This window comes from Acinetobacter sp. ANC 5054 (genome assembly GCF_002135295.1).
Lineage (GTDB): Bacteria > Pseudomonadota > Gammaproteobacteria > Pseudomonadales > Moraxellaceae > Acinetobacter.
In genome coordinates this window covers 1-57671 of the sequence record NZ_NEGG01000019.1, presented here as the reverse complement: position 1 = coordinate 57671, position 57671 = coordinate 1, and the positions used below count along the sequence as shown (strand labels likewise).

Here is a 57671-nt window from a genome sequence, read left to right as displayed (position 1 = left end):
CTACGTGAAGCCTTAAAGGAAATGGGTCGCCAAGATTTAATTGGTAATTCGAAGCAACATCTGATTCCAACGTATCAACCGGCTGGCAGTGCTGAGGGGCAATATCAATCTGCGCGTAAAAAGAACTCAAGCATTGCAGGTGATTCACAAAAACGTACAGGTGAACAAGGTAATCGCTCTAAAGCAGTTCAATCACGTCCATCAAATACCAAGAAGCGCCCAGAACGTGGGCAAATTTTGACGCAACATACGGGATTGCCACCACGCGAAACGGGTGATGCGAAAAAGCCATTTGGTGGTACCAAAGCAAAAGGTAAATCAAAATCACGCAGTTGATTTTGGAATCAAAAAATAAAGGCACTTCGGTGTCTTTATTTTTTTGCAGCATTCAATTTTAATGGCTGGTATTTTTTGCCCAATAAATGTGACAAAAGTTGATTGTGATGTCGCGTCAATAGGTCAGTTAAACATACAAATGTATATTAAATTCAATATCTAACTTATTTTTGTGCAAAAGGAGCTGTTCATCGGAATTGTTAGACAGTGTGACTAAATGCACTTGCCGAAATTTTAGCGGATGTTCTAAAGTAGCTATATAGCAGGATGCTATTGCTCTGAACTGAAGTGGCATGTGATGTTTGACTGTTGATGTATTTGCAACTTTTTGTCAGATTGAATATTAGTTGTGTGAAAGTTGGAGTTATTTTTTTTAATAGGAAATTAAAAAAATAATAGTGGTTGTATACTACTTCAATATAAGAAGTAGGTTTAAAACCAAAAATATAAGAAATATAAAGGATTATGAGATGACTATATACATAGTAATAGGGAGTATTCTACTCTTCTGTGTGCTCATAATGGCATGGAAAAGTCTAGAAAGCGACTCTAAACAACAAGATAGCGCACTTAAGCAACGCGCAATTTTCAACATTAATGAGCAACTCACGTATACGCGTTTGAAAGAAATTTTGCCTAATCATACGATTTTGGCACATGTGTCTTTTGATGCCTTACTGACGACCAAATATTACCGAACACGTAATAAATATCGAAATATGGTTGCGGATTTTGTTGTGCTGAATGAAAACCAACAAATTCAAGCCATTATCGCTTTAGATGACCCAATGGTATTGAAACGTATTCAGCCGATGCAATACCAAGATGCCTTGTTGCAAATGGCTGGCTATCGCGTTATTCGTTATGATGACGTGCCCGAATATTCACAACTGCGTGAAGACTTTTTGGGTAGCCAAGTGAAGTATAAGCCAATTCCTCAGGTCAGTGATTTGAAAAAATATCACTTATATTCAGACTTAGAGCGTAAAAAACTTAAAGTTCTGAGCTGAGGCTGAAATCAAAAAAGCATGCTCTTAACGGCATGCTTTTTTGTTGGTCGCTCTTATTTAGGTACTATTATTCGGGCTTGATTGCAACCACTGTGAGTTCTACCAGAACCCGTGGATCATAGAGCTTAGCTTCAACACAGGTGCGGGGCAGTGCATCGATGTCAGCGACCCACGCATCCCAAACTTCGTTGAAAGCAGCATAATCTTTTTCGATATCTTTAAGGTAGATGGTTACGGACATAATATTGCTTTTGTCCGTACCAGCATCAGCTAGAAACTGATCGATAATATTGAGTGTTTGCTGGGTTTGACCTCGAATATCTAATTCGAGATCTGAGGCGAGTTGACCTGCTAAATGAACCAATTGCCCTGAAATGGCAATTTCTGAAAAGCGTTGGGCGATATGCAGGCGCTGTACCGTCATGAGTATTCTCAAAGTATTGGGGTGTGTTGCAGTTTACGTGATGAATCGCGCTCTGCACATCTCATTTTTAAGCTTGGGCTACGTTATAGACGAAGTTATCAATTCGAATGAGTAGTTTGTATTTAAAAATAATGAGGCAATTCAACTCTGGGCAGGCGATGCAATTACCTAAATTTAAGAATTGAATGTGTGCTGCCCTTAATTGATTTAGACAGAATGCCAGTGAGCATTGCAGTGGGCAAAGCTGCTGGATATTCACGGTCTGCGGACATTTTTGCTGTAGCTCAGTTGTCATGGGAAGGCCTATGGAATTGGATTGCGCTGTGGGAAGTGCCGTACAAAAGGCGGATGGCCTGTCCATCCGCCTGCAGGTAAGTGAATTATTGTGGTGGTCTATAGGTTTTCAGTTCACGTTCAGGTCGACTGCTGATTTGATACCAATCAATGTGACGGGTAATAAACATCACCACAGCCAGCATGACAAAGGAGATGATTGAACCAATCAGGAAAGTTTTGCCGGAAGACTGCAACAGCAAGTACATGATGGCGTAGAGGGTGCTAAGGATGATGCCAAACAGCATGGCTGGTTTAATACCTTTCATCACATAGAATAAATACCACGTCATCAAGCCAACGCAGGCAATGCAAGCTACGATATAAGCCAAGACAAAAGCATAATATTCACTAATTGAAAGCAGGAGTACAAAGAAAATACCTTGCGCCATGGCCACCAAAGAATATTGAATGGGGTGAATGCGCAGGCTTTTGAGCACTTCAAACAGGAAGAAACAGCCAAAAGTAATGATGATAATGACGATGCCGTATTTGATTGCGCGGTCGGTTTGGGTATAGACATTGACTGAGTCTAAAAACTCCGTGGTTAAACCACGATCTATATGTGCTTCACCTATTTGACGGGAAACTTCCATTGCTCGGTCATTATCGCTTAAGAGGCGGATACATTCATCACTGCCACAATAGATGAGGCGATTCATATTTTGATTGCCTAATGCGATATTTTTCCATTTTGCAGTAAATTGATTTTTTGAACTGGTTTTTTCAAAAGGGAGATTTTGTCCTGAATATTTTGCATCCGCCCAATTACCATTGGCCTGATAGCTCACTACACGGCTGGTCGGGATAAGCGTAAACTTTCTTAAACCAATTAAATCAGTCTTTAAGTCAAAACTAAAACCATTTTGTATTGCTTGAATCAATTCAGGATATTTCGTTGTGGAAATCGCCATGAACTCGAAACCTGAATTTCCACTACTTGGGTTATTCATTTCAAAAGTGTATTTTTTATTCAATATTTGTATTGTTGGATGTGCATTTAGACCACGTGGATCATGAATTGGAAATAAAATCTCGGCTTTATTCCATTGATAGTTTTTCTCTTTCAAGGTTGGTTTTTGGAATATGCCATTAGCATTTAGTTGAGCGTTATAACTTGTCGCACGATAAATGGTACGCTTGTAAGTATCATCGGATACATCGAATTTGGCTTGCCATTGCGTGTTATCCGCATTGATATACATCCATTGTTCTTGCGTACAAGGCGAGACAACTTTTTGTTTGTCTCGGCAAGTCGTTTGTTCTGAATAAGGAACGCGAATGTAGGGTGAAATAATAGTTTGAGGGCTAATATTATTCTTTGAAATCTCATTAAAAAAAGATTGTTGGTAAGCTTGTCGCTCCGCAACAAGGTGGCTAATAAAGAATAAACCCACCCAAAAGAGCGCCACTAATATGACAATAGCCATGATTTTGAGATTGAGGAAGCTGGATCGCATCACTGTTTTCCTGAGCGGTTGTTGTTGTCAGGAATTAGTGTGCAAAATGCAGATGTGTTTTGTTTGAGCTGCGTTTGTGCTTTAGGTGAAGTTTGGGTGAAGTGCTCAATTCATCTAGGGATTATTTAGGGAAATTCAATGTTGACCATCACCCCTGACTGATGGGGTTGAAGGATCGAAAGGGTATTGGCGGCAATATTTTCGATCTTGATGTGTCCATGATGTTGTTCCATCACGTGTTTGACGATACTTAAACCAATGCCCGAACTACGTTGCTGGCTCATGGGTCGCGGAAGCGAAAAATAGGTGTCAAAAACTTGAGTCAGGGCATAGTCTGGAATCCATTCGCCTTCATTGAAAATTTTTAGCTCAATGTGTTGGCCGTGCAGAGGATGTGAACGCCGCAATTGGATCAAAATCTTGCCATTCTCCAGTGAAAAATCAACCGCATTATCCAATAGGTTGGCAAGGGTTTGCTGTATCCAAAAACGATCCGCATTGATCATACAGTTGGCCTCAATATCTAATAAACATTGAATTTTTTTGGCTTGAATTTGACTAGCATATTGATCCAAAACCTGTTGAATCAGTTTAGATAAATTGAAGCTTTGAATGTCCAACAGATGCTTCGATTTCTCTAGACGCGTTAATAACAGCATGCGGTCAATCAAATTACGCAGGCGATGGCTTTGCGCATCAATATGTGCAGCAAATTGCTGCTGATCCTGCAGTGGCAAGTCCTCTTTGAGTAATTCTGCGCTGGCTTGAATAGCGGTCAGCGGACTTTTTAGCTCATGGGTCAAGGTATTCACGTAGTGTTCGACATAGGCGCGGTCTTCGAGTTGTTCACGCATATTTTCTACCGCTTGAGCAACTAAATTCAGCTCTTTAGCAGAGCGGAAATACGGCGTTTGATTGACTGGCGCCAAGGCCTGCGCATATTTACGGACACGGTCTATGCTGTGTTTGAGCCAATAGGCGACCAAACTGGCCAAAAAAAGGCTGAGTAAGGTAATCCACGCCGCTTGGCGAATTAATTGATCTTCAGCGCGCTGAATATAGGGTTGCACCGAACTATTTGGCTTGCCAATACTGACAACGCCAATCAGTTTGGATTGCTGATTCACTTGATAATAGATCGGCGCAGCAATAAACATGGTGCTACTGCTACTGTCTAGAACATTGCCTTTGGCATCATAATTGCGGGTTGAGCGCACGCCGTATTTGCCTCTTAAAGTCAGGTAAACATCATTCCACTGTGAATAATCCTGACCTTGGGCGACGCCTTGTGAATCATAAATCACGATGCCTTTGTCATCGGTAATATAAATTTGCTGATTGATTTCACTTTTATTGTGCTGCCAGATTTTGGCGTTAAGTTTACGACCCAAGGCTTGCTGAATTTTGGCATCAAATTGCGCTGAGCCGACCTTATTTTCATAGACATCCTCAGCCACCAACATCGCGATAATATTGGCATTTTCAGCCAGCGTATCTTCCACCACTTGGCGGACATTCGGTTTGACCTGCTGGTTAAAGGTATAGGACATAAACCAAAGACCAAGCAAAATAATCAGTCCAAAGAAAAACCAAATGCGGATGAAAATAGACATGTGCTAGTCCAGCCTTTTCATGCTGTAGCCAAAGCCACGATGGGTTTCAATGGGATCGTGTTGCGGTGCAATCTGTTTGAGCTTTTGGCGGATGCCTTTGATATGAGTGTCTACGGTGCGTTCTAAACTATGTTCTGGATGTTCCCAGACATGATCCATCAATTGCTGGCGGCTAAACACCTGCTGCGGATGATCGATGAGTAGCTTCAACAAACGGTATTCATAACGGGTAAGTTGCAAGACCGTCTTGAAATATTGAATTTGTAAGGATTCATCGTGGCATAACCAAGTTTGAGTAGGGAAGGGTTTGGCCTCTGTGGCTTGCGGTGGTTGTAGCTGACTCTGAATTTCCATTCTGCGCCAAATGGCTTTGATCCGAGAAACAATTTCCCGAGAGCTAAACGGTTTGGTACAGTAATCATCGGCACCAATTTCCAAGCCGACAATCCGGTCGATTTCATCTGCTCGGGCGGTTAAAAACAGTAAGGGAGTTTGATTGAATTGGCGAATTTTTTGACAGACATCAAATCCATTTAAGTCCGGTAAACCTACATCTAAAATAATAAAATCAAAATCTTGCTGTCGTATGGTTTCAATGGCTTGCAGCCCCGTATTGGCCCATGTGACTTGCCAATCTTCACGCTCAAGCGCATAACGTAAAGGCAAGAGAATGGCGGCATCATCTTCAACGCATAGAATTTGTTTTTTGGAATGGATTTGCATGGATTATTCTAATTCACAGCACAGGCCTGATCTTGAGTGTACTGAAATTAAAATGTAGAGGCGACTGAATTGAGTGAAGTTTCGGTGAACTTTGAATTTTTTGTTTATTGCGCAGGATTTAGAGAGATCTAGAAGATGTAGCGGGGGAGGTGTTCCATGCTTTGACAACAGAGTTGCCCTGTAATATTCGGATTTGATCGTCACGCCAATCACAGGACAGCATGCTGAAAGTAAAGGTGATTTTCAGCATCTCAGCGCATACACGGATAATGTAGTGCGCAGATAGAGTACTCTAATTTTAAACTTTGTGAATAGCTAATTGATTCATTTTTATTCTTCTGCTTAAAACTTATGCAAAATTTACTTTGATCTTAAATTAATGACAATTGCGTTTCAGCTTCTTGAGCGGTCAATTGATACAGCCCGACACCAATTAAACGAAATTGAAAATCATCTGGAATATGCATTTCTAGGAGTAGTTGCTGTAAAACGTGTGCTAAATCTTCACGACTTTTCAATGCCGTTTTAAAACTCTTACTGTGTTGTAAAACCTGAAAATTTTTTAATTTCAATTTGGCGGATACCCCACGTGCATGGAGTTTTTTCTTTTCTAGACTTTGCCAAACTTGATCAATGAGTTTAGGCCAATACACTTGGCATTGATTCAGGGTTAAATCGTCATCAAAGGTGGTCTCTTTAGAGATTTGTTGGCGTTCTCGTTCAGGCTGCACAGGTCGCTCATCAATGCCTTGTGCATACAGGAATAATTGCTTGCCGTATTTACCAAAATGATGAATGAGCACAGATTCTTCGATTTGTTGTAAATCTCCCAAAGTGTTCAGCGCTAAAGCATGCAACTTTTCTTGCATGACTTTCCCTACGCCTGGGATTTTTTTCAGCGGTAACTCGTGAATAAAGTTCAACACCTGTGACGGCTTGATCACGCAAATGCCATTTGGCTTGTGCCAGTCTGATGCCACTTTTGCCAAAAATTTATTCGGTGCAACCCCAGCAGATGCAGTCAGTCCTGTGGTTTGAAATATCTCGGCTTGAATACGCATTGCTACCTCAGTAGCACTGGCAATATTCTGTAAATTTTCCGTGACATCTAAATAGGCTTCGTCAAGCGAAAGTGGTTCGATCAAGCTCGTATATTGACGAAAAATTTGATGAATTTGCGCGGAAACCGCACGATATTTTTCAAAATTCGGTTCAATCACCACCACTTGCGGGCAGCGTTTGCGTGCTTGAGACATGGACATTGCAGAGCGTAAACCAAATTCACGAGCAGGATAGGATGCCGCACAAATCACGGCCCGCGGGTGATGAGACGACACGACAACGGGGAGCTGTTTGAGTTCAGGACGTTCCCGCAGCTCTACCGATGCAAAAAAAGCATCCATATCGATATGAATAATTTTTCTCATGTCTGCTAAAGCAATAAGCACTGTAGATCATAGATGGTTGCAGTATCGCATAGTCTGCGAATGCTCAATAGCTATGAACCTAATTCAAACGACACAGGTTGACTGAGTAATATCAGTTGAGTTTTCTGCTGTTTTGCCGCTTGAATCAAAATGTTTAAACTTGCGGGGCTGTCATCTGCAACGCGCGGTAAAAACTCAAGTTCAGGTTCTAAGGGTGCAAAGAAATTATCCCAATGAATCGGCATGACCGTATGGGGTTTTAGCGTGGCCAAGGTTTCTTGGAGATAGCGATCTTGAAAATCAGCACTTTGTTTGGACAACTGGGCAATGCCTAAAAATAAATGATCGACTTTGAGATTTTTTAACTGATGTGGCACAGCACCAGTGCTGGCTTTGACTAAGCTGCGATGAGCGCCATGTTGAATGAGATAATCAAAAGAGCCACCTTCTTTAAAGGCAGAAAAACGTGCAGGCAGCGTGAGTGGCTGCTGAATTTCTTCACCAAGGTCATTGTTGACTGCGGTTGCAGGCGTATGTTGCGATGGTATTGCGGTAATGGTGAATGCACCGATTTGCAGGGGTTGCCATGCTTTAACAGACTTTAACTGGGACTCGGGAATGTGCATGCCACGAGCAATATTCAACGTGCTTTTGGATCCGATCACATTTGCTTGGGGGAGTTGTTGGGCTAAGTAGGGCACATCTAAGGCATGATCATAATGTGAATGGGTTACCAAAATTGCCCGAGTCCGTTTTAAATCCTGTACTTGGATGATCTGATCCACTTTGGCGCGATCACTCTCAATTTTTTTGAATATGATACGACTTAAAGATGGGCGACTAAAAAAACCGTCAATCAAAATCTGATCTTTGCCATCATCAAACAACAAGGTTGAAACACCAAAAAACTTCACGGTATAGGCAGCGTGTGCGGTCTGGGATACTGTATTTTGTAGCTGTGCTTGCTTTTGCCAGTGCTGAAAATCAGAAACTTTGCCCGAAGGCTGAAGTAGATAGAGGATGACCAGTGCAAATAGCAGTACGAGTGCAGCCATCATCCATAGGCTCATTTTTAAAATACGCATCCTGCGTCCAACATGTTATGGGTTATTTTTAATCTATGTTGGCTTGAATCGCCTTAAAAATCAATGTGCTTTGGTCTGGGAAATTCCATTTTTTTCTAAAAAAAGTATCCAAGCTTTTTGGTCACCTGAGAACACATTTAAATCCACAGTGGTTGGAATGCCTTGAATATTACCCTGATTGGTATGTTGCCAAATGAGCCATTTCGGATTGTTTTTGAGATCGGGGAGGCCATTATATTCACGCACCCAAAGCGGCGTTTGCTTAAATTCACCCGCTAACACAATGTTATAGAAGGACTTCGACGTATAAAAAATCGGTTGCTTGCCATAATGATGATAGAGGCGGTCGTGCATCTCGCTAATTTCTTTGAGTAGCTGTTCTTTGCTATAGGTGTTGATGCATTTACTGTCATATTCCAAATCAATGGCAGGGGGTAAAGCATCTGATTTTTTGGGCACGGAGGCTATAAAATTGTCCGCTTGGATTTTACCGTCACGGCAGAGACGATAAAAATGATAAGCCCCCACATTCAATCCCTGTTCACGTGCTTGCAGCCAGTTATCCTGAAATTTAGTGTCCTTAAAATCGCCGCCTTCCGTCGCCTTTAAATAAACAAACTGATATTTTTTCGGTGAAATTTTTGACCACTGAATGTCTTTTTGATGATGTGAAACATCAAAACCTTTCACGGGATATTCTTCAGCAGATGCAGGTCGATGCGGCATAATGCCCAAATAGCCCAACCCAATCACCGCAGTTAAACCCACAACGGCCAAAATTGGACGATAGATTTTCAGTGATTTTTTTGGGTTAGGGGCTTTGACTTTTTTAGGCATGAATATTTATCCGAGCATCGCCTTTATCATAGCAGATCCATATCGTGAAGATGTATGAGCTGCTGAACTTGGAGTAATCGATAGCTTATACCGCCACATCCTTCGGAATTTGCCAAAAAATCGCTGCGGTAATGAGGTTGATACAACCCAATAAAATCAAGGTCGTGTGAAAGGCTGAGACCATCTGCTCTGCACCATAATAGGCAGTGAAGAGATTGACCAAAGTTCCTGCCAGTGCCACACCAATACTCATTGAAACCATCATAATCATCGACAAAAAACTATTGCCACTGCTGGCATCTTGCTGTGGTAAGTCTTTTAAGGTCAACGTGTTCATTGAAACAAATTGCAGTGAATTTAAAATTCCGAAGATAAAAAAGTGCAATGCACGTAACCAAGTGGGTGTATCCGCTGTGGTTAAGGCAAAGCTACAGATACAGGCACCCACCAATAATGTATTGACTAACAGTACCTTGCGATAACCAAAGCGCTGAATAATTTGACGAATAATGGGTTTAGAAGCCAGCGAGCCGAGCACAGTCGGAATCATCAATAAACCAGTAATGAACGGTTCAAAGCCAAAAGCGACTTGTAGCATCAACGGAATTAAAAAGGGCATGGCATTGCCACCTAAACGGGCAAAGAAATTTCCCACAATACCGATCGCATAAATCCGATTTTTGAACAGTTTGCTTCTAAACAGTGCGTTGGCATGCGTGTGTGCATGGAAAGCATAAATCGCACATGCAATCACCCCAGTGATGATCAATGCCAAACGCCACCATAAAGGCAGATGCGGGCTAGCAAAATTTTCAATGCCGAGAGACAGCCCCACCATTGCCACAAGCAGCAAAATGAAGCCCCACAAATCGAAACCTTTGACGCTAGGTTCAGTGACGTTTGGCATGGCCTTAAAGGTAATGAGTACACCGAGCAGCCCCATAGGAATATTAATGAGAAAGATCCAATGCCATGTTATGACTTCTACCATCCAACCGCCAAGCGTTGGCCCAATCAAAGGCCCAATGAGACCTGCGAGACTCATCAGACTCATTGCAGATAGAAATTGAGTGCGTGGAATTACTTTAAGCATGGCAAGACGACCCACAGGCAAAAGTAATGCACCGCCAATGCCTTGAATCACCCGATAAACCAAGAGTTCATTTAAACTGGTCGCCATGCCGCAACCGAGCGAAGCTAAAGTGAAAATAATAATGGCACTAAAATAGGTATTTCTCACCCCAAAGCGATCTGCTAACCAGCCACTCAGTGGAATACATGCTGCAACCGACAACACGTAGGCCACGACCACACTGTGCATTTGTAGTGGATCTTCGCCTAAGCTGCGCGCCATTGCGGGTAGGGCAGTATTGACAATAGTGGTGTCGAGACCTTGCATGAAAAAACCAATAGACACCAACAGAACCAAAAGTCTGAATTCTGGTTGTAAGGCCTGATGCGATGGCGTGGTATTCATAATGAGCTAAGGCAGAGATTTTTATACAGTTTAAAGGATTAGTGCACTCAAGTTGTAGTAAAAGCTTTGCATGATTTGTGCGAGACTTTGCAAGAATACGGTCATAAATCCTTCATCAACCTGCAATCAAATATTTATAAATTGTTCATAATTTTAATAAAAGTTGAACTAAAACATGAGAATAAAGCTTTCGGCATTGATTGTATCTATACTTTCAGTGGGGTTGGTTGCGTGCAACGACAGTCAGGATGATATCGAGCAGAATACGCCGCCTGTGGTGGAAGAAAGCACGCCAGACAGTATTGAGTTAATCAAAATCGGGCGTTATGAATCTGGAGTTTTTGGTGCCAGTGCGGCTGAAATTCCTGCTTATGATGCACCTAGCCAACGCTTATTTGTGGTGAATGCCAAAGAAGGTGTGGTGGATGTTCTCGACTTTAAACAGCCTGCATGGCCTAAATACATACAGTCTTTAGATGCAAAAAAATATTTAGCACATTCAGAAGTGAATAGTGTAGCTGTACATAATGGCATTGTGGCTTTGGCTGTACAGGCAGAGGATAAAACGCAACCGGGAATCGTGGCATTTTTTAAGGCACAGGATTTGAGTTTCATTAGTCAAGTCAGTGTTGGTGCACTCCCTGATATGTTGACTTTTAGCCCAGATGGAAAGAAAGTTTTAGTCGCAAATGAAGGTGAACCGAATGAAGGCTATGCCGTTGATCCTGAAGGTTCAGTGAGTATTATCAACATACAAGATCTCAGCAAGCCGACGGTGAAAACTGCCAATTTCCAAGCATGGAATGCGAAAAAGCAAAGTTTAGTTGATGCGGGTGTGCGTATTTTTGGTCCTGCCACTGCAAGTTATACCGATGTGGCCAGCAAAGGTGTACATACCACCAGCGTTGCGCAGGATTTGGAGCCTGAATATATTGCCGTTAGCGCCGATGGTCAAAAAGCTTGGGTGAGTTTGCAGGAAAATAATGCCATTGCGGTTTTGGACTTAAACGCAGATGAATTTGTAGATATTTTTCCACTGGGCGCAAAAGATCATGGCTTGGCTGAAAACGCTTTAGATGGGAGTGATCGCGACTGCGTGGTTGGGGCACTCGATAGTCTCGGCAAAAAAATTGAAAACTGTGATAAAGATGCGGGCATGATCAACATCAAGTCATGGCCTGGGCTTTATGGCATGTATATGCCAGATGCGATTGCGCAATATCAGGTCAATGGGAAAAGTTATTTGGTGACCGCCAACGAAGGTGATGCGCGTGAATGGCTCAAAGATGAAGAGGCCTATTTTACGGGTCATGATCTTACGCAAGGATATGCTGAAGAAATTCGCATCAAGCATTTATTAAAAAAAGCAGGTTTTGACCTCAAAGGGGATTATGCCGCGCATTTGCGCCATTTAGTGCCAGGCGTAACTGGGGCGAAATTAGATCCAAGCGTCTTTAAACCTTGTGTCACCAGCGATATAAACGAAATTTGCGCAGATAATTTAATTAAAGATACTCAAATTGGACGTTTGACCATAAGTTGGACGCAAGGTTTTAAACGAGATGCTTCAGGCCAAGCTGTACTTGAAGATGGCAAATTGGTTTATGACAAACTATATGCCTATGGTGGTCGTTCATTCAGTATTGTTGATACTGAAACTCGCCAAATCATTTGGGACTCAGGAAGTGAGTTTGAACATAAAATTGCTGACATGTTACCCAATCAGTTCAACAGCAACCATGAGTCTTTTAAATTTGATGACCGTAGTGATAATAAAGGCCCTGAGCCTGAGGGTATAGCGATTGGTCAAATCGGGAAAAAAACCTTTGCATTTATTGGGCTTGAACGTACCAGTGGCATTATGGTGTATGACATTAGCAATCCGCAACAGGCGAAGTTCGTGCAGTATTTTAATGACCGCGACGTGAGCCAAGCCGATATCACTAAACAAGGCGACTTAGGTCCTGAGGGGCTGATATTTATTGCAGCCAAAGATTCACCAAATGCCCAGCCATTATTGGTCGTGGGAAATGAAGTGAGTGGTTCAACTGCAGTTTATCAAGTAAAACTGAAATAATTAAAGCTAAAAGTAATTGTTTTATTTTGATTTTTAATTTTGTTTGGATAAATCTATTGCGCTAAATTGTATGAACGCGAAATAAACTGTCATAATGCGCCCGAGTCCTTCATTTATTGGAGGGCTTTTTCTTTATGGCAAAGGTGTTCTGTTTTCATGACAATCGAAATTTTGATGGTCATAGGCTTCTGTCTCGCGGCCTATTCAATTGTCGGTAATGATGTGCCACAGACCTTGGGTACCTTTATTTCATCCAATGCACACCGTCCGTGGTGGTTGCTCTGGATTTATGTCAGTACGATTTTGGCCGTTGTTTTGGTCTATGGTTGGTATGCATCAGGTGTGGGTGATGCCTCTTATGGGCGACTAGAAACCATTCCATTCCCGAAAGAAGGGGTAACGTGGCTGTATATTGTGCCGCCAATCTTGCTGATCATTTTGACCCGCTATGGCATTCCAGTCAGTACCACTTTCTTGGTGCTCACGATTTTCTCGCCAAGCAGTTTAGGTTCAATGTTGACCAAATCGATGATGGGCTATGCCGTCGCATTTGTTGTGGCAATTATTGTCTATCGTTTTGTAATGAAAGGCATTTCAGTCTATTTCAGCAAAACCCGTGATGAAACACCGTCAAATATTTGGGTCGGCTTACAGTGGGTGTCGACAGCATTTTTGTGGAGCCAATGGCTAATTCAAGATTTAGCCAACATCTTTGTCTATGTGCCACGTCAGGTACCACTAGGCTTCCTGATTTTTGCAATTTTAGTGTTTATTGTGCTACTTGGGATCATTCTGTACCAACGTGGTGGTGCGATTCAGGGCATTATTGATACTAAAACAGGCGTTGCTGATATTCGTTCAGCGACCATTATCGACTTTATGTATGCCCTTATTTTATTGGTATTCAAAGAGTGGAGTAATATCCCGATGAGTACTACTTGGGTATTCTTAGGGTTATTGGCAGGGCGTGAATTTGCCATGTCGATGCATTTGCACGAAGTGAATAAATACCGAACCTCACGCAATGTCAGCAAAGATGCGATGAAATTAATGTTAGGTTTATTGATGAGTATATTCTTGGCAACCACATTGCCATGGTTCTATCGCATGGTATCCGGTTAAGTTGTCATACGGCTGAATCATTAAAAACGGGGCAAATTTGCCCCGTTTATTTTTATCAAAATATTGTGTTGATGAGTGACTTTAAACCACAAAGTGTTTTGGGAAATCGAGGTTTTTCAGTGCAGTGAAAATCTGTTGTGATGAATTACACACGATTAATTTTGCACGGTGCTGAGGGGGTAAAAAGCCTTCTAGTACCGCATGATCCAACTGAGCAATCAGGGCATCATAGAAACCGTTTACGTTATACAGCATCATCGGTTTTTGATGCTGATTGAGTTGACCCCATGTCGCAATTTCCAAAATCTCTTCGAAGGTTCCAAGACCACCAGGCAGCGCGACAAAGGCACTGGCACGCTCGGCCATCATGGCTTTACGCTCATGCATGGTGCGTACCACATGCAGTTCAGTTAAATGGCTATGAGCAATTTCATAATCCAACATAAATTCTGGGATGACACCAACGACTTCACCACCATGTTGAATGACGGTATCGGCCACTTGACCCATCAGGCCAATACTGGCACCGCCATAGACCAAACCAAGTCCTTGTTCTGCAATGCCCTGTGCCAATGCAATGGCTTTTTCTTGGTAAATGGGCTTGTTGCCTGAGCGTGAGCCGCAATAAAGCGCAATCAAAGGTTGAGAAGTGAGGGGAGAGGGATTTGTTAATTGTTCTGACATATTTAATCCACTATTCATTCAGTTTAATTTTACCTTAGCATGTTATTTTTGTTGGCTCTACATTGGCATGAAAATATGACCGTTTTATGTCAATCATTTGCTCAGAGATGCCCTGAACGAGATTGGAGTTTGGTAAAAAAGGATGAATTTTTAGCTTAACTTGCTATACTAAAAACCTCTTTTTATACGCAAAGAACCGACATGGGCAGTGGTTGTTGTCGCTCCGCACACATACATTCATTAGAAAAAACGCCATTAAAAGCGTTTCAGCAATTTCAATTGATTTCGACTTTGACACGAAATAATCCTAGCGCAGGAAACATTCTGGAGATACAGCAATGATCTTTGAATGGATGTCTGACCCTTCTGCGTGGGTCGGCTTATTAACGCTAGTGGTGTTAGAGATTGTTCTCGGGATCGATAACCTCGTATTTATTGCCATTCTTGCGGAAAAATTACCGCCAGAAAAGCGTAATACGGCTCGTATCGTCGGTTTGTTACTCGCACTCTGTATGCGACTGGTGCTTCTCGCGTCGATCGCATGGGTGGTGACCCTAACCAATCCACTGTTCCATATCTTTGATCATCCATTCTCTGGACGCGATTTAATTCTGCTGTTTGGTGGGGTGTTCTTGCTGTTTAAAGGCACCATGGAGCTGCGAGAGCGTCTTGAAAATAAACCGATGCTCAAGGAAGAAAATCCTGTGCATGCCACCTTCTGGATGGTGATCATTCAGATTGTGGTGCTCGATGCAGTGTTCTCGCTTGATAGCGTAATCACTGCCGTGGGTATGGTCAAAGAACTTTCGATCATGATGGTGGCTGTGATTATCGCGGTAGGCATCATGCTGTGGGCATCGAAGCCGTTGATGAACTTTGTGAACCGTCATCCTACTGTCGTGATTCTTTGTCTGTGCTTCTTGATGATGATTGGTTTCTCATTATTGGTTGAAGGCTTTGGTTTCCATATTCCAAAAGGCTACTTATATGCTGCAATTGGTTTCTCGGTACTGATCGAATTCTTGAACCAAACCATGCGTCACAATCAGGAAAAAATGGTGACAACGACTGACCTGCGCTACCGTACAGCATCTGCCGTGATGCGTATGCTCGGTGGCAAAAGTGTCACAGACAATACCAATGAACCTGAAGATGTATTGGCAACACGCGCATTTGCTGACGAAGTATTTGATGAAGAAAATGGTGCTTATCACAGTGTGATGGTGCAAGGGGTGTTGGGGCTGTCTGAACGCCCAGTGAAATCGGTCATGACACCACGTCCAGAATTGGAATGGATTGACTTAGACGAAGCACCTGAAGCAATTCGTGCCCAATTACTTAGTACTACGCATTCACGTTTAATCGTGGCACATGGTGAGCTGGACAATATTGCCGGTGCTGTATTGACCCATAAAGTCATGAACGATTATATCGAAACGGGCGTATTGGATTTCGAAAAACATTTACGTGATCCCGTTATTGTGCATGAAAATGCCCAAGTCTTGATGGTGATGGAACAATTACGTCAGGCCCCATTACAAATGGCCATTGTGTTGAACGAATATGGTTCGATCGAAGGGATTGCCACGCCGATTGATGTGCTTGAAGCCATTGCAGGCGAGTTCCCAGATGAAGATGAACCTGAAACTGCAGCAGAAAGTTTAGATGATGGTTCGCTATTACTAGAGGGTTCAACTGATATTCGCCATGTGTCTTTATTGCTTGGACGTGACCTTGTCGACGAGTCTGAACAGTATTCGACTTTGTCTGGCTATATTTTGTTCCACTTGGGTCGATTACCTGCGAATGGTGAAAAACTCAATGCCGATCATCACATCTTTGAAGTGGTGACAATGGATGGTCACAAGATTGAAAAAGTGCATATCATTCCGATGCCACGTGAAGATTAAAATCACATAGATTGAGTCTACGCACTGTCGCTAGATTCGTTAAAATAGCCTGTATTGTCGGGCTATTTTTTTTGGAAATTTCATGTCAGAAATTCAATGTCCTTGTGGACAGGGTGTTTATCGCAACTGTTGCCAACCTCTGCATTTGGGCACAGCATATGCAGAAACCGCAGCGCAATTAATGCGTTCTCGATATAGTGCATTTGCAGTCCATGACATCGACTATATTGTACAGACGACCGCTATGGGACAACAGAGCGCCCTCGATGTTGCTGCTATTCGTGAATGGAGTGAATCTAACCAATGGCTGAAGCTAGAAGTGGTTCAAGCGCAAGAAAAACTGGATAAAACCCATGCACAGGTTGAATTCAAAGCACATTATCATGATGGGCAACAAGCGCAGGTGCATCATGAAGTTTCGCATTTTGTAAAACATGAACAGCGTTGGTATTTCCTTGATCCAACGACAGATTTGAAAATTACCATGAAGCAGCCGTGTATTTGTGGTTCTGGTCGAAAATTTAAACAATGTTGCGCGCAATTTTTATAACATTTGACATAATTTAGCTTAGAATAGCGCGCATCTTAACCCTCAGTGGAAGAAGGGCGATGTTACTGATCATTTATATTATCGCAATTACGGCAGAAGCAATGACGGGTGCATTGTCTGCGGGTCGGCGGAGTATGGACTGGTTTGGGGTCACCTTAATTGCCTGTGTTACTGCACTGGGTGGCGGTTCAGTACGCGACGTACTGCTTGGGCATTATCCACTGACTTGGGTCAAGCATCCTGAATATCTCATTTTGACCTGCATTGCTGCATTTGTGACGATTATTATCGCAAAATGGATGCGTCAATTACGTAACATTTTCTTGGTGCTCGATGCATTAGGTCTGATTGGTTTTACCATTATTGGCTGTCAAATTGCCTTGCAAATGGGGCACGGATTTGTCGTTTCTGCAGTGGCTGGCGTACTGACTGGGGTGTCTGGCGGTATTTTACGTGACATCCTCTGTAATGATGTACCCTTGGTATTCCGCCGTGAATTGTATGCCAGTATTTCTTTTGTTTCAGTGATTTGTTACTGGGTCTGCATTGAGATTGGTTTATCGCTTGAATTGACCGTCATTGCCACTCTTATCTTTGGCTTTACCTTACGTCTGATCGCGATTTACTTTGGCTTAGAAATGCCTAAATTTATTTATAAAGATGATGATCATGATCAGTCCTCATCCTCTAAAGATATCTCATAATTATTGAGTTGTTCCGCAAACGGGGATAGACCCGAAAGACCGACGACATGTACGGTCTTTTTATACTATTTCATTAAAAATAGTACAGAATCATAAATCCTGTTGGGAAAGCAGTATGCACCCTTTCACCAGTTCAGAGATCTTATTATGGACTTAGTCTCACGTATACAGCGCTTACCCATCGGTAAGTTTCATTACACACTCCTTTGGGTTATTGGCCTTGGTTGGATGTTCGATGCCATGGATACAGGGTTAATCTCCTTTATCTTGGCGAAAATGGCTGAAGATTGGGCTATGACCCCGAATGACAAAAGTTGGGTGGTGTCGATTGGTTTTGTCGGCATGGCCATTGGTGCTGTCTTTTCTGGTGGTCTGGCAGATCGCTTTGGTCGTAAAACGGTCTTTGCCACAACATTGGTGATTTATAGCTTAGCAACAGCGGCCTGTGCCTTTGCACCGAACTTAACATGGCTATTGGTGTTTCGCTTTGTGGTGGGCTTAGGTCTGGGTGGGCAATTGCCTGTCGCAGTGACTTTGGTCAGCGAATATATTCCTGCGCATGTACGCGGACGTTTTATCGTCTTGCTGGAAAGCTTTTGGGGTTTAGGTTGGCTGGTTGCGGCATTGGTATCACGCTTTATTATTCCTGATTTTGGTTGGCATGCGGCCTTCTTGATTGGAGGAATTCCTGCACTGTATGCCATCGTGATTTGGAAAATGGTTCCCGAGTCTGTACCGTATTTAATTAACCGTGGTCGCTTTGATGAAGCCCATGCTTTGGTGAAAAAAATTGAAGCCAAATGTGGTGTCGAAGTCGTCGAAATTTTTGAAGTGAAACCTGTTGCTGAAAAGCATAACATCAGTTTTTCTCAGCTTTGGTCAGGTATTTTTGCACGTCGTACCTTAATGCTTTGGCTGATTTGGTTTGGTATCGTATTTTCGTACTACGGCATTTTCACTTGGTTGCCAAGCCTTTTGGTCAAAGAAGGCTATACCATCGTGCAGTCTTTCGAATATGTGCTGGTCATGATTTTGGCTCAATTGCCGGGTTATATTGCTGCGGCATGGTTGGTGGAAAAACTCGGCCGTAAAGCGACATTGGCGGGTTTCATCGGCATGTGTGCGGTATCGGCATATTTCTTCGGTCAGTCCGCTAGTGTTACCGAAATTGTAATTTGGGGCTGCTTCATGTCCTTCTTCAACTTGGGTGCTTGGGGCGTTTTGTATACCTATACCCCAGAACAATATCCTGCCAATATTCGTGCTTTTGGTTCAGGTTGGGCAGGGGCAATTGGGCGTATTGGGGGTATTGCTGCACCGTTTGCAGTGACGCACATGATGGATATGGATCATGGCTTTAGCTATGTCTTTATGATGTTTACGGCTGTTTTAATTGCTGTCGCTGTGGTGATTTTGGTTTTAGGTGAAGAAACCAAAGGCAAAACCCTTGAATCGATTGGTCTATAAGGACTGGTGATTTTTTAGTTGATCATGGCGAATAAAATGGATATTTTTACGCCATAAGACACAATTTGTCGCAGTGTGTGATTTGAGCCCCTTGTATAGGACGCACCTGCGACATAGCATAAGAACTTAAGAAAGAACGAACATATTAGGATTATAGGTTGTTATGACAAGCCTTGCGCATCATGCGACAGAAAACCGTTCCGTAGCAGAATTTACCGAACAAGCGTATCTCAACTATGCCATGTACGTGATTATGGATCGTGCATTACCCCATATCAGTGATGGTCTGAAACCCGTTCAGCGCCGTATTGTCTTTGCAATGAGTGAGCTCGGATTAAAACCAACGGGTAAGCCCAAAAAATCTGCACGTACCGTCGGTGATGTACTGGGTAAGTATCATCCACATGGTGACTCGGCATGTTATGAAGCCATGGTTTTGATGGCACAGCCTTTTAGCTATCGCTACCCATTTATTGAGGGTCAGGGCAACTGGGGTTCACCAGATGATCCGAAATCATTCGCGGCTATGCGTTATACCGAAGCTAAACTGTCTGCTTATAGTGATTTGTTATTGTCAGAGTTGGGCCAAGGCACTTGTGATTGGCAGGATAACTTTGATGGTTCGATGAAAGAGCCGGTTAATCTACCTGCACGTGTACCGAATATCTTACTCAATGGTACAACAGGTATTGCAGTTGGAATGGCAACAGATATTCCGCCGCATAACTTACGTGAAGTGGTCAAAGGCACGATTGCGCTGATTCGTAACCCAAATCTGACCGATGAAAAAGTTGCAGAATATATTCCTGCACCAGACTTACCAACCCGTGCAGAAATTATTACGGCACCTGAAGAATTACTGAAAATTCAAACCACAGGTCGCGGTAGTTATCGTACTCGTGCGGTGTACAGTATTGAGAGAAATGAAATTGTGATTACGGAGTTGCCGTATCAAGTTTCAGGCTCAAAAGTGATTACTCAAATTGCAGATCAAATGCAGGCGAAAAAACTGCCTTTGGTGACCGATTTACGTGATGAATCTGACCATAAAAATCCAACACGGTTGGTGATTGTACTGCGTTCAAATCGTATTGATGCTGAAGCGGTGATGAGCCACTTATTTGCCACTACCGATTTAGAATCTAGCTATCGCGTCAACATGAATATGATTGGTGCAGATGGCCGTCCACAAGTGAAATCGATTCGTCGTATTTTATTGGAATGGATTGAGATTCGTAAGGATACGGTGACACGCCGTTTAACTTATCATCTGAATAAAATTGAAAAACGTCTGCATATCCTTGCAGGTTTGATCATCGCATTTCTAAATATTGATGAAGTCATCCGTATTATTCGTGAAGAAGATCAACCGAAACCTGTGCTGATGGAGCATTTCGGCATTGATGAAATTCAGGCTGAAGCCATTTTAGAACTCAAGTTACGTCATTTGGCTAAACTTGAAGAAATGGAAATGCGCCGTGAACAAGAAGAACTTGAGGCCAAAGCTGCAATTATTCGTGAGCAACTGGCTAACCCTGAATCATTAAAAACATTGATCATCAATGAATTGAAGGAAGATGCGAAAAAGTTTGGCGATGACCGTCGCTCACCTATCGTTAAACGTGCGGAAGCGCATGCGATCAATGAACAAGACATGTTGCCTGCTGACCCTGTTACAGTAGTATTGTCTGAAGCGGGTTGGATTCGTTCTGCCAAAGGTCATGAAGTCGATGTGGAAAAATTGAACTTCCGTGCAGGTGACCAATACTTAAGTCACGCTCAAGGTAAGTCCAACCAACGTGTCTATGTGCTCGATGATTCTGGTCGTAGCTATGGGCTGGGCATTAATACCTTACCATCGGCACGTGGTCTGGGTGAGCCATTGAGCTCTAAACTTTCTCCAGCCAGCGGTGTCGGCTTTAAACAAGTGTTTATTGCAGATGATGATACTGAAATTTTGGCGATGAGCAGCAAAGGCTACGGCTTTAAAACTCAAGCAAAAAATTTAGACACCAATGCCAAAGCTGGTAAGGCGTTCCTCAGTTTGTCTGAGGGTGCAGCGGTGATGAATTTATCTCCAATAGAAAATGCAACACATCTTGCACTGCTCAGTTCAGCAGGTCGCTTATTGCTGATTGAATTGGATGAATTACCGATCCTCAATAAAGGCAAGGGTAATAAATTGATACAACTTGAAGCAAAAGATCAAATTGTATCCATGACAACTGTGAATTTAGATGAAATAATTCAAGTGCTTGCAGGTAATCAACAATTAAAGCTCAAAGGTGATGATCTGCAGAAATATGTGGGCAAACGCGCATCTAAAGGCGTGTTGTTACCACGGGGATATCAAAAAGCAAATAAACTGTTCATTCAAAGATAATACTAGCATCCATGGAACGAAATACGTTATATATGCTTAATTCGTGAAATGGATGCAATATTGAGCACACACAAGTTAAATAAAGACCGCTTAATATTGAAAAAAAACAGTTAGATTTTTTAAGGATTACGACAGGAGAATTGGGCGTTATGGAAAAGATTTGGTTCGCTGAATACCAAAAGACCGGGATTCCAGAAACTGTAGAAATACCCGCTGAAAACACATCATTGGTTGATATTTTTGAGCAGAATTTCCAGAAGTTTGGCTCTCGTGATGCCTTTATCTTTATGGATAAAGTATTAACATTTAAAGAACTTGATGAAGCTAGCCGTAAATTTGCAACGTATTTACAAAGTCTTGGCCTTGCCAAAGGGACACGTGTTGCGGTAATGATGCCGAACGTTCTTCAATATCCTGTTGTAGCACTAGGTGTATTCCGTGCTGGTCTGGTATTGGTGAATGTCAACCCACTTTATACTTCACGCGAACTTGAGCATCAATTAAATGACTCGGGTACAGAAGTGTTAGTGATCATTGAAAACTTTGCATCTGTTTACCAAGCGATTATTGGTAAAACACCTGTGAAACATGTGATCGTGGCATCTGTAGGTGATATGCTTGGTACCTTAAAAGGTACTTTAGTGAACTTTGTATTACGTTCAGTACGTAAACAAATTCCAGCATGGAACATTCCAGGTCATATCCGTTTTAATGCTGCAATGTCGAAAGTCAGTGCAAGCAACTATAAACGTCCAAACTTGACCCTAAGTGATACTGCTGTGTTGCAATACACGGGTGGTACAACGGGTGTATCAAAAGGTGCAGAACTGACTCACCGCAACCTTGTTTCGAACATGTTGCAATGTGATGGTATCTTCCAAAGTAAATTTGGTCAGCAAGATGGTCAGCCAGATGACCGTATCTTCTGTGCGCTACCGCTATATCACATTTTTGCCTTCATGGTATGTGCACTTTACGGTATGTACAAAGGCCAAGCTAACGTATTGATTCCAAACCCGCGTGATCTTCCTGCGGTGATTAAAGAATTACGTAAATACCAACCAACATTCTTCCCAGCAGTGAATACCTTATTCAATGCATTGGTGAATAATGAAGAGTTTAAACAACTCGACCATAGCAAAATGAAAATGGCGATGGGCGGTGGTATGGCCGTACTTCCTTCTACAGCAGAAGCGTGGAAGAAAGTAACGGGTACCAATATTATCGAAGGTTATGGCTTGTCAGAAACTTCTCCGGTTGCGACAGCTAACCCACCAGCATCTATGGAATTCAGCGGCACGATTGGTATTCCTTTGCCGTTAACTGAAGTTGCGATTTTAGATGATGATGGCAATGCAGTTGCACTAGGCGAACAAGGTGAAATCTCGATTCGTGGTCCACAAGTCATGAAAGGCTATTGGAACCGTCCAGATGAAACGGCTAAAGTGATGACAGCTGACGGATTCTTCCGTACAGGTGATATCGGTGTTATGGATTCACGCGGTTATGTGAAAATCGTTGACCGTAAAAAAGACATGATCTTGGTGTCTGGCTTCAATGTTTATCCTTCTGAAATTGAAGAAGTTATTGCGAAACATCCAAAAGTGTTGGAAGTGGCTGCAATTGGTGTGCCAGATGAAAAATCAGGTGAAGTACCAAAACTATTCGTTGTGAAAAAAGATCCATCTTTGACTACTGAAGAAGTATTGGCATTCGCAAAAGAAAACTTAACGGGTTATAAACGTCCGCGTTATGTTGAATTTATGGATGAACTTCCAAAATCGAACGTAGGTAAAATTTTACGTAAAGATTTACGTAAAACGGCTTAAGCAAGCTGCATAAAAAAAGCGCCTTTGGGCGCTTTTTTTATGGCTTTAATTTAAATATCAATCTGTTGATGGACTTAGATTTTAGTTCCGTTACTCATTGACCAACGGTCAAAGTAGCGACGACCTACACCAAATACACCCAAGAAAATAAACATGGCACCAAATTGGCGGCTAAAGCCTGATTGATTGAAGCTTCCATAACTGAGGATATTGTCGATTAAGCAATAAACAGCAATCACAATAACCCAATGCCAAAGTGGCAGTTGTTTAATAGAGACAGCATAGAAGGCCACCCACATGATGACAAAGCTCAGTACGGTTGACCAAATATTGATATTGGCGCAGATGACACAAAGTAAAAAGGCGGTGATGGGAATGACAATTTTTAAGGCACGATCCACCCGAAGCTGATGTTGCTTCTGTTTGGCAAGTACCTCAAACAATTGATCTTGATCAGAACTGCTCATAGGGGAGATCCTTTCATCTGTCGATTCAAAAAACACTATATTTAACAAAATTTATTCACGAAACACCATGCTATTATAGCGACTATAAAAATCTTCCTGAGAAAAAACACATGCAAAGCATCAGTGGGATCATTTATCTCATTTTAGGCGCTTGTTTGTTGCCTTATGTTTTTACCATGATTGCTAAGAAAGCAGCGGGTTTTAAGTCGAGTGACAATCAAAATCCACGTGAAGTTTTAGCGCGTTCGACCGGGCTTGCAAGTCGCGCCAATGCAGTTCAGCAAAATAGTTTTGAAAGTCTGCCACTGTTTATTGCTGCCATATTAATGGCGGAATATATGGTGATTCAGCAATATTTCATTATGACTTTTGGCATTGCTTATCTAGTTCTTCGTGTGATTTACGGCATGTGTTATTTAGCGAATTGGTCAACACTGCGTTCAATTATTTGGTTGCTTTCAATGCTCTGTCCAATTTGCTTATTACTCTTGGTGATTAAAATTAGTTAAGCCAAATGTTGGTGATTGATTAAATTATCAGCAGTAAATGTAAAATCAAAAAAAAATCTGTAAAAACCGTTATAATTATGCCGGTTTAAAAAAGATTTAACTTTGTTTAAAGAGTGATGCTATGAGCTACAGCAATATCCCAGCAGGTAAAGACGCACCTAACGACATCTATGTCATTATTGAAATCCCTGCAAACGCAGCACCAATCAAATACGAAATCGATAAAGATTCTGATGCGTTATTTGTAGACCGTTTCATGGGTACTGCAATGTTCTACCCAGCGAACTATGGTTATGTTCCAAATACATTATCACTTGATGGTGACCCACTTGACGTACTTGTGGTAACTCCACATCCAGTAGAGCCAGGTTCTGTAATTCGTTGCCGCCCAGTGGGTAAATTGAATATGGAAGATGACGGTGGTGTTGATGCGAAACTTATCGCTGTACCACACGACAAATTGACTCCGCTTTACAAAGATGTAAAAGAATACACCGATCTTCCTGAACTTTTGATCAAACAAGTTGAACACTTCTTTGCTCATTACAAAGATCTTGAAGCGGGCAAATGGGTAAAATTAAGCGGTTGGGAAGGTTCTGAAGTTGCAAAACAAGAAGTTCTTAGCTCAATTGCTGCTTATGAAGAAGCGAACAAATAATTTTGTTTTGCTTCAGTCAATGCTTTGAATAAAAGCATTGACGCATAAAAAAACCTGCACATCGTGCAGGTTTTTTTATGTCTATCTCAGATGGACTGCGGAATTAAAATAATTTCACAGGGATGTCTAACCAAATACGCCATTCATTGGTATCACCAATGTAGTTATTTTGGTAGTTATTACTAGCACGGTAGTAAGAATGACGAAGACGTAAGCTCGCATCTTTGGCAAAACCAGATTGAACAGTATATTTCACTTGGTTAAAGAATTCGCGTTCTTCTTCATTGTCGCTAATCATTGTGCCAGCATTATCAGTGGCTTTAATATCCCAACCGTAAACAAATGCTGAAGTCCAAGATAGGCCTGGAACATTTAATGCGCCAAAGTCATAGGTATATTGAAGTTGTACAGACTTTTCATCATTACCAATAAAGTCAGATAGATATGAGTTTGGCATGTAAATAGATTGTTTGCCATCACCAACATTTGTACCTAAGCCATAGTCGTAACCGGTATTACCAAAGTTTTGTTGGTAAGCAACCATGACATTGTGTGGACCACGATTATATGTTGTAGAAAGAGCAGCGATTGAGTTATCGAATGAGTCGTTGCTTTCACCAATTTGAGAATATAAATATTGATTAGCATCTTTATCCCATTTTGTGTGATAAGCGCTTAAATCATAAGTCAACGAGCTTTTATCTGCTAAGCCTTGAGTAAAGTTGGCATTAATATAATGACGATCTAAACGATCTTTAATATCTGTACCATAGTAAGCAAGATTTAATTGATCATTGGCTTTGTATTTTGCACCCCAAACAATTGCGCGCTCTAACTTAGCACCATCAGAATTAATTTGATTTGATAATTGATTTTCAGTGAATTTACCAGCGATTAGGTTAAGATTATTAATCTCATTACTTTCAACTAAAACACCTGTGTAGTATTCAGGTACTAAACGTGCAGTATTACTTGCTAAAACAGGGATGTCGAGAAGTTGTGTACCGTAAGTTGCAGTCGTATTTGAAATACGTGCTTTTACATATGCACCACCTCGAGCCCAATGATCATAAGCAGAGTCGTCATTGTGCGTTGGAATCATATCGTTACCGGTATGGGCATTTTCACCAAGTTTGATTGATGCATCGCCAATAATACCCGCTGCAAAACCAACTGTACCTTTGGTAAAACCTGAATCAAGATTTACGATAGCAGTTTGTGCAAAAGAGCTAGTATCATCTACGCCATTTTTTTTATCACGATGTAAATAACCAGTACGGAACAATACAGAGCCTTCAGCATCTTCCACAAAGCCTTTAGATTCACTTTGTTCGCTCGCAAAAGCAGTTGAAATAAGAGCAGCATTTACGAGTACTGCGAGTGTCAGTTGTTGAGCTTTAAGCATTGGGAGAGAGCCTCATGCAAAGTTTGGTTAATATGTAGTGCGATTGTATATTTTTTCGTAAAAAAAACATCATTTTTAATGCGCTTATTACACTAAAGTTACGGCTATTTCAGATATTGGGTTAGCAGTAGAATAATAATTTTAAGCTATGTTGTTGTTGTATAAGGAATAGTTTATCTATATTGAATATATTTAAATCTAAAGAGATTTTAGTTTGTTACTTATCATAAAAAAATATAAAGATTGGTAAAATCTAGGATTTGATTAAATAGTAAGCATCTGATAAATAAATCAATAATTATTTTATTCAATTTATCAAATTTTTGATTTTAGTTTTAATTCTAAAATGAATTAGGAGTGATTTATTTTTAATCAATATGAATGGCGATGATTTGAATTAATAAACAACATATACATCACGGAAGTATCTTAAAAAGCAGGTATTTAATTCTCAAATTAAATTTCTTTAAATGAAACGTGAATCGTCATGTTTTATGGATTGAGTAATGCGATACTTTGAAGCAAAGATATAAAAATATATTTGATAAATAAAAAGCTTGTTTTTTACTAAACTGTATAAAAAGTTTGTTGTTTTATAAGATTAAAAATCAAAAAAACTTTAAAATTATTCTAAATTAGCTATACACAGATGCAAAAATGATTAAAATCAGCGCTAATTTTTCACGAAGCCAAATCTGATCAAGGTTTCATGCTGGGACACCCTATGAGTCAATTTTATAAAAAAGCGGTTTTACTTGCTTTCGTATCACTTGCAAGTGTTCCTGCATTTGCAGAACAAGCTACAGCTGAAACGGGTGTATGGTCGGGCAGTTTAGGTGTTGTGAATAAATACATTTACCGCGGTGGTGAAGAAAATGATGATCCAAGCCTTCAAGCTGGTTTGGAATATGCCCATCGTAGTGGTGTTTTTGCAGGGTACTGGGGTTCAATGTTGAACTACGACCCGACAGACGAATCACAATCGCATGGCTTTGAACATGACTTCTATGTGGGTTATGGTCGTGAACTCAATGAAGATTGGAGTTATAAATCTCAAGTTATTGCTTATGTCTACCAAGGTGGTGGCTCAGTTTATAATGATGATAGTTCTGAAAAGCGTCGTACAACTGGCGTCGAGTTGTTAAATGACGTGAGCTATAAAGACCTTACTGTGGGCATGGGAGTATTACTTTCCGATGTGAACTATGGCAATGCTGGAGATGTGTACCTCAATGCAGCTTATAGTTACGCACTACCTTATGACCTGTCTCTGAATACATCTGTCGGTGTTTCAATCTATAATGATAGCCGTGATGACAGCTTAGTCACAACCACAGAAGATTTAACCTTTACAGAAGCGCGTTTAGGTTTCAGTAAGCCAATTGCCGATACAGGTTTGGAGTTTTCTGCGGATTATGTCTGGGGTGGTAAAGATCGTGAAGGCGAACGTTTCGATGACAATGTTGTGGTCGGCTTAACGTACTCGTTTTAAAAAAGCATAGACTAAAATACAGCTCTAAACCTTGCTTAATTTTTAAAGTGCATAATGAAAATTGTGCACTTTTTTTATGCACCTTTGGATATTGTGTTGAAAAAACATACTCAAAAAAGTGCATTTTAAAAATTCTGTTACATCTACGGGTTTATCGATTCATAACAATGAACATCAATTTAAAAACGCTACAGCATCGTCATTTGAAAAAAATGAAACAATGATTTTAAAACATAAAAATTAATATTAAACAAATGCTTAAAAGATAAATAATGCGAGATGAATTTTTAAAAAAATAAAAAAATTAATCATTTTTTTAACTTTGGCACAGCGCTTGCAAATACCCACTTGAGTTAAACGAAATAACCAAAAATACGTCGTTGCACGATGTGGGGGAACCAATAATGAAATTTGCATTCAAAGCTTTATCTCTTGCTGTACTAGGATCAGCTTCTACATTAACTTTTGCTGAAGCTCCAGCTTCTGAACATTCGTTCTCAGGAAATATTGGCATTCTTTCTAGCTATAACCTACGCGGGATTACCAATGTGCCAGAAAATAAAGATGCAACAATTCAAGGTGGCTTAGATTACAGCCATGCCTCTGGTTTCTATGCGGGCTACTGGGGTTCAACACTCAATTATGGTGATGATGTTCCGAACGGTTTTGAAAATGATTTCTATGCTGGCTACAACGGTACAATCAACGATGATCTTGGTTATACATTAGGTTTAACCTATTACTATTATTACGATATCGACACGAGCGATGCAAATGGCTTAGAAACTTTAGTCGGCTTAAATTACAAAGACTTTGGCTTAACTGCGCAAACCTTGTTAGAAGATACGCTCTGGGGGAATACCGGTGATACTTACTTCAAAGCATCGTATAGCTATCCTTTACCTCAAGATTTTAGCTTAGACACAGCACTAGGTTTATATGCCTATAAAAAATCAGGTGATTTCATTGAAGGCACAACAGAAAGTTTTGGCTTTCGTCATTTTGATATTGGCTTGAGTAAACCACTGGCAGATACGGGTGTAACTGCAAGCATGAACTATACTTTGGGGGGGTATGACCGTTTTGATGAAAAGCAAAAAAATAAAGTAGTACTGGGTTTAAAATACGAATTCTAAGACAGCATGTTTTGTAAAAAATGGCGACCTTGTGTCGCCATTTTTATATTTAGACTAAATTATGAATTCATATTTGAGCGGTAAGACAAAGCTTCCGAAATATGTTGTGCATTGATTTGTTCACTTTGGGCCAAGTCAGCAATAGTTCGTGCAACACGTAAAACCCGATGGTAGGCACGGGCAGATAAGTTCATGCGTTGTTGAGCCATCTGCATAATATTTTGTGCTGTTGTATCTAAAATCGAATGCTGTTCTAGCTGCGTCGGGGTCAGAGCCATATTGGGTCGCTGCTGTCTTTGCATTTGCTGTTGATACGCAGTAATCACACGTTCACGCACCGTCGTCGAATTTTCAGCGCTTTGGGTGCTTTGTAATTCATGTGCAGCGAGGGGTGGAACATCAATATGCAAATCAATTCGGTCCAGTAAGGGGCCTGAAATACGGTTCTGATATCGCTTAATACTTTCTGCACTGCATTGGCAGCGACTATCTTGATTGAATGCATGGCCACATGGGCAAGGATTCATCGCGGCAATCAACTGAAAGTTTGCAGGGAAGGTAATTTGACGAGAAGCGCGTGAAATCACAATTTCTTTGGACTCGAGAGGTTGTCTAAGCACTTCCAACACTTTTCGGTCGAATTCAGGAAGTTCATCCAAAAATAACACACCCAAATGTGCCAATGTAATTTCACCAGGTTTGGGATTTGAACCCCCACCGACCAATGCAATTGCCGACGCCGTATGGTGCGGTGCACGAAAAGGGCGCTGCCCAAAATGATGCTGCGATCCAGCAATAGAATAAATACTGGCAACTTCTAAATTTTCTTCCATATTGAGTGGTGGCAAAATACTGGCTAATCGAGAGGCCAGTAAGGTTTTACCTGTACCGGGTGGACCACGAAAAAGTAAGGAATGTCCCCCTGCTGCAGCGATCTCTAAAGCACGTCGAGGGCGGAGCTGACCTTTTACGTCGGATAAGTCGAAATGATAGGCATGCCGTATTTGTGAATTTGAAGTGCTATGCACATTGATTGCAACGTTCTGACTCAAATGCTCACAGACTGCTTTTAAATGGTTTGCAGGGAAAACTTTAAAGTCGGGAAGTTGAGCTGCTTCATCGGCATTTTGCAGAGGCAAAATCAAGCGATGTCCCGCTTGTTGACAGGCAATGGCTATACTCAAAATACCACTGACAGGTCGTAAATGACCATCGAGTGCCAATTCACCAATAAATTCTAAGCCAGCACCAGCATGTTCTGGCAATTGACCTGATGCAATGAGAATACCCAGTGCAATGGGTAAATCCAGTCTTGAACCATCTTTGGGGAGGTCTGCTGGAGCAAGATTGATGGTGAGGCGTTTGGTTGGAAATTGAAATCCACTATTGATAATCGCTGAGCGTACACGGTCTTTACTTTCGCGTACGGCTGCTTCAGGCAGGCCAACGATGGTCAGTGAAGGAAGACCTTGACTGACATGAACTTCAACTTCAATTTGGGGTGCGTGTAAGCCGAGCAAGCCCCGCGTATAGATTTTTGCAAAAGACATATTATTGTTCCGTTATGGTGCATTATTTTTAATCGTTATGCGTCTTTTGTTGCACTAAAAAGGTGCTTATTTTTTGTTCTGAATTTTTACTTCGAGTTCTTCAACGTGTTTCAGTAATTCATTTAAACGTAAATTTGCATTATTTAGGGCAGTGCGTTGGCGTTCGATTTCTTCTTTAGAAACAAGATCCATTTTGCTAACGGCTTCGTTGAGTAAGCTGCGAAGGTTATGTTCGACGTCTTTTTTCGGTTGATCGATTTGTTCTAATATCGCTTGTAATAAGGTTTCAATCATTCTATTGACCATCCTCAGTGAATTGGTGGCAGCAGTTTAACATCGCCACATTCATGTCCATAGTGCTTTGATTTAAATATGTGTTTAATCGATCAGGAAAATCGTAATTCTTCTAGTAAAAATGTCTATTTTTCTAAGCATAGGCAAGATTATCCGTATAAAATAGGTTATAAAGAAATCTCATGTCGAGCTGACTATTTTCCCCCGACTATAGTCATATTGGCATGAAAATTGAACATAAAACCTTACAGGTGAAAGAAGCCGAAGGAAAACAAACATGAAGCTCGTAACTGCAATTGTAAAACCTTTTAAATTAGATGATGTGCGTGAAGCACTCTCTGAAAATGGTGTTCAAGGGATCACTGTCACTGAAGTTAAAGGCTTCGGTCGCCAGAAAGGTCACACTGAACTTTATCGTGGTGCTGAATATGTGGTTGATTTCTTACCAAAAGTAAAAATCGAAATCGCAATCAGTGATGAAATGGTTGATACCGTAATTGAATCAATTACCCGTGTTGCAAGCACTGGAAAAATTGGTGATGGGAAAATTTTTGTAAGCAATCTGGAACAAGTCATCCGTATCCGTACTGGTGAAACAGGTGCTGATGCCGTTTAAAAAATTGGCATGAAGTTTGCTGAGTAGCTAATAACTCAGAAAATCAGGTCGGGGGATACGAATGAAAAAAATGCTAATTGCACTCGGCTTGTCCAGTGCACTTTTAGGTGGTTCTGTTGCGTGGGCTGAAGAAACCGCAACAGCACCCTCAGAAGCAATCACTGTAGTTGATACTGCAGCTGAAACCGCAACACTTAATTCTACTGAAGCTGCAGCACCTGCTCCAGCGGAAATAACTACACCAGCAGCTACAGAAGAAGAACCAAAGCTGGACACTGGTGATACGGCATGGATTCTTGTGTCGACAGCACTTGTTTTACTGATGACCATTCCGGGTTTAGCATTATTTTACGGCGGTATGGTGCGTAAGAAAAACGTACTCAGCACGATGGCACATAGCTTTGTCGCTGCAGGTATCGTGAGCTTAACGTGGGTGATTGTCGGTTATAGCTTAGCCTTCGGCGAGGGCAATGCTTTTATTGGTAGTCTCGACAAAGTCATGTTGTCAGGCATTAGTACCGACGCTTTAACAGGCTCTATTCCAGAAATTCTCTTTGTCATTTTCCAAATGACTTTTGCCATCATTACGGTTGCCATTATTAGTGGTTCGGTTGCTGAACGTATGAAATTTGGTGCCTTTGTTGCATTCATTACCATCTGGAGCATCGTGGTCTACGCACCAATTACCCATTGGGTTTGGGGTGGTGGTTGGTTAGGAAGTGATGGTGCTCTAGACTTTGCTGGCGGTACTGTCGTTCACATTAACTCAGGTGTTGCAGGTTTGGTTGCAGCTTACATGTTGGGTAAACGTATGGGACTTGGCCGTGAATCAATGGCACCACACAATCTGACTTTAACGGTGATCGGTGCAAGCTTAGTATGGGTAGGTTGGTTCGGTTTTAACGGTGGTTCAGCACTCGGCGCAAATGGTTCAGCAGGTTATGCATTGGTTGTGACTCAAGTTGCAGCAGCCGCAGCCGCAATTGCATGGTTAATCACTGAAAAAGTGGTGCGTGGTAAAGCGTCTGTATTAGGCGGTGCTTCAGGTGCAGTCGCAGGTCTGGTTGTGATTACTCCAGCAGCAGGTTTTGTGACTGTAGGCGGTGCATTGGCAATGGGCTTAATTGGTGGTGTGGTATGTTTCTGGGGGATTACTGCGCTGAAACGTGCACTTAAAGCTGATGACTCTCTAGATGCATTTGGTCTGCACGGTGTGGGTGGTATTGTAGGTGCCATCCTTACAGCATTCTTTGCAAGCGAATTCATCATGGGCGATGCCGCGCCAAGCAATGTGATGCATCAATTATGGGTACAAGTTGAGGGTGTACTTGCAACAGTTGCTTACTCAGCAGTGTTGACGTTCATTATTCTGAAAGTCATTGATCTTGTGATTGGTATCCGTGTTCAAGCAGATGATGAACGTATGGGCTTAGACTTAAGTCAACACGGCGAACGTATCGAATAATCACTTCAAGCAATAATCAATATATTGTGTAAAACAGCCCGAAAGGGCTGTTTTTTTTCCATATCTAGCGTAAAGCTCTACAAAATTAAAAATATTTGCTACACTCTAAATCCGTTAGGTTTTGTTCAATTTAACCGCTATGCATTGTCCATTTTGCAACGCTGAAGACAGCAAAGTGATTGACTCTCGTCTTGCTGCTGAGGGCTGTCAGATTCGCCGCCGCCGTGAATGTATTAGTTGCGGTGAACGTTTTACCACTTTTGAAAGTTATGAAGTGGTGATGCCTCGTGTCATTAAGTCGGACTCAAAAAGTGAGCCTTTTGATGAAGCTAAACTTCGTCGTTCTTTAATGCATGCATTGCAGAAACGCCCAGTGACGCAAGAGCAGATTGAAACTGTCTTAAGTGATATTCAGCTGCAAATTCGCCGTTTAGGTGAGCGTGACGTTAAGTCTCGTACGATTGGTGAAATTGTCATGCAATCGTTGTTTGCTTTAGATCATGTGGCTTATGTGCGTTTTGCTTCGGTGTATCAAGACTTTCAAGACGTTGAAGCATTCCGTCGTCAAATTGAACAAATGCAGCAACGCGAGCATTAATTTGCATCATCTTCGTTTTTATAAAGAGTTCGTTCATGTCTGAGTCAGATCAAGTGTTTATGCAGCAGCATCAGCAATGGATGCAGCAGGCCATTCAACTTGCCCGTCTTGGACAGTACTCAACTCGGCCAAATCCCAATGTAGGCTGTGTCATTGTTCAAGATGGTCAATTAGTTGGAGAAGGTTATCACCCTAAAGCAGGTCAACCACATGCTGAAGTCTTTGCCATGCGTGCAGCAGGTGAAAACGCACAGGGTGCAACTGCCTATGTGACCTTAGAGCCTTGTGCACATTATGGGCGTACGCCGCCATGTGCCAAAGGTCTGGTCGAGGCAGGTGTCGCTAAAGTAGTGGTGGCTTGTCCCGATCCAAACCCTTTAGTGGCCGGAAAAGGCGTGCAAATCCTGCGAGATGCGGGCATTGAAGTGATCACCGGGATTTGTGAAGAGGAAGCGCATCAACTAAATTTGGGTTTTCTCAAAGCAATGGCAACAGGTATGCCTTATGTTCGTTTAAAAGTTGCTTCAAGTTTAGATGGCCGTACGGCTATGGCTTCAGGTGAATCAAAATGGATTACGGGTGCTGTTGCACGTCAGGATGTTCAACATTGGCGTGCCATTTCAGGTGCAGTCATTACAGGTATTGAAACCGTCTTAGCAGACGACTGTCAGCTGAATGTTCGTCAGCTCGATGCTATAGATATGCAAAGCATCGTTCAGCCGAAGCGCATCGTACTCGATAGGCAAGGGCGATTACCACTCACAGCAAAAATGTTAGAACAACCTAAAACTGTGATGGTCATGGGGCCATATCGTCAGGAACTTGCAGACTTGGGCGTGGTACAATTTGAGATTCAGTCTTTGACGGATCTGTTAAAAACATTAGTCCAACAGCATCAAATTTATGATGTGTTGGTGGAAGCGGGCGCAACCTTATCTACCGCTTTCTTACAAGAACATTTGATCGATGAAATGATCAGTTATGTTGCACCGACGCTTTTGGGTCGGTCAGCTCGTGCAATGTTTAATGCGGAATTTGACCGCATGGCAGAGCAGCTTCGATTTAAGTTGAAAGAAGTCACTCAAATGGGTGATGACATTCGCTTAAGGTTAATCCCTTCTCAAGAGACGCTATGAATTCAGAGTCTACGGTTTATCACAAACGTCGTCACGCGGCTCGTACCACCGACGAATATCTTTTCCATCAATTGGTTCCTTATTTAGGAAACAAGCGACGTCTGTTACATCTGATTTTAGAAGCACTTGAGCAAACGGGAACCTTAAAGCGTGAAGATGGTCGTGCGCCAATTTTTGCAGACTTTTTTGCCGGTTCTGGTGTGGTGTCACGTCTAGCACGTCAAAATGGCTATCGTGTGATTGCCAATGACTGGGAACCGTATAGCCATGCCTTAAACAGTGCGATTCTTTCTTGTGTTGAAGCGCCTGCATTTAAAGAATTAGGTGGCTATCAGAAAGCCATTGATTATTTGAACCGTTTACCCGAAGTCAAAGGTTGGGTGACCCATAACTTGTGTCCACGTAATGACGAGATTTATGATCCGGCACGTGACCGTTTGTTCTTCAAACGTCGTAATGGCATGCGTATTGATGCAATTCGTCAGCAAATTGCCACATGGCAGGCGCAGGGTGCTATTGATGATGTAGAAATGAGTGCCTTGTTGGCTCCATTGCTATATTCAGCCAGTTTTGTCAGTAACACCAGTGGCGTATTTAAAAGCTTTCACCATGGCTGGGGGGGGAAGACCCAAGCAGCGCTAGATCGTATTGGATCATTGCTGTGGTTAACACCGAGTCGCTTTTGTGAAATTGGCGATCCGAAACGTCCAGCGGCAGAAATGTGGTGTGTTGATGCTCAGCATTTGGCCAATCAAATGAGCGGCTTTGAAGTCGATGTGGCTTATCTTGATCCACCGTATAACCAACATGCGTACAGCAGTAATTACCACGTGTTGAATGCTTTAACCTTATGGGATCAGGTCGATTTACCGACTCCAGATACCAAAGGCTTTAAGAGCGGGATTGACCGTGCATGGCGTAAAGAACGTCCTAGTCCTTATAATTCTTCAAAGCATGCTAAAGAAGCTTATGAAAAATTATTAGAAACCATTAATGCACGCTATATTCTGACCAGCTATTCAACCGATGGTAATATCAGCGCGACTGATTTGTTACAAGCCAACCTTAAACGTGGTCGCGTGAGTTTATTGACGCAAGATGTGCCACGTTATCGCGTGAGTAAACAACGTCAGTCTGAGCGTGCACGCGTACTTGAATTTATTGTGATTACCGACACTCATGCCAAATCAGGTCCACCTATTCGTCAGTTGTTAAGCCAACTGCATCATTTTGCAGAATTGGGTGGCGTGGATACTTCAGGCGTCAGCACGCAACTTGATTTGTGGTAAAAATCACAGCCCATTTTGATCAGGGATTGAATATGTTTACAGGCATTATTGAAAGTTTAGGCAAGGTTGAAAGCATTCAAAATATAGGCGGTGATGTTCGCCTGCGAATTCAAACAGACCTTGATATGTCTGATGTACATTTGGGTGATTCAATTGCCACCAATGGTATTTGTCTCACAGTCATTGATTTTGGTCGTAACTGGTATGCTGCCGATGTATCTCGTGAGAGCTTAAATCGAACCACACTTGAGCATTGGAAAGCAGGACAGGCGGTCAATGTAGAAAAGGCCATGTTACCGACCACGCGTTTTGGTGGTCACATTGTCAGTGGTCATGTCGATGCGGTTGGCGAAATTACTGTTGTCCGTTCAGATGCACGTTCTATTTATTTTGAAGTGACTGCACCAAAAGAAATTGCACGCTATTTAGCTGAAAAAGGTTCGGTCACTGTGGATGGTATTAGCCTGACCATCAACCATTTACGGGGCAATATATTAAGTTTAAATTTGATTCCACATACCGCAGACCGAACCAATATTGGGACGTGGAAAACAGGTACAAAAGTCAACTTGGAAGTTGATGTATTGGCGCGTTATATTGAACGCTTACTGCTGGGTGATAAAGCGGCTGAGACCACAGAGCAATCAAAAATTAGCTTAGATTTTCTAGCTGAAAATGGCTTCTTGAAATAAGTTGATACCGAAGAAAACCAAACAGTCTGATTGAAAAATTAGACTGTTTTTTTATTTTTGGTGATAATGCGTCGCGGTATTTGCAAATACGATGAATAATCAGACAGGTGACAATGATTGATTTTTTAATGAATCTGGAACAATGGTTGCCCATTTTATTGGACAACTATGGTGTGTGGATTTATGCAATTTTGTTTTTGGTGATCTTTTCTGAGACGGGTTCGGTCTTCCTGTTTTTCCTTCCGGGTGACAGCTTACTCATCGCCATTGGTGCATTGTGTTCAACCACTAGCGTGATTCATTTGCATACCATGGGCATTATGCTATTTGTCGCATCTGTGTTGGGTTATTTAGTCAATTTCTATACGGGTCGTTTCTTAGGGATTAAATATTTCAATAAACATACCCGATATTTCAAACCTGAGTATTTGGTAAAAACCAATAAATACTTTATGAAGCATGGCGGTAAGACCATTTTAGTAGCACGTTTTGTACCCTTCGTCCGATCTTTTGCACCTTTTGCTGCAGGTTCGTCACGTATGAATTTGGGTATCTTTATGTTTTATAACGTATTGGGTGGATTCATTTGGATTGCAGTTTTATTAGGAATTGGTTTTTTCCTTGGTCATACCGTTTCGGCTGTCGCAGATTTAGTTTAAGTACATTGCAGATAAAAAAGCCCCATTTGGGGCTTTTTTAAGATCTAAAATTTAATGCTTAATAATTTTGACCATGCTGACACTCTCACACAAAGTGCTTGAAGGAGGTTGTTGAATGCTGAACAGCCCTTTTTCAGACTCACGATTTAAATACACAGCAATACTGTGAAAATCAGAATGGCTCAGCCAAAGTGCTTTGGCGCTGATCTCCCATTGTTCACCGGCAGAGAGTGACGATATTTTCTGGGTGATCTGGTGAATGATGTCCATGTTGAATTCCCATCTGGATGCATGATTTTATATTTTCATCAGCTGAAACCGCAGTGAAAGACTGTAGCTAATATTTCAACTGTATGAATATCATGTTGCAGAAAGATGTCATTTTCATGACATCGGGTTCAATACACTGGAATTAAAGTTCGTTATGTTCTGGTACGTGAGCTGAAAAGCTTGAGTTTGCCAAGATATAGTCAATTTCCTCTTTAGCCGCGATTTTGAGTTTTTCACGGAAATCAGCTACCGCAGATTCAATTTGTGTTTCAGCTTCAAGTTCTAAACGCACACGGACACTTTCTAGCTCGGACAGCATTTGTCCTTCATTGACAGAAGAGTGAGCAGACCATCCAACTAAGCCTGTTTCTGGATTTTTATGGTAACGCGCCGCATAGTTTTGCACATCCCGATCAAGATTATGCTGCATCATCGCCAAAGCTTGGGTTTGCGCGGCAAAACGCATTTCTTCATCACGTTTGAGCTGGTCGGCATAGGCTTGTTCAGCCGCACGTTTTTCTTCAAGGGCTTTTTCTAATGCCAATTGCTTACGAATTCGAGCATCTTCAATGAGTTGTGCTTTTAGATCCGCATAAGCTGTTTCAACTTTCTCTAAGGAAACTTGCTGCTGTTTTTGGTCATCAGCCAACCATTGTTGAATATCGGTGCTTGGATTGAGTACATCGCAAACACGACCAAGGTCATCAATAAAGGTCTGACGTACAGCTTCAGGCACATTTAACCAGCGCTGTTTAAAATCGGGACCTACATTTAATGCCATGGTGCATCTCCTTGCTTAAAGTACAGTAGCAATATCGACTTAGAGTTTATATGTTTGAGGTTGCAGGCCCAAACGTCGATATTGTTTATATTTTTCACGGCCAATAATTTTGGCAGCTTCGTTATTTTCAATAATTTCGATAATGTGACTAAAACTTGCATATTGATCAAGTGCCACTTCGTTAAAATTAAACACAATCCAATCAGATTGTTCTGGCAAATGAGCAGAAATACACACAGTTGCATCGTTTTGATCGATTCCATGTGGAATGAAACCTGTGGCATCAAAGCTCCACAGGCGTTCATCCAATTGTTGCTGCAAGTTTAGGTCAGCACAGTAGAGCCAAATACGCTCAGGCTGACGCAGAATCTTACGGCATAAACGACAAGCACTTTCGACTTGTCGTTCTGGACTTTTTTCAAATAAATAAAAGCTTACTTTAGCCATTCGCTTGAGCACGATTCACCAAGAATTGCATTAATAATGGTACTGGACGACCCGTTGCACCTTTGTTCGCACCCGAGTTCCATGCTGTACCCGCAATGTCTAAGTGCGCCCAACGGTAGTCGCGAGTAAAGCGTTGTAAGAAGCACGCCGCAGTGACTGAACCCGCTTTCGGACCGCCAATATTGGCAATATCGGCAAATGGTGAGTCGAGTTGTTCTTGGTAGTCATCGATGACTGGCATGCGCCATACGCGGTCAAAACTGTTTTGCCCTGCTGCACTAAGCTCTGCTGCCAACTCATCATCTGGAGTAAACATACCCGTCAAGACTGAACCCAGTGCGACAACACATGCACCAGTTAAAGTTGCAATATCAATCACGAGGGCAGGGTTGAAGCGTTTCACATAAGTTAATGTGTCACACAGTACCAAACGACCTTCGGCATCGGTATTTAAAATTTCAACGGTTTGACCACTCATGGTGGTTACGATGTCACCCGGACGTGTTGCATGACCTGAAGGCATATTTTCCGCAGCTGCAATCGCACCAACCACATGAATCGGTAATTTTGACTCACATAATGCGCGGATTGTTCCCAAAACGGATGCTGAACCACACATGTCGTATTTCATTTCATCCATGCCAGCGCCTGGTTTGAGTGAAATACCACCCGTATCAAAAGTCACGCCTTTACCCACCAAGACCACAGGAGCTTCTTCACGGTTGGATAAATATTCAATCGTAATAATACGGCCTGGGCGGTCTGAACCTTTGCTGACTGCAAGGAATGCACCCATACCGAGGTCAGCCATTTGCTGTTCATCGAGTACAGTGACTTTGAGTTGATCTGGAAATTCTGCAGCCAATGCCAGTGCTTGGTCAGCAAGATATTCAGGGAAGCAAATGTTACCTGGGCGGTTACCTAAGTCACGCGTGAAGCTCTGACCTGATTGTACTGCGCTAATGAGCTCAAGTTGTGCAGAGCTTAGTGTGGTTTCAGTTGCAATTAAATTCACTTGCGCTAAAACAAATTCGTTTTTCTTTGACTTGTATTCATCAAAAGCATATGCCGCTTGAGTCAAGCTTAGTGCAAACAGGTAATGCTGTTCTTGCGGCAGTGCAGAGATGTCGATACTGATTTGTTGGAATTTTTTTTGTGACGCTTTAATAATGCTTTGTGCGATTTTTGCAAATTTATTCACTTGCAATTCAGCTACTTTGCCTAGACCTAAAAGTGCACTATTGCGACAAGCGGCAACAGTACCCACTAATGGTAGGTTTTCATTTAAGCTTGCTTTAAATTGAGTCGCTTCGATGTAGTTGTCTAAATCATTGATTTGATAAGATGTCGCTGCATTTTGAACGTGCTCAGAATCTACTAATATCAACAAATATTGGCTGGACGCATTCGCAGAGAATGACGTATTAATAGAAAGTTTCATGTGCGGTATTCATGCCTTTTTAAATTTATAAACCATTAAACCATTGAAACATTTATCTGAATAGAGTTTCAATGAACAACTAGAGTATAGGTTTTATATTTTTAACATTCGGGTAAACTAACGCTAGTTTTTATTTGCCCTATTTTTGGAAGAATTAATTTGATTATTCGGCGTTATCTGGTCAAGCAAGTGGTGTCGACATCACTGGTTGTGATTGCCTTATTGACCTTGATCATGATGGGCGGTCGTTTGATCAAGTACTTTGGTGTTGCAGCGCAAGGTCGATTAGATGCGAGTATTTTATTCAGCATTATTGGCTATCGTTTGCCTGAATTTTTAACCTTAATTCTTCCGCTCGGTTTCTTCATTGGTTTAATGTTGGTTTTTGGTCGTCTGTATGTTGACCATGAAATGGCAGTATTAAATGGCAGTGGTGTGAGCCGTAACCAGCTGTCCCGTCTACTCATTCCAATGACCGTGGTTTTCATGGCAGTGCAAGCATTTTTAATGCTTTGGGCGTCGCCTTGGGGGATCCGCCAGTTTGAAGCATTGACCACGACACAAGCGGTGCGCACAGGCTTTGATTTGGTTCGGCCCAAAGAGTTTATTTCCTCTGGACCCTACACCATTTATGCTGGTGATCTATCGGAAGACCGTAAAAATTTAAAAGATATATTTTTCTATCAGCGAGCTGAAAAAGAGGGTAAACCCGATGTCATTATTTTAGCCAAAGAAGCGACACGCATTGAAGTGCCAAATGACAATGCCAATGTGGTCGATTTGGTTGAAGGCCGTCGATATGAAATTTATCCCGGGCAGCCACGCTATAGCCAAGCAGAATTCCAAAGTTATCGTTTACGTCTAGAAAGCGATAAAGAAGCCAAATTTGAAAGTACCGATGTTGAAGCATTACCAACATCAAAACTTTGGGATAATCGAAATGATCCCGTGGTGTCCAGCGAATTGGGTTGGCGTATTTTTGTGCCATTTGCCATTTTAGTAGCGCTTTTATTGGCAACGGCGTTGTCTGAAGTGAGTCCACGTCAAGGTCGTTATTTGAAGCTTTTCCCTGCCTTATTGATTTTTGCTAGCTTAATTGTGGCATTAATGGCAATCAAAACGCGGATCAGTAAAGACGAAATGGGTATCGGTGCTTATCCATTGGTGTTGGCAGTATATGGTATTGCTGCTGCACTATTTTCACGTAAACAAAAATTGGCACCAAAGATTAAGAAACAAATTCAGCGAGTGAGGTCTTAACAATGTTGGCACGTCGTATAGTTGCGAAACATGTGACCAAGACTACAGCTCTCGCCATGTTGGGCGCGACAGCCGTATTGGCAGGTTTGCAGGTCTTGTTCACTTATTTAGGTGAACTAGGCTCGCTGAAAGAAGGTTATAACGCGTGGAATGCATTGCAATATGTATTGTGGAGTGCGCCCAATTATCTTTATGAAATTTTACCTATTTCTGCACTGATTGGTTCTGTATTGGGTCTGGGTACATTGGCATCTAACAGTGAATTAATTGTGATGCGCTCTGTTGGCATTAGCTTATGGCGTATTGTGGGTTGGGTGATCCGTTCAGCCTTAATTTTAGTGGTGCTATCGTTTGCCTTAAGTGAATGGGTGATTCCATACACCAACGAGCAAGCAAAAAGCATTAAGAGCCATCGTACTGCAGCTGAATTGGGCGAAGTAAAAGGCTATTGGTCTCGTGAAGGCCAGCGCTTTATCTATATTGATTATGCAAACTCAAAAGGTCAGATCAAAGATGTTCAAGTGGTCGATTTCGATGATCAGTATCGTTTACGTGGCACTTTAAATGCAGAGCAGGGCAACTTTGTAAAAGATGGTGCTTGGACACTGAATAACTCAACCCAAATTGATTTAGTCAGTACGGGTGATGCAGTCAAAAAGCAAAGTACTGAGCAGCCTTTAGCTTTGGCCTTACAGCCAAAATATGTGCATATGGTCACGATTGACCCAGAAGATCTTTCTCCAAGTCAATTGGTGAGTTTTATGAGCTATATGCATGAATATAGCCAAGTCCCGAAAACCTATCAGTTGGCATTTTGGCAAAAATTAGGTTCGCCATTTGCTTTAATCGCACTGGTGGTGATTGCGTGTTCCTTTATTTTTGGACCACTACGTCAACAGTCCATGGGTTTCCGTTTGGTGATTGCCTTATTTGCAGGACTGGGCTTTTATTATTTACAAGATTTTCTCGGCTATGCAAGTTTGGTGTATGCACCATCGCCTGCGTGGTTTGTCTTTATTCCGATTGTTCTCATGTTTGCCGCAGGGGGTTACTTGCTGCATCGTGCCCGCTAAATCGGTATAAGATTGAGTAAAACAATGCTGACAACCCAGATTAACCATGGTTGTCACATAGAGTCTTCACCGAAAATTCGGTAAGATATGATGATTAATTTATAAACGAAAAGAGTGTTCATTATGACGGATGCAACTGCTGGCAAAATCCCTCACGTGTTGGTAATTATGGATGGTGTGGGTCATCGCGAAGCGGTCGAGGACAATGCCTTTCTAGCAGCAAAACGACCAAACTTGACTGCAATGCAGGAAAAGCATCCGCATGGTTTGATCTCTGGTTCAGGTGAAGATGTTGGTCTGCCAGATGGTCAAATGGGTAACTCTGAAGTGGGTCATATGAACTTGGGCGCAGGTCGTGTGCTGTATCAAGATTTTACCCGTATTACTAAAGATATTCGTACAGGTGCTTTTTTTGAGCACGAAGTTTTGGTGGATGCAGTCGAGAAAGCCAAAGCTGCTCAAGGTGCGGTACATATCATGGGTCTTCTTTCTCAGGGTGGTGTCCACTCACATGAAGACCATATTGTAGCAATGGCTGAATTGGCACTAAAACGTGGTGCGAAGGTGTATTTGCATGCATTCCTTGATGGTCGTGATACGCCACCAAAAAGCGCGCAACCTTCTTTAGAAAAACTAGATGCTTTATTTGCACAATATCCGGGTCAAGGTCGTATTGCGACGATGATTGGTCGTTATTTTGCAATGGATCGTGACAATCGTTGGGATCGTGTTGAGCAAGCCTATCGCTTATTGACTGAAGGCGAAGCTGTACGTACAGCTGCAACAGCAGTAGAAGGCTTAGAGCTAGCCTATGCGGCAGAAGAGTCAGACGAATTCGTTAAAGCAACACGTATTGGCGAGTTAGCAGCAATTCAAGATGGTGACAGTGTTGTATTTATGAATTTCCGTGCTGACCGCGCACGTGAGATTACTAAAGCATTTGTTGAAAAAGACTTTGCAGGGTTTGAACGTAAAGTTGTGCCAGCACTATCAAAATTTGTGATGTTGACACGTTACCAAGCGACGATTGATGCACCTGTGGCGTACATGCCTGAAGCATTACATAACTCAATTGGTGAATATTTATCGGATTTGGGTAAAACCCAATTACGTATTGCAGAAACTGAAAAGTATGCACACGTGACGTTCTTCTTCAGTGGTGGTCGTGAAGACGAATACTCAGGCGAAAAGCGTATTTTGATTCCATCACCAAACGTTGCCACTTATGACTTAAAACCTGAAATGAGTGCTTATGAAGTGACTGATGAGTTGGTTGCTGCAATTAACTCAGGTGAGTTTGATTTGTTGGTGGTGAACTTTGCGAATGGCGACATGGTGGGACACACTGGCGTATTTAACGCAGCGGTAAAAGCGGTTGAAGCGGTGGATACTTGCTTAGGTCGTGTATATGAAGCAGTCATGGCACAAAAAGGTCACATGCTCATTACAGCGGATCATGGTAATGTGGAACAGATGCAAGATTACCAAAGCGGTCAAGTACATACGCAGCATACCACTGAGCTTGTACCGTTCATTTATGTCGGCCCAACTTCGGCAACGATTGCTGAGGGTGGTGTTTTAGCGGATGTTGCACCAACACTATTAACATTGATGAATGTGCCTGTGCCTACCGAAATGAAAGGTCGTAATCTGATTACACTTCAAGCTTAATATGTAAGGAAAAAAGAATGACTAAAGCACACTGGACGTCAGTTGCAACGATGACCGCGCTCATGTGTGCCAGCCATTCTGTCTGGGGAGCCGACAAGGCGAAGTCGGCTTTCGATGATTTTGATGGGGGCTATGAGCAAAGCTATGCTGAAGTGCCAGTCGAATCTATTCAACAATTTGTACAAATTTATGGCATCGTAAAAGAAAATTATGTCGTTGAAAAAAATGACGATGCTTTATTCCAGCAAGCGATTTCGGGTTTAGTCAGTGGTTTAGACCGCTACTCGCGTTATTTATCTCCTGAAGATTACAAACAATTATTGCAATACACCGAAGGTGATTTGGCCAGCGTCGATTTTAATTTACGTTTTGATCCTGCATCACAGCAATGGGTGATCAGTAATTTAAAAAATGATGCAGACTCAGCCAAGTTAGGGTTAAAAAATGGTGCTGCCGTTTTTAAAATTGATGATCAAGAACTGAAAAAACTCAATCAAGATCAAGTTCGACATTTGTTATCTGGTGCGATAGGTTCAACTGTGAGTTTGCAGTTAATGACTGCCAGTCAGCCGCTCAGTATTGTACGAAATACCAAAATTGAAACCGATATTGAATCCAAATTACTCAATAATCAGGTATTGGTGCTCCATGTCAAAGTGTTCCAACAAGACACTGCGAATGAAATTAAGCGTTTAATTGAAAGTCATTCACCCAAAGTTAAAGCCGTATTATTTGACTTAAGAAATAATCCTGGTGGACTTTTGTCTGCGGCGGTTGAATCTGCCGATTTATTTCTCAATCAAGGTGTGATTGTTTCAACGCGCAGTCGCTCGGAAGGTGACCAACAGTTTCAAGCACTACCGAGTTTTGAGTTTCAAAATTTAAAAGTCGGTATTTTAATTAACAGTCGCTCAGCTTCTGCTGCAGAAGTATTTACCGCCGCAATGAAAGAGCATAAACGCGCTTGGGTAGCGGGTGAAAAAAGTTATGGCAAAGGCGTGGTACAGAAACTATTTCCACTGAGTAATGGTGCAGCGCTGCAGATGACGGTTTCGCAGTATCTCACGCCAAATGGAAAAATGATTGAAGGAATTGGTGTACAACCTGATTTTAATTACCCACTGCAACATGACACACGTGAAGAAAGCTATGTGGAACATGTTGCAGATTTGCTGCTTATGCAAAAATAGTCAGCTTAACCGACTTCTTCATCTTCAGTATCTAGTCCAAATTTCTTCAGGCGATAGCGCAGCGAGCGGAATGACATGCCGAGTTTTTTTGCGGCAAGTGTACGATTCCAATGCGTGATATTCAGTGCGTTGAGCAGAATTTCTTTTTCAATGGTCTCCAAATACAGCTCTAAACCTTCTTCAGGTAGTTTGCGAGAAGACACATTAATTTCTGAAGGACTTGTCGTGTCAACAGCACTATTGTTTAGGGCTGTTTGGGGCTGGATTAACAGATTAGGCTGACGTAGAGGTGAACTTTGTAGATGTTGGACATCAATACTGTCGTCGTCACACAGTGTCATGGCACGTTCAATAATATTGCGTAATTCGCGTACATTGCCAGGATAGTATTGGTTGAGCAGGAAGCTTTTCGCACGTTCAGTTAAGGGCTTCGCTGAAATTTCCCATTCACTGCTGATTCGTTGAATAAAGTGCTGTGCTAGGAGCAGAATGTCCTCATCTCGCTCACGTAAAGCTGGTAAAACCAAATCCATAACATGGATGCGGAAAAATAAATCTTGGCGGAAACGCCCTTGTTGGACTAAGGCTTCTAAGTCTTGGTGACTGGCACTGATGACACGGAAATCGACATCGATTTCACAGTCCGAACCTACAGGGCGAATGCGTTTTTCTTGCACTGCACGTAGAAGTTTCACTTGCATGGCCAATGGTAGCTCTGCAATTTCATCGAGAAACAGACTGCCGCCATGCGCAGATTGAATCAAACCTTGTTTGTCTTGTGTCGCACCACTAAAGCTCCCTTTTTTGTGTCCAAAGAGTTCGCTTTCCATCAGTTCCGTTGGAATGGCGCCACAGTTGATGGCAATGAAAGGCCCTTCGTTGCGGTTACTTAAACGATGCACCAGATTGGCGACAACTTCTTTGCCTGTACCTGATTCACCCGTGATGAATACGGGTGCTTGTGAGCGCGCGACTTTTTTCAAGGTTTTACGCAGTTGTTGAATGGGAAGCGATTGTCCAATCAACATTTTATGTTCTAGACTGTCTTGAATTGGCAGGTCTGTTGCGATCGGTTTATTTAGGGCTTTTTCCAACAATTGTTCAAGATGCTTCGGATTTATGGGCTTGCTGACAAAATCGAATGCACCCGCTTTAAGCGCTGCAATCGCGATTTCCATATTGCCATAAGCGGTAAGTACTGCAACAGGTAGTGAAGGGCAGTGTTCATTAATCCAGTCTAAAAGCTGTAAACCATTGCCATCTGGAAGATTGAGGTCTGTCAGGCAAGCATCATATACATGTTTAGATAAAGCGTGTTTGGCTTGATCAAGACGATGTGCGACATGCGTTTTGACGCCCATGCGTGACAGTGACATTTGCATGAGTGTGCATAAGTCTTCTTCATCATCTACTAATAATACGAGCGGTTGCGAATCCACAGCTTTCCCCAAAATAATTTAAATCACGAATCAATAACAACGTTTTGGCACGAAACCCGAAAACACGCTCCCTGTTTTTGTTCTACATAGGAAAGTTGTGCTTGGTTAGCTTCACAGAAGCTATGTGCAAGATATAATCCTAAACCAGTTCCAGTAATTTCGGTACTAAAAAATGGTTGAAATAGCTGAGCTTGATCTTGAATAGCAACACCTGAACCGAAATCTTGCACATCGATCAGCACTTTTTTCTGTTGAATCCTGACATTGAGTTCAATGTATGAAAATGCAGGGTCATTATGTCGAATTGCATTACGAATCAAATTAATCAAAATTTGCCGCAATTGTGCTTCATCAAAGGCGATGTTGCTGCTTGTATCAATATTTAAACGAATCTGACCCTGTACATCGGGCAGATCTTCTTGAATAAAAATAGGAATAAATTTAGCCAAGTTTAATACGGTCGGGTGCGTTTCTTTATTTCTCACCATATTCAGTGTGTCTTGAATGATGCGATCAATTCGAACGGCTTGGCGCGAAATCATCGTACTGAGCATTTGCTGTTGTTCCGCATCACTGTTCGGCAATAGATCATTGGCATGCACAATTGCGGCTAAAGGGTTACGAATTTCATGTGCAATGCTGGCAGAAAGTTGTCCTAAGGCTGCCAATTTTAATTGCTGAACCTGTTGATTTAAACGTTGCGCATCTTGTAATACCAAGAGGGTGAGCATCTGCTGTGGTACAACTAGTTTTTGCACTAACACCTGAATATGGTAACGACTTTGTTGAGATTCAAATTGAAATTTTTCACCACTTTTGAGATCTTCGAATTTAAGCAGTTCGAATAAATCTGGTTGAGTGGTATAGAGCGGGTATTTATCCTGTTGATACGAGGTTGTCATACCCAATAAATGACATGCTGCTGGGTTACTTAAGACCACATGGCAATTTTCGTCTAAAACCAAATAACCTGTATCAATTTGCTCAAGGATATAACGGTTAATATTCTGCAATCGATGTAGTTCTAACGATTGAGAAAAATTGAGGTTTTCTAAAAGTTGGAATCGTTTTACAGCAATTTGCCCGCTGCCATACACCACACAAAATAAGAAGGCCAAGATGGCGCTGTTGGTGAGGTTCTTGAGTGAAGTGAAATCTAAGATAGAACCTAAAAACAGTTGGTACACTACACAAATCACCGAAATTAAGGTGATCACCAAAGCTTTTTTTGCATCAAGTAATAAAGATGCGGCAAAAATCGTGATCACAAATAGCAGGCTAAGATGTAAGTTGGGTCCGTCCATGGCTAAGGTCAGTAAACTGAGCGCAATGACATCAACCACAAAAAGCATCATCAATTGATCAGGGATATGTACTTTGAAACGACCAAGTGATAAAAATTGAAGACTGGTAAAAAATAAATATGCTGTCAGCACATAAAGATATAGATGTGGATATTCATAATCCGAATTGAGTTGCGGGTAGGTAAGGAGGTAAACCAGCAGCAGACAAGCACTAATGATAAAGCGATAAGCGCTGTACCAGAGTCCCAAATGATACTGGTTCAATTCGGTATGAACTGAACGCTGTGTCATGAAAGTAACAACATGTAATTTTATTAAGGTTTGATTAACCCGTAGCGTATCGCTAAATGTGTAAGTTTGACATCACTGTCAATATTGAGCTTTTCAAAAATACGATAACGGTAAGTGTTGACGGTTTTTACACTGACAAATAATTTATCGGAAATTTCCTGAGCGCTAATACAATTCACCACCATCATCGCTACTTGCATCTCACGTTCTGATAAGGCATCAAAAGGTGACTGCTGAGTGTCGGATAAATATGAACTGGCCAACTGTTCTGCAATATCAGCACTGAAATATTTACCGCCTTGCATGACTTTATTGATTGCACGGACCATTTCAGTAACAGGCGCACCTTTAGTGATATAGCCTTTTGCACCAGCTTTAAGGAGCAAAGAGGGGTAGGGTTCTTCAGCTAAACCACTCACAGCCAATACTTTTGTTTCAGGTGCAGTTTGTAATAAACGACGTGTCGTCTCAACACCACCAATCCCGGGCATATTGACATCTAAAAGCACGACATTGGGATGATGTTGACGTACTAAAGTAATCGCATCTTCGCCAGACTCAGCCTGACCGATCACTTGAACATCGGCATGATCTTCGAGCATACGGCAAATACCAGTACGGACTAATTCGTGGTCATCTACCACTAAAACTGTGATCACCTACACTCTCCCTCAAATCAAATCTATTTTTTTTGTTACATAAAGCAAAATAAGCTTGCAATGAAACGACAAAATTAGCAATCCTATTCTTATATGAAATGAAAAACTTCATACACAATGTGTGAGCAAAAAATGTTCTTAGTTGTGGTAAATGTACGGCATATTGCAGGTCTTAAGCAAATGTTTAGCATCCTGAGTTGAGTGAGTAATGGTGAAAAAATTAAATAAGTCCCTAATGCATATATTAGGCATGTCAGTTTTGTTGAGTATGAGTAGTTTCAGTTCGGCAGAACTTGTCATGAATAGCGGAGCAAATTCGCAGTCAAATATCAGTTGGTCTTCGCAAGATGCAGATCAGTTGCTTAATGGCGACGTATCTTACAATTCTGATGAGCCATCTCCTCAGGGATCGACAAAAGTGACCACATCGGTGCGCAGTGCAAATGGTGTGTCTCAGTCTTCGCCTGCAAAAACTGTACAGATTATTGATACTAATCAATATGTCGGTCAGCCTTCAGTCAATGCACGTGCAGCCTTGGTGATGGATGGTCAAACGGGTGAAGTGCTATACAGTAAAAATAGTAATACTGCGATGCCAATCGCATCGATTACCAAGTTAATGACTGCTGTAGTCATTTCAGATGCGCGATTGAATATGTCGGAAAAGATTACCTTACAACAAGGTGATTTCTCGTGTTCAGGGTGTAAGAGTTCAAGTTCGACGCTTCGTGCAGGTGACAGCATGAATCGTGCTGAAGCACTGTTATTTGCTTTAATGAAATCTGAAAACCCTGCAGCATCTGCATTAGCACGAACTTATCCAGGTGGTCGTTCAGCATTTTATTCTGCAATGAATGCAAAAGCGCGTTCTCTGGGAATGAACTCGACCCACTATATGGAGTCTACAGGCTTGCATCCTGGTAATGTGTCTTCTGCTCGTGACTTGGGAATTTTAGTGAATACAGCATCTCAATATGGTTTGATCCGTCAGTTCTCAACCACACCAAGCTATGATTTTAATTTGGGTTACCGCGTGTTGAAATCAAACAATACCAACGCACTAGTGCGTAATGGTGGTTGGAATATCAATATTTCGAAAACAGGTTATATCAATGAGGCAGGCCGCTGTGTCGTGATGCATACGACTTTAAATAATCGTCCAGCGGTGGTGGTACTACTCGGTGCTGATTCTTCCGCTGCACGTACCAATGACGCCACCCGCTTAATGAATTGGGCGAGTCAGTTGCCTAAACGTATTTAATCATTCAAACACAATGGACGGTGTGCTGCATTGAAATTTACTCAACGTTTCAATGTTGCACAGAAGTTAAACCATAAAAAAAACCCTGCAAATGCAGGGTTTTTTTTATTCAATCAGAATATGAATTACATATTAGATAGAATTGAATCACGAACTTGATCCATAGTTGCATCAATTGACAACATTACCGCGTCTTGGCATTGTTTAATTGCAGTGTCAGGATCTTTTAGACCGTTACCAGTCACAGTACATACGATCACAGAACCTTCAGCAATTTTACCTGCTTTGATGTCACGAATTGCACCACCGATAGAAGCTGCAGATGCAGGTTCTACGAATACACCTTCGTACATTGAAAGTAGACGCTGAGCTTCTAAGATTTCAGCATCTTGAAGTTCATCAAACCAACCTTCAGAGTCACGTACTACAGCTTTTGCATGGTTCCAGCTTTGTGGGTTACCAATACGAATCGCAGTTGCAACAGTTTCTGGGTTCTCAACAGGTGCACCACGTAAGAAAGGCGCAGCGCCAGCAGCTTGGTAACCAACCATAGTTGGAAGACCCGCTGGTTTTGGACCCGTGAATTGATCTGTTTCAGGATCATAAACCACTTGTTCAAATTCTTCTTTCGGCTGATTTGCAACGGCTTCGGTATAACCCATCCAGTGTGCAGTGATGTTACCTGCATTACCAACTGGTAGGCAGTGGTAATCTGGCGCACGACCCAATTCATCCACGATTTCGTAAGCAATAGTTTTTTGACCTTGCAAACGGTATGGGTTGATTGAGTTAACGATGGTTACAGGTGCTTGGTCAGCCACTTCTTTTACCAGACGCATGCCGTCATCGAAGTTACCATGAATTTGCATGGTTACTGCGCCATACATCATTGCTTGTGCCATTTTACCCATTGCAATTTTGCCTTCTGGGATCAACACGAATGCTTTAATGCCTGCACGTGCCGCATAAGCAGCCGCTGCAGCAGAAGTATTCCCTGTAGATGCACAGATAATTGCTTTAGAGCCTGCTTCAACTGCTTTTGTTACAGCCATGGTCATGCCACGGTCTTTAAATGAACCAGTCGGGTTTAAGCCCTCGTACTTCACATAAATTTCAACATTTTTGCCAATAATGCCTGGAATGTTCTCAAGCTTAATCAGTGGCGTATTACCTTCGCCCAAAGAAATTGCGCGAGTAGTTGCAGATACGGGTAAACGGTCGCGATAGCGGTCAACTAAACCAGTATAACGATTGGCATTAGACATGATGATGTTCCAATTGTGTGTAGAGCTTGGCGAGAGGAATGCAAATACTCCCCTCGACCCGATTAATTATCAAGCGATTCTAAACGAATTCGTACAATTTCGCCATGAATGACAGGCAATGCTTGAATTTGTTGAAGGGCTTCATCCATTTTCGATTCTTTGACTGGATCAGTCAAAATGACGATTGGAATAAGGTCTTTTAAGCGTGGTTGTTGCATGATCGCATCAATGCTGATTCCCGCACGGCTTAAAATAGTAGTGACATCTGCAAGAACGCCAGTTTGATCTTCGGCATTAATACGGATGTAGTAACCTGTTGTCATTTCTTCGCGTGGCAGAATTGTCAAATCACTTAAGCTTTCAAAAGCTAATTGTGGAATGGTTCCAGCACCATCTTCAGTGTATGAGATGTCACGAACAATATCGACAACGTCAGCAACGACTGCTGAAGCTGTCGGACCTGCGCCTGCGCCAGCACCGTAATACAGTGTTGGACCAACGGCATTGGCTTGAACCAATACGGCATTTTTCACGCCGTTGACATTAGCAATAAGCTGTTCTTCTGGAATAAGTGTAGGATGAACACGGAGTTCAATACCTGTTGCTGCGCGACGAGCGATACCCAAGTGTTTGATGCGGAAGCCTAAGTCTTCTGCATATTTCACATCTTGAGCAGTGACTTTGCTAATCCCTTCTGTGAATACTTTGTCAAACTGAAGTGGAATACCAAATGCAATTGAAGCCAGCAATGTTAACTTGTGCGCAGCATCGATCCCTTCGACGTCAAAAGTTGGATCTGCTTCGGCATAGCCCAATTCTTGTGCTTCTTTCAGTACATCAGCAAAAGCACGACCTTTTTCACGCATTTCAGTCAGGATGAAGTTACCTGTACCGTTGATGATACCTGCCAGCCAATCAATTTTGTTGGCAGCCAAACCTTCACGCATTACTTTAATAATTGGAATACCACCCGCAACCGCAGCTTCATAGGCGATTTGTACGTGATGATCATCAGCCAATTTAAACAGTTCATTACCGTGTTCAGCTAAAAGCGCTTTATTGGCAGTCACTACTTGTTTGCCATGAATAATCGCTTCACGAATCACTTCATAAGCAGGGTGGATGCCACCCATGACTTCAACCACAACGTCAACATCGGGTTGACGAACGATATCGAGTAAATCAGCACTTTGTTTTACAGAAGCAGGAAGCTCTAAATCAGGACGAGGGCGACGCGTGCCCACATGGGTAATTTCAATTTCACGACCGGTGCGACGTTTAATCTCAGCAGCATTTTCTTTTAGTAGTTTAAGGGCACCACCACCCACAGTACCAAGACCGAGGATTGCCAGACGAACTGGTTTCACGTCACACTCCATTTATTTCATCGTTTCTTTCAGTGAGCTTAGATCATAGCTAAAAAATGCTTGGGACTCTAGGGCAGAAATCACTTTATTCCCACCCATAAAAAACATTCATTTAGCCTATAAAAATTAGTTATTTAAGTGCGCTTTCAAGTTCAGCAGCAGACATATATGCACCAATATGTTTGCCCTCTGCGTTATAAATTGCAGGAGTACCATTCACACCAATATTTAGCCCCATTTCATACATACTACGGACTGGGTTTTTGCATGAAGCAGGTTCAATTTGCTCGCCTGCAATGGCACGGTCAAATGCAGTATGACGGTCTTTACTACACCAAATAGTTTCCATCATTGGCATATGTTGTTCGCCGCGTGGCCATGCGATATAGCGCACTTCAATGCCACGAGCATTGATGTCATTCATTTGCTCATGCAGTTTGTGACAGTATGGGCAGCTGACATCGGTAAAGACATACACGACATGTTTGGTTTTACCTTTGGCTTTGTATACCAAGAGGTCTTCAGTTTTTAACTGTTCAAATAGTTTTTTATTGGTTTCCGCTTGTAGGTTATCACCCACATTAAACAGCTTTTTGTCGCCTATACGGACTAAGTCACCTTGGAAAATGTATTTACCATCTGCTGTTGCATATACAGATGGCATACCTTCAAAGCTCACCCAAAATAGGTTTGGAACTTCAGTTGCTTTTACCCCAAGAACTTTGGCATTGATATTGGCTTTTTGCAGATTGGTCTGCAAAGTTTCAACTAAACGCTGCTGTGCATTACGCTCAGAGAGATTTGATGCTTCACCTGTTGCTGGTGTGCTTGCGGTTAATGTTGAATCTTTCTTTTCGTCATTATTGGAATTTGAGCAAGCGACTAAAGCCATGCTTGCAACAAGTGTCGATGCGAGAAAAATTTTTGAGCGGGTAAATAGCATAAACAACCCTTTTCTTTTAGCTTTATCAAACAGGTGAGTAAGCATAGCAAAAAATACACGGGGCGAGCGTATTTCTTGGTCTGATATTTTTAACCGTTAAGCCCTTGGGTGGAATTCAGCATGTAGTTGTTGCATACGGACTTGGGCGACATGTGTGTAAATTTGTGTGGTCGACAAATCACTATGGCCCAGCAGCATTTGTACCACACGTAAATCTGCCCCGTGGTTCAATAAATGCGTGGCAAAAGCATGGCGTAAAGTATGCGGGGAGAGCTCTGTATGGATACCCGCTTGTAAGGCGTAGCGTTTAATAGCGTACCAAAAATTTTGTCGACTCATGATGCCGCCATGTTGCGTGAGAAAAAGCACATCTGTAGAGGACTTATATAAGCTTGGTCGGGCACTCTCTAGATATTTTTCAATCCATTCACAGGCGACTTGCCCAAGTGGTACAAGGCGTTCTTTGTTGCCCTTACCCGTAATGCGTAAATAACCTTGCTTTAGGTTAATGAGTTCAAGTCTTAAATTTATCAGTTCACTGACGCGTAAACCACAAGCGTACAAAACTTCCAACATCGCACGGTCACGTAATCCTAGAGCGCTGTTGATCTCTGGTGCGTTGATTAAGGCTTCGACATCGGCTTCAGACAAATCTTTGGGTAAGGCACGCCCAAGTTTTGGCGTTTTATGCGTTGCGACAGGATTGTCGCTGCGTAATTTTTGTTCACGTAGAAATTTAAAAAATGAGCGTAGCGCAGAAAGTGAGCGAGCGATTGAACGGGGGCTTTTTCCTTGCTTGGTCAGGCTCAGCAATACATCTGAAATGTCATCACTATTCCAGTCTTGCATGCTCTGAGAATGGCACTCACTGCATTGAATTAAATCAGATAAATAGGCATTTCGAGTATGTGGGCTGACCGTTTGCGCAATTAAATCATCACGGTAGCCCTGTAAAAAACTGAGGTGTTCTGGAATCTGGACTGGGGCAGGGATACGTGGTTTTTTATTTAACATGTGCAGCTCATATTTGAAAACTAAACCAATAAATCACAAAGGTTTAATGCAATGTAATTTAAAAGCACGTGGCTGTCGATGGATGATTGGCAAATGAGAATTGAAATCGAATCTGATTTGGTAATTATTCTCATTTGCTTGTATAATGTTCAAAATTTTTTAGGGTTAGATACGTGCGATTATCTGATTTGAAAGTGAAACAAAGCGCTGTCATTCACAAGGTGCATCGGAACCAAAATGGCAATGATGTTCAGACTGATTTGGTCGCAAGTCGTCTAGAAACATTGGGCTTTGTTCCTGGGACAAAAGTACAGGTGATTACCAAAGGTATTTTTGGTGGTGATCCTATTTTAATTCAGATCGGGTTTACCCGTTTCGCACTCCGTAAGATAGAAGCTGAAAAAGTGGAAATAGCAATGGAAGGGGCATCTGCATGAGTGATGCTTTACGTATTGCCCTTGTTGGTAATCCAAACTGTGGTAAAACCTCATTATTCAACCATTTAACCGGTACGCGTCAAAAAGTTGCTAACTATGCAGGGGTGACGGTTGAGCGTAAAGTTGGTCAATTTACATTGCCTTCAGGCAAGCCTGTGCGTGTGCTGGATTTACCCGGTACATATAGCTTAGATGCGACCAGTCCAGATGAAGCCATTACCCGAGATGTGGTACAAGGCAAAATTGCGGAAGAAGGTGATCAAGACGTATTCTTGTGCGTAGTCGATGCGACCAACTTAAAACTGCACCTCGGCTTAGTCTTGGAAATGATTGAGCTCGGTCGTCCGCTATTACTCGTATTGAACATGATGGATGAAGCACGTCGTCGTGGTATGCAAATCAATACGCAAAAGTTGTCGCAGCGTTTGGGTATTCCAGTCGTTGAAACGGTTGCTGTACGTAATGCAGGCATTGAAAACTTGATGGGCGCTTTAGATGCTGAAACATTTAGAACCCCAAGCAGCGAATTGAGTGATATCAGCTTAAGCGGTTCAAATCATGCCAAGATTGAACAGATCCTCAAAGATGTCGTGGTGTTTGTTAATCATGAAGATAAGCGCTCCGACTTCCTCGATAAAATTTTCCTACATCCTGTCTTTGGTCTGATTAGCCTTGCAGTGATGATGTTTATCATCTTCCAAGCGGTTTTTGCTTGGGCTGCGCCGTTTATGGATGGCATTGAAGCAGGCTTCGGCTGGCTAGGTGAAGTGGTCGGTGAGCATATATCACATCCATTGCTGAATAGTTTGGTGGTTGATGGCATCATTGCGGGTGCCGGTGGTGTTGTGGTGTTCTTGCCACAAATTATTATCCTGTTCTTCTTCATTTTAGTGCTTGAAGAATCAGGTTATTTACCACGTGCTGCATTCTTGCTGGATAAATTGATGTTTAAAGCCGGGCTTAGTGGTCGAGCTTTCATCCCATTACTCTCAAGTTTTGCCTGTGCAATTCCGGGCATCATGGCAACACGTAGTATTAGTGATCCACGTGATCGTCTCACCACGATTTTAGTGGCACCTTTAATGACCTGTTCAGCTCGTCTACCTGTGTACGCCTTGCTGATCTCAGCATTTATTCCAGAACAAACTGTTTGGGGTTTTCTAAACCTACAAGGTTTGGTGCTGTTTGCGTTATATGCAGCTGGGATCGTGAGTGCTCTTTTAGTTGCAACAGTGATTAAACTCTTCCAAAAAGATAAATCTCAGCATGCGCTTTTGATGGAATTGCCAAGTTATCGTTTCCCTGACATTAAGAGTGTTTGGATTGGTTTATTAGACCGTGCCAAAATTTTCTTAAAACGTGTCGGTGGCATTATCTTTGCCTTGTCTATTTTGCTGTGGTTCTTGTGTACCTTCCCACAACCGCCAGAAGGGGCAACTTTACCTGACATTGATTATTCATTGGCGGGCATGCTAGGTCATGTACTGCAACCGATCTTTGCACCGCTTGGTTTTAACTGGCAGATTTGTATCGCTTTAATTCCAGCTATGGCGGCACGTGAAGTTGTGGTTGCAGCATTAGGTACGGTATATGCCTTATCCGCGACAGATGATGATGCGATGTCTCAAGGCTTAGCGAACTTGATCAGCAGTGATGGTTCATTGGGTTGGTCGTTGGCGACGGGTTTATCTCTCTTGGTGTGGTTTATTTACGCACCGCATTGCTTAGCAACATTGGCAACAGTGAAACGTGAAACAGGTTCATTGAAAACCGTGAGCTTTATGACCATTTATTTATTTGGTTTGGCTTATTTGATGTCCTTTATTACCTATCAAATCGCTTCATATTACTTTGGATAATTTTACCGCAGAGGTAAAAGGAGACTGAAATGATTGAAATTTTAATTGTGGCTGCCCTAGTGATCTGGAGTGCTGTCGTGGTGTTTAAGAAAGTTTTTCCAAAAACATCGAACTCAGTCTTTAGTTCTCTATCTGAAAGCTGTGCACGCCAAGGTTGGAATGGCTTAGCCAAGTGGTTAAAGCCGAAAATGGCCGCAGGTTGTGCAGGCGGTTGTGGTTGTTCTACTGAGGATAAGCCCACGGCTAAAAAGGCTGAAGTCCAAGCTGTAAAATGGAAATAAG

The 57671-nt window shown here is 42.0% G+C and carries 53 protein-coding genes and 2 pseudogenes (1 of these 55 running past the window's edge); 29 read left to right on the top strand and 26 right to left on the bottom strand.

Annotated features, from left to right (window positions below; genetic code table 11):
• Nucleotides 1-336: the 3' portion of a YgiQ family radical SAM protein gene (locus B9T33_RS15830; RefSeq protein WP_086179848.1), read on the top strand. The gene continues 2070 nt to the left of window position 1, outside the view; the window shows 336 of its 2406 coding nt (coding positions 2071-2406); its start codon lies beyond the left edge, outside the window; its stop codon occupies nucleotides 334-336.
• 470 nt (nucleotides 337-806) lie between these two features.
• Nucleotides 807-1346 (top strand): DUF2726 domain-containing protein, encoded by a 540-nt coding sequence (locus tag B9T33_RS15825; protein WP_086179847.1) that lies wholly within the window; start codon nucleotides 807-809, stop codon nucleotides 1344-1346.
• Between the two features lie 67 nt (nucleotides 1347-1413).
• Here B9T33_RS15825 and B9T33_RS15820 read toward each other — a convergent pair whose 3' ends face one another.
• The 9 genes from B9T33_RS15820 to mdtD all read right to left on the bottom strand — a co-directional run bounded on the left by B9T33_RS15820 (nucleotide 1414) and on the right by mdtD (nucleotide 10725).
• Entirely contained in the window at nucleotides 1414-1770 is a 357-nt protein-coding gene (locus B9T33_RS15820; RefSeq protein ID WP_086179846.1) for a RidA family protein, read from the bottom strand.
• A gap of 67 nt (nucleotides 1771-1837) precedes the next feature.
• Nucleotides 1838-2065 (bottom strand): hypothetical protein, encoded by a 228-nt coding sequence (locus B9T33_RS15815; RefSeq protein WP_086179854.1) that lies wholly within the window; start codon nucleotides 2063-2065, stop codon nucleotides 1838-1840.
• A gap of 85 nt (nucleotides 2066-2150) precedes the next feature.
• Entirely contained in the window at nucleotides 2151-3563 is a 1413-nt protein-coding gene (gene creD, locus B9T33_RS15810) for a cell envelope integrity protein CreD (protein WP_086179845.1), read from the bottom strand.
• A gap of 125 nt (nucleotides 3564-3688) precedes the next feature.
• Entirely contained in the window at nucleotides 3689-5176 is a 1488-nt protein-coding gene (gene creC / locus B9T33_RS15805) for a two-component system sensor histidine kinase CreC (protein WP_086179844.1), read from the bottom strand.
• Between the two features lie 3 nt (nucleotides 5177-5179).
• Nucleotides 5180-5893 (bottom strand): two-component system response regulator CreB, encoded by a 714-nt coding sequence (creB, locus tag B9T33_RS15800; RefSeq protein WP_086179853.1) that lies wholly within the window; start codon nucleotides 5891-5893, stop codon nucleotides 5180-5182.
• Nucleotides 5894-6270: 377 nt separating this feature from the next.
• Nucleotides 6271-7326, bottom strand: a complete 1056-nt coding sequence (gene dinB, locus B9T33_RS15790; RefSeq protein WP_086179852.1) for a DNA polymerase IV — start codon at nucleotides 7324-7326, stop codon at nucleotides 6271-6273.
• Nucleotides 7327-7397: 71 nt separating this feature from the next.
• Nucleotides 7398-8411, bottom strand: coding sequence for an MBL fold metallo-hydrolase (locus B9T33_RS15785; protein ID WP_086179843.1), 1014 nt, complete (start codon nucleotides 8409-8411; stop codon nucleotides 7398-7400).
• Nucleotides 8412-8471: 60 nt separating this feature from the next.
• The gene (locus B9T33_RS15780) at nucleotides 8472-9248 is read right to left on the bottom strand and encodes a GH25 family lysozyme (protein WP_086179842.1); all 777 of its coding nucleotides are present in this window, start codon (nucleotides 9246-9248) and stop codon (nucleotides 8472-8474) included.
• 85 nt (nucleotides 9249-9333) lie between these two features.
• Entirely contained in the window at nucleotides 9334-10725 is a 1392-nt protein-coding gene (mdtD, locus tag B9T33_RS15775; RefSeq protein WP_086179841.1) for a multidrug transporter subunit MdtD, read from the bottom strand.
• Nucleotides 10726-10900: 175 nt separating this feature from the next.
• Here mdtD and B9T33_RS15770 point away from each other — a divergent pair, with 175 nt between their 5' ends.
• Both B9T33_RS15770 and B9T33_RS15765 read left to right on the top strand, forming a co-directional pair.
• Nucleotides 10901-12802 (top strand): choice-of-anchor I family protein, encoded by a 1902-nt coding sequence (locus B9T33_RS15770; protein WP_086179840.1) that lies wholly within the window; start codon nucleotides 10901-10903, stop codon nucleotides 12800-12802.
• 156 nt (nucleotides 12803-12958) lie between these two features.
• Entirely contained in the window at nucleotides 12959-13924 is a 966-nt protein-coding gene (locus tag B9T33_RS15765; RefSeq protein ID WP_086179839.1) for a hypothetical protein, read from the top strand.
• An 81-nt stretch (nucleotides 13925-14005) separates the two neighbouring features.
• Here the strand turns inward: B9T33_RS15765 and B9T33_RS15760 are convergent, their stop codons facing one another.
• Nucleotides 14006-14626, bottom strand: coding sequence for a TIGR00730 family Rossman fold protein (locus B9T33_RS15760; protein WP_086179838.1), 621 nt, complete (start codon nucleotides 14624-14626; stop codon nucleotides 14006-14008).
• Between the two features lie 320 nt (nucleotides 14627-14946).
• Between B9T33_RS15760 and B9T33_RS15755 the strand changes: the two genes are divergently transcribed.
• From B9T33_RS15755 to B9T33_RS15730, 6 genes are all read left to right on the top strand, one after another.
• Nucleotides 14947-16518: a TerC family protein gene (locus B9T33_RS15755; RefSeq protein ID WP_086179837.1), complete on the top strand. Its 1572-nt coding sequence runs from the start codon at nucleotides 14947-14949 to the stop codon at nucleotides 16516-16518.
• Nucleotides 16519-16600: 82 nt separating this feature from the next.
• Entirely contained in the window at nucleotides 16601-17068 is a 468-nt protein-coding gene (locus B9T33_RS15750) for a YchJ family protein (protein ID WP_086179836.1), read from the top strand.
• Between the two features lie 59 nt (nucleotides 17069-17127).
• Nucleotides 17128-17772, top strand: a complete 645-nt coding sequence (locus B9T33_RS15745; protein ID WP_086179835.1) for a trimeric intracellular cation channel family protein — start codon at nucleotides 17128-17130, stop codon at nucleotides 17770-17772.
• A gap of 147 nt (nucleotides 17773-17919) precedes the next feature.
• Complete coding sequence (locus tag B9T33_RS15740; RefSeq protein WP_086179834.1) at nucleotides 17920-19239, top strand: MFS transporter; 1320 nt, start codon at nucleotides 17920-17922, stop codon at nucleotides 19237-19239.
• Between the two features lie 163 nt (nucleotides 19240-19402).
• On the top strand, nucleotides 19403-21622 hold the full coding sequence (gene parC / locus B9T33_RS15735; RefSeq protein WP_086179833.1) for a DNA topoisomerase IV subunit A: 2220 nt from the start codon (nucleotides 19403-19405) through the stop codon (nucleotides 21620-21622).
• Nucleotides 21623-21771: 149 nt separating this feature from the next.
• On the top strand, nucleotides 21772-23451 hold the full coding sequence (locus tag B9T33_RS15730; RefSeq protein WP_086179832.1) for a long-chain-fatty-acid--CoA ligase: 1680 nt from the start codon (nucleotides 21772-21774) through the stop codon (nucleotides 23449-23451).
• A gap of 74 nt (nucleotides 23452-23525) precedes the next feature.
• Here B9T33_RS15730 and B9T33_RS15725 read toward each other — a convergent pair whose 3' ends face one another.
• Nucleotides 23526-23918, bottom strand: a complete 393-nt coding sequence (locus B9T33_RS15725; protein ID WP_086179831.1) for a hypothetical protein — start codon at nucleotides 23916-23918, stop codon at nucleotides 23526-23528.
• A 110-nt stretch (nucleotides 23919-24028) separates the two neighbouring features.
• Here B9T33_RS15725 and B9T33_RS15720 point away from each other — a divergent pair, with 110 nt between their 5' ends.
• Entirely contained in the window at nucleotides 24029-24427 is a 399-nt protein-coding gene (locus B9T33_RS15720) for an MAPEG family protein (RefSeq protein ID WP_086179830.1), read from the top strand.
• 121 nt (nucleotides 24428-24548) lie between these two features.
• Nucleotides 24549-25085 (top strand): inorganic diphosphatase, encoded by a 537-nt coding sequence (ppa, locus tag B9T33_RS15715; RefSeq protein ID WP_086179829.1) that lies wholly within the window; start codon nucleotides 24549-24551, stop codon nucleotides 25083-25085.
• A 103-nt stretch (nucleotides 25086-25188) separates the two neighbouring features.
• Here ppa and B9T33_RS15710 read toward each other — a convergent pair whose 3' ends face one another.
• Entirely contained in the window at nucleotides 25189-26490 is a 1302-nt protein-coding gene (locus B9T33_RS15710) for an OprD family outer membrane porin (RefSeq protein WP_086179828.1), read from the bottom strand.
• Between the two features lie 724 nt (nucleotides 26491-27214).
• Here B9T33_RS15710 and B9T33_RS15705 point away from each other — a divergent pair.
• Both B9T33_RS15705 and B9T33_RS15700 read left to right on the top strand, forming a co-directional pair.
• The gene (locus tag B9T33_RS15705; protein ID WP_086179827.1) at nucleotides 27215-27982 is read left to right on the top strand and encodes a TorF family putative porin; all 768 of its coding nucleotides are present in this window, start codon (nucleotides 27215-27217) and stop codon (nucleotides 27980-27982) included.
• Nucleotides 27983-28386: 404 nt separating this feature from the next.
• Nucleotides 28387-29118 (top strand): TorF family putative porin, encoded by a 732-nt coding sequence (locus B9T33_RS15700; protein ID WP_086179826.1) that lies wholly within the window; start codon nucleotides 28387-28389, stop codon nucleotides 29116-29118.
• Between the two features lie 59 nt (nucleotides 29119-29177).
• On the opposite strand, the gene B9T33_RS15695 is transcribed toward B9T33_RS15700, so the two are convergent.
• Both B9T33_RS15695 and B9T33_RS15690 read right to left on the bottom strand, forming a co-directional pair.
• On the bottom strand, nucleotides 29178-30668 hold the full coding sequence (locus B9T33_RS15695; protein WP_086179825.1) for a YifB family Mg chelatase-like AAA ATPase: 1491 nt from the start codon (nucleotides 30666-30668) through the stop codon (nucleotides 29178-29180).
• A gap of 66 nt (nucleotides 30669-30734) precedes the next feature.
• Nucleotides 30735-30962 (bottom strand): accessory factor UbiK family protein, encoded by a 228-nt coding sequence (locus tag B9T33_RS15690; RefSeq protein ID WP_086179824.1) that lies wholly within the window; start codon nucleotides 30960-30962, stop codon nucleotides 30735-30737.
• A gap of 277 nt (nucleotides 30963-31239) precedes the next feature.
• On the opposite strand from B9T33_RS15690, the gene glnK reads away from it, so the two are divergent.
• From glnK to B9T33_RS15655, 7 genes are all read left to right on the top strand, one after another.
• The gene (glnK, locus tag B9T33_RS15685) at nucleotides 31240-31578 is read left to right on the top strand and encodes a P-II family nitrogen regulator (RefSeq protein WP_067763174.1); all 339 of its coding nucleotides are present in this window, start codon (nucleotides 31240-31242) and stop codon (nucleotides 31576-31578) included.
• 61 nt (nucleotides 31579-31639) lie between these two features.
• Entirely contained in the window at nucleotides 31640-33043 is a 1404-nt protein-coding gene (locus tag B9T33_RS15680) for an ammonium transporter (RefSeq protein ID WP_086179823.1), read from the top strand.
• A 139-nt stretch (nucleotides 33044-33182) separates the two neighbouring features.
• Entirely contained in the window at nucleotides 33183-33641 is a 459-nt protein-coding gene (gene nrdR, locus B9T33_RS15675; protein WP_067763170.1) for a transcriptional regulator NrdR, read from the top strand.
• A gap of 59 nt (nucleotides 33642-33700) precedes the next feature.
• On the top strand, nucleotides 33701-34777 hold the full coding sequence (gene ribD, locus B9T33_RS15670) for a bifunctional diaminohydroxyphosphoribosylaminopyrimidine deaminase/5-amino-6-(5-phosphoribosylamino)uracil reductase RibD (protein WP_416202605.1): 1077 nt from the start codon (nucleotides 33701-33703) through the stop codon (nucleotides 34775-34777).
• On the top strand, nucleotides 34774-36066 hold the full coding sequence (locus B9T33_RS15665; protein WP_086179821.1) for a DNA adenine methylase: 1293 nt from the start codon (nucleotides 34774-34776) through the stop codon (nucleotides 36064-36066). The genes ribD and B9T33_RS15665 overlap by 4 nt, the downstream gene beginning before the upstream one ends.
• A gap of 32 nt (nucleotides 36067-36098) precedes the next feature.
• Nucleotides 36099-36758 (top strand): riboflavin synthase, encoded by a 660-nt coding sequence (locus tag B9T33_RS15660; protein WP_086179820.1) that lies wholly within the window; start codon nucleotides 36099-36101, stop codon nucleotides 36756-36758.
• Nucleotides 36759-36871: 113 nt separating this feature from the next.
• Entirely contained in the window at nucleotides 36872-37417 is a 546-nt protein-coding gene (locus B9T33_RS15655) for a VTT domain-containing protein (RefSeq protein ID WP_086179819.1), read from the top strand.
• Between the two features lie 51 nt (nucleotides 37418-37468).
• Here B9T33_RS15655 and B9T33_RS15650 read toward each other — a convergent pair whose 3' ends face one another.
• From B9T33_RS15650 to B9T33_RS15635, 4 genes are all read right to left on the bottom strand, one after another.
• Nucleotides 37469-37687 (bottom strand): hypothetical protein, encoded by a 219-nt coding sequence (locus tag B9T33_RS15650; protein WP_086179818.1) that lies wholly within the window; start codon nucleotides 37685-37687, stop codon nucleotides 37469-37471.
• Nucleotides 37688-37829: 142 nt separating this feature from the next.
• Nucleotides 37830-38468 carry a hypothetical protein gene (locus B9T33_RS15645; RefSeq protein ID WP_086179817.1) on the bottom strand — a complete coding sequence of 213 codons (639 nt, stop codon included), beginning with the start codon at nucleotides 38466-38468 and terminating at the stop codon, nucleotides 37830-37832.
• Nucleotides 38469-38507: 39 nt separating this feature from the next.
• The gene (locus tag B9T33_RS15640; protein WP_086179816.1) at nucleotides 38508-38915 is read right to left on the bottom strand and encodes a DNA polymerase III subunit chi; all 408 of its coding nucleotides are present in this window, start codon (nucleotides 38913-38915) and stop codon (nucleotides 38508-38510) included.
• The gene (locus B9T33_RS15635) at nucleotides 38908-40356 is read right to left on the bottom strand and encodes a leucyl aminopeptidase (RefSeq protein WP_086179815.1); all 1449 of its coding nucleotides are present in this window, start codon (nucleotides 40354-40356) and stop codon (nucleotides 38908-38910) included. Before B9T33_RS15635 ends, B9T33_RS15640 begins: the two co-directional genes overlap by 8 nt.
• Nucleotides 40357-40515: 159 nt before the next feature.
• On the opposite strand from B9T33_RS15635, the gene lptF reads away from it, so the two are divergent.
• The 4 genes from lptF to B9T33_RS15615 all read left to right on the top strand — a co-directional run bounded on the left by lptF (nucleotide 40516) and on the right by B9T33_RS15615 (nucleotide 45550).
• Nucleotides 40516-41616 carry an LPS export ABC transporter permease LptF gene (gene lptF, locus B9T33_RS15630; RefSeq protein WP_086179814.1) on the top strand — a complete coding sequence of 367 codons (1101 nt, stop codon included), beginning with the start codon at nucleotides 40516-40518 and terminating at the stop codon, nucleotides 41614-41616.
• Between the two features lie 2 nt (nucleotides 41617-41618).
• On the top strand, nucleotides 41619-42689 hold the full coding sequence (gene lptG, locus B9T33_RS15625; protein ID WP_086179813.1) for an LPS export ABC transporter permease LptG: 1071 nt from the start codon (nucleotides 41619-41621) through the stop codon (nucleotides 42687-42689).
• A 123-nt stretch (nucleotides 42690-42812) separates the two neighbouring features.
• Nucleotides 42813-44360 (top strand): 2,3-bisphosphoglycerate-independent phosphoglycerate mutase, encoded by a 1548-nt coding sequence (gpmI, locus tag B9T33_RS15620; RefSeq protein WP_086179812.1) that lies wholly within the window; start codon nucleotides 42813-42815, stop codon nucleotides 44358-44360.
• Between the two features lie 17 nt (nucleotides 44361-44377).
• The gene (locus tag B9T33_RS15615) at nucleotides 44378-45550 is read left to right on the top strand and encodes a S41 family peptidase (protein WP_086179811.1); all 1173 of its coding nucleotides are present in this window, start codon (nucleotides 44378-44380) and stop codon (nucleotides 45548-45550) included.
• A gap of 5 nt (nucleotides 45551-45555) precedes the next feature.
• Here B9T33_RS15615 and B9T33_RS16695 read toward each other — a convergent pair.
• From B9T33_RS16695 to B9T33_RS15600, 4 genes and pseudogenes are all read right to left on the bottom strand, one after another.
• A pseudogene (locus B9T33_RS16695) lies at nucleotides 45556-45744 on the bottom strand (helix-turn-helix domain-containing protein); the annotation flags it as partial.
• 80 nt (nucleotides 45745-45824) lie between these two features.
• Nucleotides 45825-46989: pseudogene (locus tag B9T33_RS15610) on the bottom strand (sigma-54-dependent transcriptional regulator); the annotation flags it as partial.
• A 23-nt stretch (nucleotides 46990-47012) separates the two neighbouring features.
• Nucleotides 47013-48584 (bottom strand): sensor histidine kinase, encoded by a 1572-nt coding sequence (locus B9T33_RS15605; protein WP_086179809.1) that lies wholly within the window; start codon nucleotides 48582-48584, stop codon nucleotides 47013-47015.
• 23 nt (nucleotides 48585-48607) lie between these two features.
• Complete coding sequence (locus B9T33_RS15600) at nucleotides 48608-49243, bottom strand: response regulator (RefSeq protein WP_086179808.1); 636 nt, start codon at nucleotides 49241-49243, stop codon at nucleotides 48608-48610.
• Between the two features lie 211 nt (nucleotides 49244-49454).
• On the opposite strand from B9T33_RS15600, the gene B9T33_RS15595 reads away from it, so the two are divergent.
• Nucleotides 49455-50504: a D-alanyl-D-alanine carboxypeptidase family protein gene (locus tag B9T33_RS15595; protein WP_143224025.1), complete on the top strand. Its 1050-nt coding sequence runs from the start codon at nucleotides 49455-49457 to the stop codon at nucleotides 50502-50504.
• A gap of 125 nt (nucleotides 50505-50629) precedes the next feature.
• On the opposite strand, the gene thrC is transcribed toward B9T33_RS15595, so the two are convergent.
• The 4 genes from thrC to xerD form a co-directional block, all read right to left on the bottom strand.
• Nucleotides 50630-51769: a threonine synthase gene (gene thrC, locus B9T33_RS15590; RefSeq protein ID WP_086179806.1), complete on the bottom strand. Its 1140-nt coding sequence runs from the start codon at nucleotides 51767-51769 to the stop codon at nucleotides 50630-50632.
• A gap of 62 nt (nucleotides 51770-51831) precedes the next feature.
• On the bottom strand, nucleotides 51832-53136 hold the full coding sequence (locus tag B9T33_RS15585) for a homoserine dehydrogenase (RefSeq protein WP_086179851.1): 1305 nt from the start codon (nucleotides 53134-53136) through the stop codon (nucleotides 51832-51834).
• A 130-nt stretch (nucleotides 53137-53266) separates the two neighbouring features.
• Nucleotides 53267-54079, bottom strand: a complete 813-nt coding sequence (locus B9T33_RS15580; protein ID WP_086179805.1) for a DsbC family protein — start codon at nucleotides 54077-54079, stop codon at nucleotides 53267-53269.
• A 96-nt stretch (nucleotides 54080-54175) separates the two neighbouring features.
• Nucleotides 54176-55093, bottom strand: a complete 918-nt coding sequence (gene xerD / locus B9T33_RS15575) for a site-specific tyrosine recombinase XerD (RefSeq protein ID WP_086179804.1) — start codon at nucleotides 55091-55093, stop codon at nucleotides 54176-54178.
• Nucleotides 55094-55266: 173 nt separating this feature from the next.
• Between xerD and B9T33_RS15570 the strand changes: the two genes are divergently transcribed.
• From B9T33_RS15570 to B9T33_RS15560, 3 genes are read left to right on the top strand one after another with little or no spacing between them, the layout of a single operon-like run.
• A complete protein-coding gene (locus tag B9T33_RS15570) occupies nucleotides 55267-55530 on the top strand; it encodes a FeoA family protein (protein ID WP_086179803.1) in 264 nt (87 codons plus the stop codon).
• The gene (gene feoB, locus B9T33_RS15565) at nucleotides 55527-57389 is read left to right on the top strand and encodes a ferrous iron transporter B (protein ID WP_086179802.1); all 1863 of its coding nucleotides are present in this window, start codon (nucleotides 55527-55529) and stop codon (nucleotides 57387-57389) included. Before B9T33_RS15570 ends, feoB begins: the two co-directional genes overlap by 4 nt.
• A 29-nt stretch (nucleotides 57390-57418) precedes the next feature.
• Entirely contained in the window at nucleotides 57419-57670 is a 252-nt protein-coding gene (locus tag B9T33_RS15560; RefSeq protein WP_086179801.1) for a DUF6587 family protein, read from the top strand.
• Nucleotide 57671: the final 1 nt, after the last annotated feature.

Excerpts from the sequence above, each read along its gene's own strand:
- B9T33_RS15650 (WP_086179818.1), bottom strand. The coding sequence starts at position 37,687 with ATGGACATCATTCACCAGATCACCCAGAAAATATCGTCACTCTCTGCC.
- gpmI (WP_086179812.1), top strand. The coding sequence starts at position 42,813 with ATGACGGATGCAACTGCTGGCAAAATCCCTCACGTGTTGGTAATTATG.
- B9T33_RS15635 (WP_086179815.1), bottom strand. The coding sequence starts at position 40,356 with ATGAAACTTTCTATTAATACGTCATTCTCTGCGAATGCGTCCAGCCAA.
- dinB (WP_086179852.1), bottom strand. The coding sequence starts at position 7,326 with ATGAGAAAAATTATTCATATCGATATGGATGCTTTTTTTGCATCGGTA.
- B9T33_RS15655 (WP_086179819.1), top strand. The coding sequence starts at position 36,872 with ATGATTGATTTTTTAATGAATCTGGAACAATGGTTGCCCATTTTATTG.
- B9T33_RS15695 (WP_086179825.1), bottom strand. The coding sequence starts at position 30,668 with ATGTCTTTTGCAAAAATCTATACGCGGGGCTTGCTCGGCTTACACGCA.
- B9T33_RS15560 (WP_086179801.1), top strand. The coding sequence starts at position 57,419 with ATGATTGAAATTTTAATTGTGGCTGCCCTAGTGATCTGGAGTGCTGTC.
- B9T33_RS15755 (WP_086179837.1), top strand. The coding sequence starts at position 14,947 with ATGATCTTTGAATGGATGTCTGACCCTTCTGCGTGGGTCGGCTTATTA.
- B9T33_RS15780 (WP_086179842.1), bottom strand. The coding sequence starts at position 9,248 with ATGCCTAAAAAAGTCAAAGCCCCTAACCCAAAAAAATCACTGAAAATC.
- B9T33_RS15700 (WP_086179826.1), top strand. The coding sequence starts at position 28,387 with ATGAAATTTGCATTCAAAGCTTTATCTCTTGCTGTACTAGGATCAGCT.
- B9T33_RS15785 (WP_086179843.1), bottom strand. The coding sequence starts at position 8,411 with ATGCGTATTTTAAAAATGAGCCTATGGATGATGGCTGCACTCGTACTG.
- ribD (WP_416202605.1), top strand. The coding sequence starts at position 33,701 with ATGCAGCAGCATCAGCAATGGATGCAGCAGGCCATTCAACTTGCCCGT.
- mdtD (WP_086179841.1), bottom strand. The coding sequence starts at position 10,725 with ATGAATACCACGCCATCGCATCAGGCCTTACAACCAGAATTCAGACTT.
- B9T33_RS15660 (WP_086179820.1), top strand. The coding sequence starts at position 36,099 with ATGTTTACAGGCATTATTGAAAGTTTAGGCAAGGTTGAAAGCATTCAA.
- B9T33_RS15720 (WP_086179830.1), top strand. The coding sequence starts at position 24,029 with ATGCAAAGCATCAGTGGGATCATTTATCTCATTTTAGGCGCTTGTTTG.
- B9T33_RS15815 (WP_086179854.1), bottom strand. The coding sequence starts at position 2,065 with ATGACAACTGAGCTACAGCAAAAATGTCCGCAGACCGTGAATATCCAG.
- glnK (WP_067763174.1), top strand. The coding sequence starts at position 31,240 with ATGAAGCTCGTAACTGCAATTGTAAAACCTTTTAAATTAGATGATGTG.
- B9T33_RS15750 (WP_086179836.1), top strand. The coding sequence starts at position 16,601 with ATGTCAGAAATTCAATGTCCTTGTGGACAGGGTGTTTATCGCAACTGT.
- xerD (WP_086179804.1), bottom strand. The coding sequence starts at position 55,093 with ATGTTAAATAAAAAACCACGTATCCCTGCCCCAGTCCAGATTCCAGAA.
- ppa (WP_086179829.1), top strand. The coding sequence starts at position 24,549 with ATGAGCTACAGCAATATCCCAGCAGGTAAAGACGCACCTAACGACATC.
- B9T33_RS15680 (WP_086179823.1), top strand. The coding sequence starts at position 31,640 with ATGAAAAAAATGCTAATTGCACTCGGCTTGTCCAGTGCACTTTTAGGT.
- B9T33_RS15730 (WP_086179832.1), top strand. The coding sequence starts at position 21,772 with ATGGAAAAGATTTGGTTCGCTGAATACCAAAAGACCGGGATTCCAGAA.
- B9T33_RS15710 (WP_086179828.1), bottom strand. The coding sequence starts at position 26,490 with ATGCTTAAAGCTCAACAACTGACACTCGCAGTACTCGTAAATGCTGCT.
- B9T33_RS15740 (WP_086179834.1), top strand. The coding sequence starts at position 17,920 with ATGGACTTAGTCTCACGTATACAGCGCTTACCCATCGGTAAGTTTCAT.
- lptG (WP_086179813.1), top strand. The coding sequence starts at position 41,619 with ATGTTGGCACGTCGTATAGTTGCGAAACATGTGACCAAGACTACAGCT.
- B9T33_RS15770 (WP_086179840.1), top strand. The coding sequence starts at position 10,901 with ATGAGAATAAAGCTTTCGGCATTGATTGTATCTATACTTTCAGTGGGG.
- feoB (WP_086179802.1), top strand. The coding sequence starts at position 55,527 with ATGAGTGATGCTTTACGTATTGCCCTTGTTGGTAATCCAAACTGTGGT.
- nrdR (WP_067763170.1), top strand. The coding sequence starts at position 33,183 with ATGCATTGTCCATTTTGCAACGCTGAAGACAGCAAAGTGATTGACTCT.
- B9T33_RS15640 (WP_086179816.1), bottom strand. The coding sequence starts at position 38,915 with ATGGCTAAAGTAAGCTTTTATTTATTTGAAAAAAGTCCAGAACGACAA.
- B9T33_RS15725 (WP_086179831.1), bottom strand. The coding sequence starts at position 23,918 with ATGAGCAGTTCTGATCAAGATCAATTGTTTGAGGTACTTGCCAAACAG.
- B9T33_RS15825 (WP_086179847.1), top strand. The coding sequence starts at position 807 with ATGACTATATACATAGTAATAGGGAGTATTCTACTCTTCTGTGTGCTC.
- B9T33_RS15820 (WP_086179846.1), bottom strand. The coding sequence starts at position 1,770 with ATGACGGTACAGCGCCTGCATATCGCCCAACGCTTTTCAGAAATTGCC.
- B9T33_RS15690 (WP_086179824.1), bottom strand. The coding sequence starts at position 30,962 with ATGATTGAAACCTTATTACAAGCGATATTAGAACAAATCGATCAACCG.
- B9T33_RS15705 (WP_086179827.1), top strand. The coding sequence starts at position 27,215 with ATGAGTCAATTTTATAAAAAAGCGGTTTTACTTGCTTTCGTATCACTT.
- B9T33_RS15665 (WP_086179821.1), top strand. The coding sequence starts at position 34,774 with ATGAATTCAGAGTCTACGGTTTATCACAAACGTCGTCACGCGGCTCGT.
- parC (WP_086179833.1), top strand. The coding sequence starts at position 19,403 with ATGACAAGCCTTGCGCATCATGCGACAGAAAACCGTTCCGTAGCAGAA.
- creC (WP_086179844.1), bottom strand. The coding sequence starts at position 5,176 with ATGTCTATTTTCATCCGCATTTGGTTTTTCTTTGGACTGATTATTTTG.
- B9T33_RS15765 (WP_086179839.1), top strand. The coding sequence starts at position 12,959 with ATGACAATCGAAATTTTGATGGTCATAGGCTTCTGTCTCGCGGCCTAT.
- thrC (WP_086179806.1), bottom strand. The coding sequence starts at position 51,769 with ATGTCTAATGCCAATCGTTATACTGGTTTAGTTGACCGCTATCGCGAC.
- B9T33_RS15645 (WP_086179817.1), bottom strand. The coding sequence starts at position 38,468 with ATGGCATTAAATGTAGGTCCCGATTTTAAACAGCGCTGGTTAAATGTG.
- B9T33_RS15760 (WP_086179838.1), bottom strand. The coding sequence starts at position 14,626 with ATGAATAGTGGATTAAATATGTCAGAACAATTAACAAATCCCTCTCCC.
- B9T33_RS15615 (WP_086179811.1), top strand. The coding sequence starts at position 44,378 with ATGACTAAAGCACACTGGACGTCAGTTGCAACGATGACCGCGCTCATG.
- B9T33_RS15580 (WP_086179805.1), bottom strand. The coding sequence starts at position 54,079 with ATGCTATTTACCCGCTCAAAAATTTTTCTCGCATCGACACTTGTTGCA.
- B9T33_RS15745 (WP_086179835.1), top strand. The coding sequence starts at position 17,128 with ATGTTACTGATCATTTATATTATCGCAATTACGGCAGAAGCAATGACG.
- B9T33_RS15605 (WP_086179809.1), bottom strand. The coding sequence starts at position 48,584 with ATGACACAGCGTTCAGTTCATACCGAATTGAACCAGTATCATTTGGGA.
- creD (WP_086179845.1), bottom strand. The coding sequence starts at position 3,563 with ATGCGATCCAGCTTCCTCAATCTCAAAATCATGGCTATTGTCATATTA.